This window comes from Pantoea sp. (assembly GCF_039594315.1).
GTDB lineage: Bacteria > Pseudomonadota > Gammaproteobacteria > Enterobacterales > Enterobacteriaceae > Pantoea.
In genome coordinates, this window is record NZ_JBCNNP010000011.1 from 57,672 (window position 1) to 100,967 (window position 43,296).

The 43,296-nt window shown below is 55.9% G+C and carries 39 protein-coding genes (1 of these 39 cut by a window edge); 8 read left to right on the top strand and 31 right to left on the bottom strand.

From position 1 onward, the window contains the following. The 3 genes from phnT to phnR form a co-directional block, all read right to left on the bottom strand. On the bottom strand, positions 1-394 hold the start of the coding sequence (phnT, locus tag ABDW13_RS09905) for a 2-aminoethylphosphonate ABC transport system ATP-binding subunit PhnT (RefSeq protein WP_343552390.1). Its footprint begins 704 nt before the window's first position; only the first 394 of its 1,098 coding nucleotides appear in the window; its start codon is at positions 392-394; the stop codon falls past the left edge of the window. A gap of 6 nt (positions 395-400) precedes the next feature. Further along, on the bottom strand, positions 401-1,414 hold the full coding sequence (locus ABDW13_RS09910) for a 2-aminoethylphosphonate ABC transporter substrate-binding protein (protein ID WP_343552391.1): 1,014 nt from the start codon (positions 1,412-1,414) through the stop codon (positions 401-403). 143 nt (positions 1,415-1,557) lie between these two features. After that, entirely contained in the window at positions 1,558-2,277 is a 720-nt protein-coding gene (gene phnR / locus ABDW13_RS09915) for a phosphonate utilization transcriptional regulator PhnR (protein ID WP_343552392.1), read from the bottom strand. 136 nt (positions 2,278-2,413) lie between these two features. Here phnR and phnW point away from each other — a divergent pair, with 136 nt between their 5' ends. Both phnW and phnX read left to right on the top strand, forming a co-directional pair. Further along, positions 2,414-3,517: a 2-aminoethylphosphonate--pyruvate transaminase gene (gene phnW / locus ABDW13_RS09920; RefSeq protein WP_343552393.1), complete on the top strand. Its 1,104-nt coding sequence runs from the start codon at positions 2,414-2,416 to the stop codon at positions 3,515-3,517. Positions 3,518-3,528: 11 nt separating this feature from the next. After that, positions 3,529-4,338, top strand: a complete 810-nt coding sequence (gene phnX / locus ABDW13_RS09925; protein ID WP_343552394.1) for a phosphonoacetaldehyde hydrolase — start codon at positions 3,529-3,531, stop codon at positions 4,336-4,338. A gap of 41 nt (positions 4,339-4,379) precedes the next feature. On the opposite strand, the gene ABDW13_RS09930 is transcribed toward phnX, so the two are convergent. Together ABDW13_RS09930 and ABDW13_RS09935 are read right to left on the bottom strand one after the other, a co-directional pair. Beyond that, on the bottom strand, positions 4,380-6,116 hold the full coding sequence (locus ABDW13_RS09930) for a penicillin-binding transpeptidase domain-containing protein (protein ID WP_343552395.1): 1,737 nt from the start codon (positions 6,114-6,116) through the stop codon (positions 4,380-4,382). Between the two features lie 268 nt (positions 6,117-6,384). After that, on the bottom strand, positions 6,385-8,646 hold the full coding sequence (locus ABDW13_RS09935) for a molybdopterin-dependent oxidoreductase (protein WP_343552396.1): 2,262 nt from the start codon (positions 8,644-8,646) through the stop codon (positions 6,385-6,387). A gap of 196 nt (positions 8,647-8,842) precedes the next feature. Between ABDW13_RS09935 and galR the strand changes: the two genes are divergently transcribed. After that, the gene (galR, locus tag ABDW13_RS09940; RefSeq protein ID WP_343552397.1) at positions 8,843-9,844 is read left to right on the top strand and encodes an HTH-type transcriptional regulator GalR; all 1,002 of its coding nucleotides are present in this window, start codon (positions 8,843-8,845) and stop codon (positions 9,842-9,844) included. Between the two features lie 151 nt (positions 9,845-9,995). Here galR and ABDW13_RS09945 read toward each other — a convergent pair whose 3' ends face one another. Both ABDW13_RS09945 and lysA read right to left on the bottom strand, forming a co-directional pair. Further along, positions 9,996-10,445: a GNAT family N-acetyltransferase gene (locus ABDW13_RS09945; protein ID WP_343552398.1), complete on the bottom strand. Its 450-nt coding sequence runs from the start codon at positions 10,443-10,445 to the stop codon at positions 9,996-9,998. Continuing rightward, the gene (gene lysA, locus ABDW13_RS09950; RefSeq protein WP_343552399.1) at positions 10,445-11,698 is read right to left on the bottom strand and encodes a diaminopimelate decarboxylase; all 1,254 of its coding nucleotides are present in this window, start codon (positions 11,696-11,698) and stop codon (positions 10,445-10,447) included. Before lysA ends, ABDW13_RS09945 begins: the two co-directional genes overlap by 1 nt. A 111-nt stretch (positions 11,699-11,809) precedes the next feature. Between lysA and ABDW13_RS09955 the strand changes: the two genes are divergently transcribed. After that, entirely contained in the window at positions 11,810-12,730 is a 921-nt protein-coding gene (locus ABDW13_RS09955) for a LysR family transcriptional regulator (RefSeq protein WP_343552400.1), read from the top strand. Here the strand turns inward: ABDW13_RS09955 and ABDW13_RS09960 are convergent. Beyond that, the gene (locus tag ABDW13_RS09960) at positions 12,727-13,890 is read right to left on the bottom strand and encodes an MFS transporter (RefSeq protein WP_343552401.1); all 1,164 of its coding nucleotides are present in this window, start codon (positions 13,888-13,890) and stop codon (positions 12,727-12,729) included. The genes ABDW13_RS09955 and ABDW13_RS09960 overlap by 4 nt on opposite strands. A 363-nt stretch (positions 13,891-14,253) precedes the next feature. Here ABDW13_RS09960 and ABDW13_RS09965 point away from each other — a divergent pair, with 363 nt between their 5' ends. Next, entirely contained in the window at positions 14,254-14,880 is a 627-nt protein-coding gene (locus ABDW13_RS09965) for a serine protease (RefSeq protein WP_343552402.1), read from the top strand. Positions 14,881-15,055: 175 nt separating this feature from the next. On the opposite strand, the gene ABDW13_RS09970 is transcribed toward ABDW13_RS09965, so the two are convergent. From ABDW13_RS09970 to prfB, 9 genes are all read right to left on the bottom strand, one after another. Further along, entirely contained in the window at positions 15,056-15,727 is a 672-nt protein-coding gene (locus ABDW13_RS09970) for an urea carboxylase-associated family protein (protein ID WP_343552403.1), read from the bottom strand. Positions 15,728-15,740: 13 nt separating this feature from the next. After that, a complete protein-coding gene (locus ABDW13_RS09975; protein WP_343552404.1) occupies positions 15,741-16,406 on the bottom strand; it encodes an amino acid ABC transporter permease in 666 nt (221 codons plus the stop codon). After that, positions 16,406-17,056 carry an amino acid ABC transporter permease gene (locus ABDW13_RS09980; protein WP_343552405.1) on the bottom strand — a complete coding sequence of 217 codons (651 nt, stop codon included), beginning with the start codon at positions 17,054-17,056 and terminating at the stop codon, positions 16,406-16,408. Before ABDW13_RS09980 ends, ABDW13_RS09975 begins: the two co-directional genes overlap by 1 nt. Positions 17,057-17,059: 3 nt before the next feature. Next, entirely contained in the window at positions 17,060-17,707 is a 648-nt protein-coding gene (locus tag ABDW13_RS09985) for an urea carboxylase-associated family protein (RefSeq protein ID WP_343552406.1), read from the bottom strand. Continuing rightward, positions 17,691-18,326 (bottom strand): urea carboxylase-associated family protein, encoded by a 636-nt coding sequence (locus ABDW13_RS09990; RefSeq protein WP_343552407.1) that lies wholly within the window; start codon positions 18,324-18,326, stop codon positions 17,691-17,693. The genes ABDW13_RS09985 and ABDW13_RS09990 overlap by 17 nt, the downstream gene beginning before the upstream one ends. 2 nt (positions 18,327-18,328) lie before the next feature. After that, the gene (locus tag ABDW13_RS09995) at positions 18,329-19,165 is read right to left on the bottom strand and encodes a transporter substrate-binding domain-containing protein (RefSeq protein ID WP_343552408.1); all 837 of its coding nucleotides are present in this window, start codon (positions 19,163-19,165) and stop codon (positions 18,329-18,331) included. Positions 19,166-19,427: 262 nt separating this feature from the next. Beyond that, positions 19,428-20,279: a MurR/RpiR family transcriptional regulator gene (locus tag ABDW13_RS10000; protein WP_343552409.1), complete on the bottom strand. Its 852-nt coding sequence runs from the start codon at positions 20,277-20,279 to the stop codon at positions 19,428-19,430. Positions 20,280-20,439: 160 nt separating this feature from the next. Beyond that, on the bottom strand, positions 20,440-21,960 hold the full coding sequence (gene lysS, locus ABDW13_RS10005; RefSeq protein ID WP_343552410.1) for a lysine--tRNA ligase: 1,521 nt from the start codon (positions 21,958-21,960) through the stop codon (positions 20,440-20,442). Positions 21,961-21,969: 9 nt separating this feature from the next. Then, positions 21,970-23,068 (bottom strand): peptide chain release factor 2 gene (gene prfB, locus ABDW13_RS10010; protein WP_343552411.1). Its coding sequence is split into 2 segments (ribosomal slippage): positions 21,970-22,992 and positions 22,994-23,068, totalling 1,098 coding nucleotides; the frame shifts between segments, so codons are not numbered across the junction. Between the two features lie 557 nt (positions 23,069-23,625). Between prfB and ABDW13_RS10015 the strand changes: the two genes are divergently transcribed. Continuing rightward, entirely contained in the window at positions 23,626-26,379 is a 2,754-nt protein-coding gene (locus ABDW13_RS10015) for an autotransporter domain-containing protein (protein WP_343552412.1), read from the top strand. Positions 26,380-26,456: 77 nt separating this feature from the next. Here ABDW13_RS10015 and recJ read toward each other — a convergent pair whose 3' ends face one another. From recJ to xerD, 3 genes are read right to left on the bottom strand one after another with little or no spacing between them, the layout of a single operon-like run. Next, positions 26,457-28,181 carry a single-stranded-DNA-specific exonuclease RecJ gene (recJ, locus tag ABDW13_RS10020; protein WP_343552429.1) on the bottom strand — a complete coding sequence of 575 codons (1,725 nt, stop codon included), beginning with the start codon at positions 28,179-28,181 and terminating at the stop codon, positions 26,457-26,459. Positions 28,182-28,190: 9 nt separating this feature from the next. Further along, a complete protein-coding gene (gene dsbC / locus ABDW13_RS10025) occupies positions 28,191-28,904 on the bottom strand; it encodes a bifunctional protein-disulfide isomerase/oxidoreductase DsbC (RefSeq protein ID WP_343552413.1) in 714 nt (237 codons plus the stop codon). 22 nt (positions 28,905-28,926) lie between these two features. Further along, positions 28,927-29,826 carry a site-specific tyrosine recombinase XerD gene (gene xerD / locus ABDW13_RS10030; protein ID WP_343552414.1) on the bottom strand — a complete coding sequence of 300 codons (900 nt, stop codon included), beginning with the start codon at positions 29,824-29,826 and terminating at the stop codon, positions 28,927-28,929. Between the two features lie 93 nt (positions 29,827-29,919). On the opposite strand from xerD, the gene fldB reads away from it, so the two are divergent. Further along, complete coding sequence (gene fldB, locus ABDW13_RS10035; RefSeq protein WP_343552415.1) at positions 29,920-30,438, top strand: flavodoxin FldB; 519 nt, start codon at positions 29,920-29,922, stop codon at positions 30,436-30,438. On the opposite strand, the gene ABDW13_RS10040 is transcribed toward fldB, so the two are convergent. Further along, positions 30,435-30,854 carry a protein YgfX gene (locus tag ABDW13_RS10040; RefSeq protein WP_343552416.1) on the bottom strand — a complete coding sequence of 140 codons (420 nt, stop codon included), beginning with the start codon at positions 30,852-30,854 and terminating at the stop codon, positions 30,435-30,437. The two genes, fldB and ABDW13_RS10040, sit on opposite strands and share 4 nt — an antisense overlap. After that, entirely contained in the window at positions 30,829-31,095 is a 267-nt protein-coding gene (gene sdhE / locus ABDW13_RS10045) for an FAD assembly factor SdhE (protein WP_343552417.1), read from the bottom strand. The genes ABDW13_RS10040 and sdhE overlap by 26 nt, the downstream gene beginning before the upstream one ends. A 220-nt stretch (positions 31,096-31,315) precedes the next feature. On the opposite strand from sdhE, the gene ygfZ reads away from it, so the two are divergent. Continuing rightward, positions 31,316-32,299, top strand: a complete 984-nt coding sequence (gene ygfZ, locus ABDW13_RS10050; RefSeq protein WP_343552418.1) for a tRNA-modifying protein YgfZ — start codon at positions 31,316-31,318, stop codon at positions 32,297-32,299. 33 nt (positions 32,300-32,332) lie between these two features. On the opposite strand, the gene ABDW13_RS10055 is transcribed toward ygfZ, so the two are convergent. The 9 genes from ABDW13_RS10055 to ABDW13_RS10095 all read right to left on the bottom strand — a co-directional run bounded on the left by ABDW13_RS10055 (position 32,333) and on the right by ABDW13_RS10095 (position 43,219). Beyond that, positions 32,333-32,986, bottom strand: a complete 654-nt coding sequence (locus ABDW13_RS10055; RefSeq protein WP_343552419.1) for a hemolysin III family protein — start codon at positions 32,984-32,986, stop codon at positions 32,333-32,335. Between the two features lie 175 nt (positions 32,987-33,161). Continuing rightward, positions 33,162-33,902: an SDR family oxidoreductase gene (locus tag ABDW13_RS10060; protein ID WP_343552420.1), complete on the bottom strand. Its 741-nt coding sequence runs from the start codon at positions 33,900-33,902 to the stop codon at positions 33,162-33,164. 66 nt (positions 33,903-33,968) lie between these two features. Then, positions 33,969-36,842 (bottom strand): aminomethyl-transferring glycine dehydrogenase, encoded by a 2,874-nt coding sequence (gene gcvP, locus ABDW13_RS10065; protein ID WP_343552421.1) that lies wholly within the window; start codon positions 36,840-36,842, stop codon positions 33,969-33,971. A gap of 97 nt (positions 36,843-36,939) precedes the next feature. Then, a complete protein-coding gene (gene gcvH / locus ABDW13_RS10070; protein ID WP_343552422.1) occupies positions 36,940-37,326 on the bottom strand; it encodes a glycine cleavage system protein GcvH in 387 nt (128 codons plus the stop codon). A 21-nt stretch (positions 37,327-37,347) separates the two neighbouring features. After that, positions 37,348-38,445 carry a glycine cleavage system aminomethyltransferase GcvT gene (gcvT, locus tag ABDW13_RS10075; RefSeq protein WP_343552423.1) on the bottom strand — a complete coding sequence of 366 codons (1,098 nt, stop codon included), beginning with the start codon at positions 38,443-38,445 and terminating at the stop codon, positions 37,348-37,350. A 422-nt stretch (positions 38,446-38,867) separates the two neighbouring features. Then, the gene (ubiI, locus tag ABDW13_RS10080) at positions 38,868-40,070 is read right to left on the bottom strand and encodes an FAD-dependent 2-octaprenylphenol hydroxylase (protein WP_343552424.1); all 1,203 of its coding nucleotides are present in this window, start codon (positions 40,068-40,070) and stop codon (positions 38,868-38,870) included. Positions 40,071-40,090: 20 nt separating this feature from the next. Beyond that, entirely contained in the window at positions 40,091-41,269 is a 1,179-nt protein-coding gene (gene ubiH, locus ABDW13_RS10085; RefSeq protein WP_343552425.1) for a 2-octaprenyl-6-methoxyphenyl hydroxylase, read from the bottom strand. Beyond that, the gene (pepP, locus tag ABDW13_RS10090; RefSeq protein WP_343552426.1) at positions 41,266-42,588 is read right to left on the bottom strand and encodes a Xaa-Pro aminopeptidase; all 1,323 of its coding nucleotides are present in this window, start codon (positions 42,586-42,588) and stop codon (positions 41,266-41,268) included. The genes ubiH and pepP overlap by 4 nt, the downstream gene beginning before the upstream one ends. Before the next feature lie 49 nt (positions 42,589-42,637). Beyond that, the gene (locus tag ABDW13_RS10095; protein WP_343552427.1) at positions 42,638-43,219 is read right to left on the bottom strand and encodes a YecA family protein; all 582 of its coding nucleotides are present in this window, start codon (positions 43,217-43,219) and stop codon (positions 42,638-42,640) included. Positions 43,220-43,296: the final 77 nt, after the last annotated feature.

Sequence of the window (43,296 nt, forward strand, 5' to 3'; positions counted from 1 at the left end):
CGCTTTTCAACGCTTGCTGCACGCGCTCGCCAATCAACGCTTTGGGCTGTTTTTGCGCCCGCAAACCAAACGCCACGTTGTCTTCAACTTTCATGTGCGGAAACAGCGCGTAGTTTTGTACCACCATGCCAAGCCCACGTTGATAAGGCGGCAAGTGGGTGATCTCGCGCCCGCCCATCAAAATGCGTCCAGCGGCTGGCTCAACAAAACCGGCAATGGCGCGCAGCACCGTGGTTTTGCCGGAACCGGATGGCCCAATCAGGGCCAATACTTCACCGGGTTCGATGGTCAACGACAGCGGTTTTAGCACCACGTTGCCATGATAGGAAACGCGCAGATCGTCGAGGACGATGCCGGAGGTGCTAAGCGGGTTGGCTTGAGTTTTCATCAGCATCGCGCGTTACTCGCTGTCGGTGACCTGGTGCCAGCGGGCAATATCCGCTGAAAGCGTTTCTGCTACCTGGTTCCAGTCTGGCTGCCAGATATTTACCCCTTCGAGCGCGCTTTTTGCCTGCTGGTAATTGTCATCAGTTGGCGTGACGTCGTTGCGCACCGGCATGCCCCAGGAAAGCGAACTCACGTTGGTCTGTGCCGCGTTATCCAGCAGGAAATTGATCAGCTTCTTACCGTTTTCACTTTGCGGGCCGTTCTGCACCAAGCCAATCACGTACGGCAACGCCAGCGCACTGCGTTGGCCTTGTGCATCAGCAGGCCAGAAGATTTTGACGTTGGGATTGCGCGCCATCTGTGACAGGTTCATCTGCAAATCGCCGTTTGCCACGTACAGCTCACCTTTGTTGACCAACGCCGTCAGTTTGCCGGTTGAAGCGGATGGGCCAACATTATTGGCTTGCAGCTTGCCGAGATAATCAAAGCCCGCGTCTTTGCTGCCGTGACTTTGAATCGCTTGCAACATCACCGCGGTGCCATCGCCCGCCTGTCCTGGCGTGGAATATTGCAGTTTATTTTTGAAGCGACTATCCAGCAGCTCCTGCCAGCTGGCTGGGGCGCTTTTTAGCAGTTTCGCGTTGTAGATAAAGCTCAGATAGTTGTTCACCAACGGCACATAACGCGCGTTAGTACCGGCAATGTGGGCGGCGGCGTCGGGGGTAAAATCGGCTAACAGGTTCTGCGTGGCGGCGCGTTGGATAAACGGCGGCACGGTAACTAACACGTCAGCCTGCGGGTTGCTGCGCTCTTTCGCCAGACGCTCGACAATCGCGCCGGAACCGCCCTCAACGTACTGCACCTTGATGCCGGTCGCTTGGGTGAAGGCATCAAACTCGGTTTGATACCAGCTTTGCGCGCCGTCATGCAGCCCATCAGCGGAGTAAACCGTTACCACAGAATCAGCCCAAACCGGGGCAGCAACCAGCGCGAGGGCGGAGAACAGAGCGAGTCGGGAAAGTTTCATCAGGTGTTCCTCTTAGGTGGATTTTGCATTCTGGTATGTACCAGATTTTGTTTCACGCTAAGGGGAATTTATGACAAAAGGATGAAAGCGAAAAAAAAACCCGGAAAAATAATTTCCAGGGTTGTTATGAGGAGCGCGAGATTTTAGTGGGTATCGACGTCAATCCGCAGGCTGTCGTGACGCCAATATTCGATATCGAAGTCCAGTACGCGGCCATGTTGATCGTAGTTCAAACGGCTGAGTTGCAGCGCTGGCAAGCCTTCCATGATGCCCAATGCGGCGGCGGCATGCGCCGGAACCGAGGTGGGGAAGAAACTCAAATGCATGCTGGTGTAAATCAAATCGTAGTTGGCCTGATAGACCTCGGTCAGGCTGCCATTGAGATCGTGGCGCAACAGTTCCGGCACGCGCGCCGGTAAACAATGGTTTTCGCAATAGCAAATCGCGCGGCCATCCGCGTAGCGCAAACGGGTTAGCAGGTAGATTTGGTCAAAGGGTTGCAGCTCTAAAGGCAGCCTGACATCCAGCGGTACCGTAGTGAGTTTGCCGCTGATCAACACCGTCTTAGGTTCACGCCCTTGCTCAAGACACAGCTTATGGAAGTTGGTGTTTTGCGTGGGATCGAGTCGCAACCGCGCGGGCGTGACATACCAGCCGCGACGGTCAGAACGGTAAATCACCCCGCTGGCTTCCAGCTGCGCCAGGCTCTCGCGAATGGTGGTTCGCGTGGTGCTGAAGATGGCGCAAAGCTCGCGCTCAGAGGGCAACTTATCGCCGCTTTGTAACGCACCGCTTTGAATGCGCGCCTGAAGTTCTGCCTTGATCAGCAGATATTGCGGGATATCGGCGTTGGTTGTTTTCATGCTGACTCGCTGTTTTTTTATGGCGTCATTATACATGCTCAGATGAATTTTTTGTTGCAGCGGCCTTTTTCCTTTGACCTTCCAATCCGGATGTTTTGATAATAACGCCAATCTGGTACAGACCAATGGTGAGAAAATGCAATCCAAGCCCTATTTGCTGTTAACCCCCGGCCCACTCTCCACCTCGAAAACCGTGAAAGAGGCGATGTTGTTCGACAGTTGCACCTGGGATGATGACTATAACCTCGGCGTGGTACAGACCATCCGACAACAGCTGGTTGCGCTGGCAACGCCGCAAGCCGGGTTCACCAGCGTCTTGCTGCAAGGCAGCGGCAGCTATGCCGTCGAAGCGGTGTTAGGCAGCGTCGTCGCCGATCACGGCAAAGTGTTGATCGTCGATAACGGTGCTTACGGCGCACGCATGATTGAGATGGCCAGCATGATGGGCATTGCACATCATGCATATTCGTGTGGCGAAGTGACCTGCCCGGATGTCGCCGCCATTGAGCAGATTTTGCAGCAGGATCCAGCCATCACCCACATTGCGATGGTGCATTGCGAAACCACCACCGGCATGCTCAACCCGATTGCCGCCGTGGGCGAACTGGCGCATCGCCTGGGCAAACGCTACATCGTCGATGCGATGAGCAGCTTCGGCGGCATTCCGCTGGATATCGCTGAATGGCATATCGATTTCCTGATCAGCTCGGCCAACAAGTGCATTCAGGGCGTGCCGGGTTTTGCCTTTGTGATTGCGCGTCAAACAGAACTTGAAAAGTGCCGTGGGCGCTCGCGCTCGCTGTCGCTGGATCTGTATGCGCAATGGCGCTGCATGGAAGATCATCACGGCAAATGGCGTTTCACCTCGCCGACGCACACCGTGTTGGCGTTTGCTCAGGCGCTGCAAGAGTTGCAGCAAGAAGGCGGCGTGGCGGCACGTTATCAACGTTATCGCAATAATCAACACCAATTGGTGGCGGGCATGCGCGCGTTAGGTTTCGAGGCGCTGCTGGAAGATACGCTGCATTCGCCAATCATCACCGCGTTTTACTCGCCGCAACACGCCACTTATCGCTTCAACGATTTTTACCAACGGCTCAAGCAGCATGGCTTTGTTATCTATCCCGGCAAAGTGTCGCAGAGCGATTGCTTCCGCATCGGCAATATCGGTGAGGTGTATGAACAAGACATCGCGGCGTTGCTGATCGCGGTTGAACAAGCCATGTACTGGAAACAATAAGGAATGTCGTCATGTTAGGTATTAATGCTCTGATTCTGGATTGGGCGGGCACCACCGTCGATTTCGGCTCCTTCGCCCCGACACAGATTTTCGTCGAAGCTTTCCAGCAGGCGTTTGGCGTGGAAATTACCCTGGCGGAAGCGCGCGTGCCAATGGGACTCGGCAAGTGGCAACACATTGAAGCGCTGGGCAAACTGCCGAGCGTCGATGCGCGCTGGCAGCAAAAGTTTGGCCGCGCGATGAATAAGCAGGATATCGACGCCATCTACGCCGCCTTTATGCCGTTACAAATCAAGAAGGTGGTCGACTTCGCCGCCCCGATTGCCGGTGTCACCGAGGTGATTGACCAGCTGCGTGCCGAAGGCATGAAGATTGGCTCTTGCTCTGGTTATCCACGCCCGGTGATGGAGAAGCTGGTTCCGGCTGCGGCGGCTGCGGGCTATGCGCCGGATTACTGGGTGGCGGCAGATGATTTGCCGGTGGGCGCGCGTCCCGGTCCGTGGATGGCGCTGCAAAACGTGATTGCGCTCGGCATTGATGATGTGGCGAACTGCGTCAAAGTCGATGACTCGGCACCGGGCATTGTAGAAGGGATTCGTGCCGGTATGTGGAGCGTTGGGCTGGCGGTGAGCGGCAATGAATTTGGCGCAACGTGGGACGAATATCAGCAGATGTCGGCCAGCGAAATTGATGCACGTCGTCAGATTGCGGCTGAAAAACTCTATTCAGCAGGCGCGCATTACGTGGTGGATACCCTGGCTGACTTGCCTGGCGTGATCGCAAAAATTAACGCCCGCCTGAACAACGGCGAGCGTCCTTAAGCTGCTTTAGTGGTGCATCAAGCCGCGACGGCTTGATGCCACTAGGATTTACCGGCTGGCGGCGGCGGTTTGCTGTAAATCGCATCCGGCGCCACGTTCATGTGCTTCAGCACCGGCCCCATGATGTTGCCGAAAATCGGCGCAGCCACCGAACCACCAAAGTGGTCACCTGCGGTTGGATGGTTGATCATCACCACCAGCGCCACTTCCGGATGGCTGGCGGGCGCGATGCCGGCGGTGTAGTTGACGTAACCGCCATCATACTTGCCGCTGGTGCCCATTTTCTCCGCCGTACCGGTTTTGGTTGCCAGACGATAACCTGGCACCGCTGCTTTCACGCCGGTACCGCCCGGCAATACGTCACTCTCCAGCATGTGCACCACGGTTTGTACCACTTCCGGATTCGCTACTTGCTTACCCAGCACCGGCGGCGTCACTTTGGTGATCGACAACGGACGATAGATGCCATATGAACCAAGCGTGGCGTATTCACGCGCAATTTGCAGCGGCGTAACGCGTAAGCCATAACCAAAGGCAAAGGTGGCGCGTTCGATATCCGCCCAACGTTCGCGGTGCAGCGGGAAGTAACCGACGCTTTCGCCGGTCAAACCCAATCCGGTCGGTTTACCCAAACCAAAGGCTTGATAGGTGTTCACCAACGCTTCAGCGGGCATCGCCAGTGCAATGTGCGATACGCCGATGTCGCTGGATTTCTGCAAGATGCCGGTCATGGTCAAACGCGGCCAGTGGCCCACGTCGCGGATTAAGTGGCCGTTAACGCTGTACGGCGCGGTGTCGATCACCGAATCGGGGCGCACTAAATGGCGCTCCAATCCTTCCATCACCACCAGCGGTTTCACCGTAGAACCCGGCTCGTAGCTGTCGTTGATCGCCACGTTACGCATCTGTGCCGGTGTGGCGTTATCAAAGTTGTTCGGGTTGAACGACGGATACGACGCCATCGCCAGAATTTCGCCGGTATCGATTTTAATCAGCACCGCCGCGCCCGAATCCGCCTTGTTGAGCAGCACACCATCGCGCAGTTTGCTGTAGAGCGTGAACTGGTCGAACTTATCAATACTGAGCTGCACCGTTGGCGGCTGTTGCGGTGGCTGGTAATCGATCATCGCGATGATGTTGCCTTCTTTATCCTGGCGATACACCTCTTTGCCCGGATCGCCCTGCAACACGTGATCGAAGCCTTTCTCGATGCCGTTCAAGCCGTTGCTGTCCGCGCCGACAATGCCGATCAACGGCGCAGCGGCTTCACTCATCGGATAGAAACGGCTGTCGTTATACACCGAGCTGATGCCTTTCAACTTCAGCTCGGCAATATCTTTGGCGATGCCCAATTCGATTTTGCGTCCCAGATAAAGGAAGCGCTTTTTCGGGTTGGCGGTGATTTGCGCACGCAGATCGTCCGGGCGCAGATTGAGTGCCGACGCCAGATACGCCCATTTGGCACTGGTGAAATCGGGATTGGCTTCGAGTACGCGCATCGGATCGGCAATGATGTCACGCGCCGGAACGCTGAGCGCCAGCGCTTGTCCATCGCGATCCAGCAAGGTGCCACGGTTGGTCGGCAAGGTGACGGTGCGCAATGAGCGCTGATCGGCTTCATGCTCCAGCATTGGATGTTTAATCAGTTGCAAGTCACCGACAGCGACGAGCAACAGTACCAGGCAGCAGAGAACACCCAGACAAATCAGGCGAAAACGAAACGGGTTAAATGGCGCTTTGATCTGGTCTTTTCCCAGAAATTTTTTAATTGGGGGCATAGCGATCCACTGCAATAAAAACAAGGCTTAATGGAGACTGTTATAAAGAAAGGCACAACGGGTTGACAGGAAAACTGTGTATCAGTTCGTTAGCAAAAAAAAACCTGCGCATCTGCGCAGGTCGGTGTAATCAAGAAAACTTTTTGATGTTCACCCATCAATACCTCTGGGACCCTGACTGTAGCAAGGGGGCACGATGGGAAACCATCGCCTAAACGCAACAGTTACCGGCAAAATGTAACCAGCGATGAGATTATTCGTTGCCCATTCACATCAGATGTTTTTTGATTTCCACCAGGCAGCTCATGGCGTTTGGTCCCTGAGTTAATGACGAGGTGCCGATATCCAGCGTCAGCACATTCGGGTTGCCTGCGCGATCATACGGTTGCCACGCGCGACCAAAACCAGGATCAAACCACGCGCCGGTCGAGATGATCACCACGCCCGGCGTTAAGCCGTCGGTCAGGCTGACGCCCGCCAGCATGCGGCCACGCGCGTTGCTGACTTCAATCGCATCGCCATCCTGAATATCCCGCGCGGCGGCATCTTGCGGGTGCATGTACAAGGTTTCATGTCCGGCGGTTTTGTTGGCCTGCACCGACGGCGTGGCGTCCATCTGGCTGTGCAGGCGATCTTTCGGTTGGATCGAGATCATATGCAGCGGGAACTGCTCACTGAGCGGCGCGCCAAGCCACTCTTGCGGCTCGCGCCATTCCGGATGTCCGGCGAAATCATCCAGTTGATAATCGGCGATGGTTTGGCAGAACAGCTCAATCTTGCCGCTGGCAGTTTGGATTGGATGGCTGGCCGGATCGGCGCGGAAATCATCCATAAACACGTAAGGTTTGCCGCCTTCAGGGATCTCGACAAATCCGCGTTCCCAGAACTCACCAAACTCCGGGAAATGAATATCTTTGCGCGCGTGGGCCACCGCGCACTGCTGATACAGATGCTCAATCCACTGCATCTCGTTGCGACCTTCGGTGAACACCTCGCGATAGCCAAGGCGGTCGGCGATATCGGCGAAGATATCAAAGTCGTTGCGTGCCTGATGCTGCGGCTTAATCGCCTGATGCATCGCCAGCACAAAACGATCGCGCGAAGAACCGCCGATATCGTTGCGCTCCAGCGTGGTGGTGGCCGGCAACACGATATCCGCCATCTGCGCCGCCGGCGTCCAGACGATGTCCTGCACAATCACCGTATCCGGTCGCTGCCAGCCTTCGACCAGACGATTAAGCTGTTGATGATGATGGAACGGATTGCCGCCCGCCCAATGCACTAAATGGATATCCGGATAGTGCAGCGTTTCGCCCTGAAAACGATACGGCTGGCCGGGATTGAGCAGCATGTCGCTGATGCGCGCCACCGGAATGGAATGATTCCCCGGATTCGGGCCGGTGCTCATCAGCGGCGCAGGGCCATCCTGACGCGGATTGCCGACGCTGTTCATCGAGCCATGACCAAATGAGAAACCGCCGCCCGGCAAGCCAGGCTGACCCAGCATCGACGACAGCGCAATCATCATCCAGTACGGCTGTTCACCACGATGCGCGCGCTGCACCGAATAGGAACAGGTAATAAAGCTGCGTTTGCCGATCAACTGCTGTGCCAGCAAAGCGATGCGCGCCGCCGGAATGCCGGTAATGTGACTGGCCCACTCTGGCGTTTTGGCGATGCCATCGCTTTCGCCCAGCAGATAATCACGCAACTGCGGCCAGCCGGTGCAATGGCTGGCGAGGAAACTTTCATCCACGCCGTTAACACGGGTGATTTCAAAACCCAGCGCCAGCATCAGCGCCACGTCGGTATTCGGGCGAATCGGAAGCCATTCGGCGTTAACGAATTCCGGGCAATCATCGCGCATCGGGCTGATGTTGATGATCGGCGTACCTTTTGCGCTCAACTGCTCAAGCGCCGGTTTCAGGCTGTGCTGCCCGGCTCCGCCCGACGCCACTTGCGCATTTTTCAGCGCCAAACCACCGACAGCGATGAAGATCTCTGCGTGTTCGACCACTTCCGGCCAATCGGTAACGCGCCCGGTGAGCGGCATGTAGGTGCCAATCACGTACGGCAGGAAAAATTGCGCCGCGCCCCAACTGTAATTGCCTTGCTGATCCACGCCGCCGCCGCCCTGAAAATAGAAGCGGCGAATCAGCGTGCGCGCATGGTTGACGCGGCCGGCAGATGACCAGCCATAGGAACCATTAAAGATGCCCGATGCGCCGTAACGATCGCGCACGCGACGATTCTCTTCGGCCACCAAATCCAGCGCGGTATCCCAATCCACCGCCACGAAATCTTCGCGGCCTCGCAAGGTGCGATCGCTGTTCTCGCGCGACTTCAACCATGAACGGCGCACCATCGGCTGGCGGATACGTTTATCCGAATAGACCAACTCAGGAATGGTGTGCAGCATCGGCGACGGATCGGCATCGGCGAAGAACGGTTCGCAGCCAATCAGGCGATCGTTTTCGGTGACAGCGGTAAAAGCGCCCCAGTGCGCCAAATGTGGCACGCGATTTTTCATGGTTTTGGGTCCGGCAGGCAGGTGTGATTATGCATGGCAGCATAACATGAGGCTGATAGAGAGCTAAAGCAGCGCTGTGAGCGCCTGATTTTCCGTGCTTTTGCGACAGCGCTGACATTCTGCCGGGTTGCTACAGGGTGGCTTTTCCGTAACACTGGTGGCATGTGTAAACGTTTTCCCGGATGTCGATAATCGCATGGCTACCATTAAGGATGTTGCCCGTATGGCGGGGGTTTCGGTCGCGACCGTTTCCCGCGTTATCAATAATTCGCCCAAAGCCAGCGAGAGTTCACGCCTCGCCGTTACTCAGGCAATGGAGCAGTTGCAGTATCACCCGAACGCCAACGCACGCGCCCTGGCGCAGCAATCCACCGAAACCCTGGGTTTAGTGGTGGGCGATGTTTCCGACCCGTTTTTTGGCGCCATGGTGAAAGCGGTCGATGAAGTCGCCGGTCAAACCGGCAACTTTTTGCTGATTGGTAACGGTTACCACAATGAGCAAAAAGAGCGTCAGGCGATTGAGCAGTTGATGCGCCACCGTTGCGCGGCATTAGTGGTGCACGCCAAGAAAGTGCCCGACCACGATTTAGAGATGCTGATGAAGCAAGTGCCGGGCATGGTGTTGCTAAATCGGCTGCTGAAAGGCTTTGAATCCCGCTGCATCGCGCTGGACGACCGCTACGGCGCATGGCTGGCGACGCGCCATCTGATTCAGCAAGGCCATACGCAGATCGCCTTTATCTGCTCCACCCACACCATTTCTGATGCTGAAGATCGTTTGCAAGGCTATTACGACGCGCTGAAAGAGCACGGTTTGCCGTGCAATGACCGCTTTGTCGCGTGGGGCGAACCGGATGAAGTCGGCGGCGAGCAGGCGATGACCGAATTGATGGGACGCGGCAAGCAGTTTACCGCTGTGGCTTGTTATAACGATTCAATGGCGGCTGGCGCGCTGGCGGTGCTGAGTGATAACGGCATTCGCGTGCCGGAAGAGATGTCGCTGATTGGTTTTGATGATGTGTTGGTGTCGCGCTATGTGCGCCCGCGTTTGACCACGGTGCGCTATCCGATTGTCACCATGGCGCAACAAGCGGCGCAGTTGGCGCTGGCGTTAGCCAACGGCAGCCCGATGCCGGAAGTGACCAATATGTTTAGCCCAACTTTGGTGAGAAGGCATTCGGTGAGTGGGCCGGGTTGAGGTAGTGCGTGCTGTCCCTCATCCTAACCCTCTCCCACAAGTGGGAGAGGGAATGATTAGGTGGCGCGAATCTCACATTTATCGCTCGGACGGCCCCTTCTCCCACTTGTGGGAGAAGGCTGGGATGAGGGCCAGAGCGCACTAAACTCAATCATAAATCCCGCGCATACACCTTCACGCGCACATCCGGGAATTCCAGCGCCTCGCACTGATATTGCCAACCAAAGCGTTCGTAGTAGCCACCAAACGTTGACCACAACCACAGCTTGTCGTGTCCGCGCTGACGCGCAAAATCAATCACATGCTGCTGCAACGCTTCACTCAAACCTTTGCCGCGCGCGGACTCTTCGACATACAACGCGGCCACCCACGGCGTGAGATCCTGGCGGCTGATTAAATCGCAGCGCCAAAATCCCACGGTGCCCAACGGAATATCATCGTCCAGCGCCACAAAGGTTACCGGAAAATCAGCGCCGTTAAGACTGCTGCGCACGATGCTGTCATAAAACTCGCGCGAGGTGCCTTCGCCAAACGCTTGCCACAGCCAATCGGTGATTTGCGTGGCATGGTGCGGCGCCTCGCTGAGCGCGACGATCTTCATCAGATCAGCTCCAGCGCCAGCAGCTCCTGAATAGTCTGCGCCCGGCGAATTTCGCGCGCTGTACCGTTTTCGAATAGCACTTCTGGAATCAGCGGGCGGCTGTTGTAGTTAGACGACATCGATGCGCCATACGCGCCGGTGTCGTGGAACACCAGATAATCGCCGACCTGCGCCGCAGGCAGCGCGCGGGTTTCCACTTTGCCGCCTTCTAACTGCGTGAACACATCGCCCGATTCGCACAACGGCCCCGCGACCACGCTCTCGACGTTCTCGTCACCCAGCGCGCGACCATCAACCGGCAGCAGTGAAATGTGGTGATAGCTGCCGTACATCGACGGACGCATCAAATCGCTGAAACCGGCATCCACCAGCACAAAGTGACGGCTGCCCATCTCTTTCACCGCGCGCACTTGCGAAACCAGCACGCCCGACTCCGCCACCAGGAAGCGGCCCGGCTCGATTTCCAGTTTCACTGGATGACCGAGATGCGCGGCAATACGCTCACGCGCACCGTTCCACAAACCGTAATAGTGCTGAGTATCAATGGCTTCTTCACCAAAGCGATACGGAATTGATAAACCGCCGCCGGCAGAAATCGCTTCCAGATCCTGGCCCAGCGCGACGACCTGATCGACCATCGCGTCACACACTTGTTGCAGGTGGCCGTAATCGACGCCAGAACCGATGTGCATATGCAAACCGACCAGGCGCAAACCGTGCTGCTGAATGGCGGCCAGCGCTAACGGCAAATCCGCGTGCCAGATGCCGTGTTTGCTGTTCTCGCCGCCGGTGTTGGTTTTCTGGCTGTGGCCGTGACCGAAACCAGGGTTGATGCGCAGCCACACCGCGTGGCCCGGTGATACTTCACCGAGTTGATGCAGCATATCCACCGAACCGGCATTGACCGGCACTTTCAGCTCGGCGATGCGCGCCAAGGTTGGCTGATCAAACACATCGGCGGTGAACACGATGTCTTCGCCACCCGGTTGATAACCGGCCATCAGCGCACGCTCGATTTCACCCAGCGATACCGAATCCACTTTGACGCCCGCCGCACGCATCAGGCGCAGGATGTGAATGTTTGAGCAGGCTTTCTGCGCGAAACGCACCACATCGAAGGCGCTCAGTTGCGCGATGCGCTGCTGAATAATCGCGGCATCATAAGCCCAGAATGGACCGGCATTACGTTGCGCCAGCGGCAGTAAATTTGTGGCGTTGAGCGCCGTTTCGGTGTTGTTCAGTGGACGTGGCATGGCTAATTCTCCTGTGTCATTGCGGTTATTTAGCCACAGCTGAGCAATTCAGAAAAATATCTGTTTTAGCGACAGCTATGCAAATATGATATGGCTTGTGCGGAGGGCGCGATGGCAAAAATTAACTGGCGACATATCGAAATTTTTCACGCGGTGATGACCAGCGGCAATCTGACGCAGGCCGCCACGCTACTGCATACGTCGCAGCCGACGGTGAGCCGCGAACTGGCGCGACTCGAGCAGCAGCTTGGTCTGCAACTGTTTGAACGGGTGCGCGGCCGCTTGCAGCCAACGGTGCAAGGCCTGCGGTTGTATGAAGAGGTGCAGCGTTCGTGGTACGGCCTCGATCGCATCATGGATGCCGCCGAAGGGTTGCGTCAGTTCCGTCAGGGAGAATTGTCGATTGCCTGTTTGCCGGTGTTTTCGCAATCGCTGTTGCCGCCGCTGCTGCAACCGTTTTTGCAACGTTATCCGCAAGTGAGTTTGAACATCATTCCACAGGAATCGCCGCTGCTGGAAGAGTGGCTGTCGGCGCAGCGCTACGATCTCGGTTTGACCGAAACCCAACATGCGCCAGCAGGCACCGAACGCGTGCCGCTGCTAACCTGCGATGAAGTGTGCGTGCTGCCACCGCAGCATCCGCTGTGCCAGCGCGAGGTGCTGACGCCGCAGGATTTCCGCGGCGAAAACTACGTCAGCCTGTCGCGCAGCGACAGTTATCGTCAGCTACTGGATTCGCTGTTTCATGAGCAGGATGTGGAGCGGCGTTTGGTGCTGGAGACGCACAGTGCGGCGTCGGTGTGTGCGATGGTGCGCGCGGGCGTGGGGATTTCGATTGTGAATCCGCTGACGGCGCTGGATTACGCCGACAGCGGTGTGGTGATGCGTCGTTTCAGCATTGCGGTGCCGTTTACCGTTAGCATGGTGCGGCCACAGCATCGGCCGGCTTCAGCGCTGGTCGATCACTTCTGCGACCACCTGCAACAGCAAGTGGCCGCGTTTCCGCAACGCATTGCCGAACGGCTGGCTTAAGCGCGCACGGTTTCGCCCTGCCCGCCGGATTTGCGGAAGGTAATCAGGCAGATCCCCAAGCCCATCGCCGCCAATGCCGCTGCCGCAACCGGCACCGACGTCAAACCGTAACCTTTCTCGATCACCGCGCCACCGACCCACGCGCCGAGCGCATTGCCGACGTTGAAGGCCGAGATATTCAGCGTTGACACCAGATTCGGCGCATCTTTGCCGTGACGCACCACGTTAATCTGCAAGCCCGGCACGGTAGCAAAGGTCGCCATCGCCCACAGGAACAGGGTGATTTCCGCCAGCCACAGCGCATGGCTGGTCCAGCTGAATAGCAACGAGAATACCGCGATCAGCACAAAGCTGAGGATCAGGCTGAACGACACTTTCCAGTCGGCCAGCTTGCCGCCGAGGATGTTGCCTACGGTTAAACCGGCACCGATCAGGAACAGCGTCCAGCTCACGCCACGATCGCTGATGCCGGTGACCTGCAACAGCAACGGCGCGATGTAGCTGAACAGCGCAAACATCGCCGCCGCAAAGAACACCGTCATCAGCAGCGACAGCCACAGCTTGCCATTCGCCAGCGCGCTCACTTCACTCGCCAGATGTACCGGCTTCTCTTCCTTGTTGGTCGGCAAGCTGACGATCAAGGCGATAAAGGCAAAGATGCCGATAATCGCCACGCCCCAGAAGGTGGCGCGCCAGCCAAACATCTGACCAAACCAGGTGCCCAGCGGCACACCGAGCACGTTTGCCAGCGTTAAGCCGGTGAACATCAGCGCGACCGCAGAAGCTTGTTTACTCGGCGCCACCAGACTTGCCGCAACCACCGCGCCAATGCCGAAGAAGGCGCCGTGACACAACGCGGTGACGATGCGCGCCAGCATCAGCAAGTTGTAGGTATACGCCAATGCGCACAGCACGTTACCGATGATGAAGATGATCATCAGCAGAATCAGCGTGCGCTTACGCGGCAGTTTGGCGGTCAACAGCGCCATGATCGGTGCGCCGATAGCCACGCCCAGCGCATAACCGCTGATCAGCCATCCCGCCGAAGGAATCGACACCTGTAAATCGCCCGCCACATCCGGCAGCAATCCCATAATGACAAATTCCGTGGTGCCGATGGCGAACGCACTCAGCGCCAGCGCCAGTAATGCAACAGGCATAACACACTCTCCCAAATAATTTTGCAGGCGGGCCGCACAACGAACGTCGTACGGTTACAGCGGACGCTTATTAAAATTTGAACTGCGTCACATTGTCATTAAAGCATAGCCTTCTGGCAGCAACCACCCTGCCCACCGCAAAGCTATTTTGCTGCACGGGCAATAATCGCTGCGCGGGAAAATGACTCAACCTCACTACTAAGACAAATCGTAGATTCCGCGCTACGCTTGAAGCGGGATGTGATGCACATCACAACGACGTGGCTTTTGGCGAGAAATCAAACAGTAAAGAGTGGACGGGCACTGCCGATACCTCAATGGATTGACCGGTTATGTGATGTCAAAAAATCGAGGGGAGAGCGTATGCGATGGCTCATCGCGCTAGCAGTTGGCTGCCTGAGTGGCTGCTCTGTTGGCCATTACGAGTACAGTAAAGAAGCGGCAAAACGCGTCGATATGACCGTCACCGGCATTCCCACGGTGCTGGGCGTCGGGGCGTTGGGCACCACCATTCCTCTCACGCCCGAATACAGTCTGACCGCCGCGCACGTGGCGAAGTACTCGTTGTATCGGGTAAAGGCCTGGCATCCAGAGTGTGATATCGCCGTGGTGTATCACAAAAATAGTGAAGCCAATTTGCCGCCGCCGTTCCGCAATAGCCATATCGGCGACAACGTGAACTTGTACGGTTACAGCTTTATTTCGGCGATGCCGGTGGCGTCGAGCGGCAAGAATCTAATCAATACCACGCTGGCGAATGACTGGAATAAAGCCAGTTGCGTGGTGGTGGCGGCCAATGCCGGTGTGGTGAAAGGTATGTCCGGCGGCGCGGTGTATAACGCCAGCGACGATACGTTGGCGGGGGTGATTGTCGGATATAGTAGCCAGATCGATGACAATAAGAGCGGCAAGACGCTGTATAAGAATGTGGCGCTGTATGTGCCGTATGCGCGTTTCCAGGCGTGGCTGGATGGGGTGGTGAAGTCTTAGCGTAATGCGGTGTTAAGTGAATGTGCTCGCTGTCCCTCATCCCAGCCTTCTCCCGCAAGCGGGAGAAGGAGCTGTCCGAGAACGCTGAAATATCGAGATTCGCTCCACCAATTCATCCCCTCGCCCGCTTGCGGGAGAGGGTTAGGGGGAGGGACTGCGCGCATAATCTAAAAAATCACGCAGGAACCCAAGCGCCCTGCAACTGCACCTGCGGGAAGCCGCTGGTCAAAATGCGCAGTTCAGCATCGCGCGGGGTGTTGTCGCCCTGCCCCTGAATGCTGACGATATCCTGCGGACACGCAGAGAACGCCACGAAGCAATCCATCTCGGCGCGCAACACAATGTAGTCGCCAGGCTTGGTCACCACCGGCAGCGTCTTCAAGGTAATGCCGTCCGGCTGCACCTGAATGTTCATGAAAATATTAAACGATGCCAGATTGCCGTGCGGCAACGTAACGCCCAGTTCACTCATGCCTTCGAACAAGTTGTCGTGGCAGTTGCGATGCGGCTCGGTGCAGCCCAGCAGCTCATAACGGCGCGCGTCACACGCTGCCATAAAGGTGTCGTGCACACCGGGCGAAGTATCTGCCACCAGGGTTAAAATCGGATGACGCTGGCTGGTGATAAAGCTGTCGCCGACTTTAGGATTGAGGCGCTGATTCCACACCCGCGTCGCTTCCATACACATGTATTCACTGACGTCCTCTGCGTTGTACGCCCAGCAATCCACCACTTGCGTACCGTGGGTGTTAATCACCTGCACCGCTTCACCTTTCTTCAAACGCAGCGCTTTGCCGTAGCGCGCCGGGATGGTGATCGCTTCTCGATGCTGAAATTCAGCCGACATGTTGTTCTCCTGATTAATGCTGCATGGCGCGACGATAGCGCGTCATGCGAGATTCAAGGCCGCGCGCCAACCAATCGATGACGCTATTGAGCAGCCAGTAACAGAGCGCCACCGTGAGATAGATCTCCAGCGGCGCGTAGGTATCCGAGATCGCCTGTTTGGCGGCGTACATAAACTCCTGCACCGAGACAATCGACAGCAGCGCCGAGTCTTTAATCAATCCGATCATCAACCCAACCAGCGGCGACAACATCTGCGGCAAGGTTTGTGGCAGCACCACATCGCGCAACTGTTCGCGGCGACTCAATCCCAGCACGCGACACGCTTCCCACTGCCCTTTCGGCAGCGCATCAATCGCCGAGCGAATCACCTGCGCGATATACGGCGCGTAATAGAGCGTGAGCGCCAGCACGCCCACCACCGGCGACGACAGCGTGATGTCATATTCCGGCAGCACAAAGTAGAGCAGATAGATCACCACCAGCAGCGGCAGTGCCAGCGTTAAGCCGCTGTAAAGATTGAGCAAGCGCAGCCAAAATGGCGACGCACGCATCAGTAACATCGCCAACAGCGCGCCCCACGCCAGCGAACACAGTGCGGCGATAATGCACAGTTGCAACGTGGCGACTAAACCGTCCGCCAGCGACGGCAACGAACTAATGATTGCCTGCCAATCCATTACGCCAACCTCCGTTTTGCTTCGAGACGACGCGCCGCCGCAATCAGTGGCATGGCAATCAGCAGATATCCCGCCGCCACCAGCAGCAGCACCTGCGTGGCTTCATAGGTGCGGGCAATCACGATTTGTCCGGCGTAGGTCAATTCAGTGAGCGCCACCACCGACGCCAGCGGCGTGGTTTTTAGCAAGATAGTGAATTCATTAACCAGCATTGGCAGGCTGGCACGCATCACTTGTGGATTGATCACGTACCACCACGTCAGGAAACGGCTCAATCCCAGCGTGCGTGCGGCTTCCAGTTGCCCGCGCGTCACCAAACTGCGGTTAACGCGCAGGATTTCCGCCACATACGCGCCACTGTTGAGGCCGATGGCGATCACCGCGGCCAACATCGGCTGCCCCCCCACCCCCAAACGCGGCAAGGTAAAGAACACCACAAATAGCTGCACGATGGCGGGCGTTCCGCGCATCACGCTGACGTATGCACGCCCCATGGCTCGCCAGATCCAGGCACGACGCAGTTGCAGGAAGCAGCCAAGCTGCCCCATCACCACGCTGACTAACGATGCCAGCACGGTGAGCGCCAACGTCATCAGCAGGCCGTGTCCGAGTTCCGGCAGCGCGGCCACTACCTGTTGATCCAGCCCCATGCGTTACTCCGCGTTAAAGTCGTACAGGTTTTCCGCCACCGATAACTGCAACGGCGCAGGCTGATCGTTGCCTTCAATGCCGGTGTTGCAGGCGGAGACGATGAACTGCGTATCCATCACCACGCGACAGGTAATGCTGTCACCGGCTTTGGTCAGGTTGGTTTCCGGCAGAATATCGCCTTCGCGCGTCAGTTTGACGTGCATAAACAGATTGATCGGGTCCGGCAACTTCGGCACTACCATGCCGAGGCGCGCCAGCTCGCCGCTTACCGCTTCCAGGCAGCCCTGGCCTTGATAGCCGCGTTCAGCCAGAAACGCGCTGGTCGAAGCGGGCAACAATAAGTCGTGACGCTTTACGCTGTCTTTGCCCAGCACCATCATCGGACGGCGGCGGTTGTTGACCAAACGCATACCGGAACCGAGCAGGTAACTGTTGCTGAATACCCGCGTGTGGTGCACCGACAGCCACACCGCCGGATCGGCGAGGCTAAAGCCAAACAGTGAAGCCACCGCGCCATCGCCTAATGCCGTGATGCGCAGTAACTGGCCGCGCAGCACGCGAATCGATCCCACGCTGCCGGGCGCAACCTCAACCGTATCGGCCTGGGTGCGCAGCGCGGTTTCTTCATAATTTTCACGCATTAACAGCATGATTGATCTCCTGTGCGTGAAAATGGTCGCTGACCACGATATCGATTGGCGTCACTTGCAAACCGTTGCCCGGAATGATGTCCTGCGGGCAGGATGACACCGAGCAAATCAGGTCGCACAGCGCTTCAAAGGTGATGCTGTCGCCGGCTTTGCTGTTGGGATCGGTCACTTCCATGCGGCCATCGGCGGTGACCGGGCCGTTTTGGAACAGGTTGAACGGTTCTGGCAGCGAGAAGTAAGTCACGCCGAATGCCTTCATTCCTTCCAGTAAGTTATCGACGCAGTTGCGATGCCCGTCGACGCCGAAATCGACGCTGAAACGGGTGCGATCGCAGGCCGGTACGTTGGCATCGTGAATGCCAATGCTGTCGGCGAGAATGCGCAGCATCGGGCGATTTTCACTCGACCACAGCGCATCGCCGGGTTTGAAGAACAGCGAACGTAACTGCTGACGCGTGTGGACCGGCGACAGCTTTTCATTCAGGTCGGCGGCATTGACCGCCACGAAATCGGCGGCTTGCTGCCCTTCGCTATCAATGACGGTAATAAACTGGCCTTTGCGCACGCGGAAAGTTTTACCATGGCCCGCAGGCACCGTCAGGTTGGTGGACTGGCACATAATTACTCCTGAGGGATGAAGTCGCTGGCCGGCACGGTAAAGGTGGTACCGAGATACTGCTGTTGCAGCTTGGTCAGCTCGCCATCTTTCTGCATCGCCAGGATATGATCGCTAATGGCTTTGTTCAGGCTGCCATCTTCTTTGCGTGTCGCCCAACCCATCCACTGCGACGGCCCAACTTCACCGACCTGTGCCACTTTTCCGGCGTATTTCTTCGCCACTGGCGCTAACACAGAAATGTCGTCGTAGACGAAATCGGCGCGCTTGGTCATCAAGGTGCTGACGGTTTGATCGAGTGAATCCACGTTGATGATGGTGATCGGTTTCTTGCCCTGTTTCTTCAACTGCTCGTTGAAGCCTTTAAGCAATTGCTCAGGCACGCTGGCGGTTTTCACTGCACCGCGCAGGCCAGATAAACTTTCCGGGCTGAGCGTTTTGCCGCTGAACGTTTTGGCAGCATCTTCACGCACCAGCACGCCGTTGACGGTTTTGCTGTATGGCACGGTGAACAGCACTTTTTTTGCGCGTTCGGCGGTGACGTTAAGGGAAGAACCCTCGGCGTTGAACGAGCCAGAAATCAGGCCCGGCAAGATGCCGCTGAAGGCGGTTTTCTGAAACTCCAGTTTCACGCCGAGATCTTTGGCGAACGATTGCATGATCGCCACGCTGTAGCCGGTGATCTCGCCTTTGTCGTCAGTGAACTCGTATGGAGGAAAAGTTGGATCGATGCCAACGGTGATTTTGCCGCTGCTTTTGATGTCGGCCAGCGTATCAGCTTGCGCCTGCGCCATGGTGCCAACGGAGAGAAGTGCGGCTATCAGCAGTGCTGTTTTTTTCATTATGGTGTTTCCCTGGTGTTGGTGAAATGTCTTTTTCTATAGAGCATATTTTGTGCCAGTTTTTTCACTCCTCACCAGGGAGGAACCACGTAATTACTCACTTAATGAATAGAATCAATGAGAAACATTTGTTTCTTTGTTTTGATATTTTATTTCTAAGGTTTCACTTGGCGTGGAAGCGGGAAGATCATCAGACAGAGAGCGAAAGAGGTTTGCACTGTTTTGGTGAATCTTCTGGCGCGCATTGCGCCAGTACAGAGCATTATTCGAGTTCGTCGAGGGATTGGTGCAGCGCTTCGATTTGCGCCAGATGATCGTTGCTGGCTTTGCCCATTTGTCGGGCCACCAGTGAGCAGAGCAGATTGGACACGCCAGACAACGCGGCGGTGCTATCGAAGATCAAGCTGCTATCGGTGTGGCAGCGAATTACCCATTGCGCATGACGCGCCGGTTTGCCGGACAGCACATCGGCGATATACAGCATCGGCACTTTACGTTCTGATAACGCGTTCATCGCCGCTTCCAGCGCGGGCATACGGCGGCGCAATCCGACGCAAATCACCACATCTTCAGCGGTGAGTGCGGCCATGTGTTCCGCCAGCGAATCACCGGGACGTGGCAGCAAACGAACATCGGAATGGATATGCACCAGATCGCGATAAATCAGTTGTGCGATGGTTTGGCTGTGACGCCAGCCCATCACCACCACGCGACGCGCCTGGCTGATGGCGCTCACCGCTTGCTGCAATTGTTCGCTATCTAGTGTGCGATAGCTGTTAACCAGATTGGCGATCTCTTTTTCCAGATGCTGCTGCATGATGCTGGCGAGCGGCGAGGCGCTGGGCGCGGCTTGCAGATAGAGCGGTGAACCGCTGCTTTGCATCTCGCGTGCCTGACGACGTGCAGCTTCATAGCTTTCGTAGCCCAGATGGCGGAAGAAACGGGTGGTGGTGGCTTTGGAGACGCCCGCGCTGTTGGCCAGTTCGGTAGCGGTGTTCATCGCCAGTTGCCCCGGCGCGGCAAGCAGGACATCAGCCAAACGCTGTTCGTGGCTGGAGAGTTGATCCCAGTGCTGATGTATCCGGCCCTCTAACGTTGCCGCTTTTGCACTCATGGTGATTCCCTGAAAATAAAAAAACTATCCTGCACAGAGCGTGCCGGGTTGTCATCAGGAATTTTGTTGGAGGGGATTTGGGTGGTGCTCGCTGTCCCCCACCTCGGTCCTCCCCCACAAGTGGGAGAGGAAGAAACCCGGATCGGAGACAGCGCGCTGATTACTTAGCGGTTGGACGCAACGCCGGGAACAGAATGACGTCGCGGATGGTGTGGCTGTTGGTGAACAGCATTACCATGCGGTCGATACCAATGCCCAAACCGGCGGTTGGTGGCAAACCGTGTTCCAGCGCGGTGACGTAATCTTCGTCGTAGAACATCGCTTCATCATCGCCAGATTCTTTAGCATTCACCTGTTGCAGGAAACGCTCAGCCTGATCTTCCGCATCGTTCAGCTCCGAGAAGCCGTTACCGATTTCACGGCCGCCGATGAAGAATTCAAAGCGATCGGTGATTTCTGGGTTCTCGTCGTTACGACGCGCCAGCGGTGATACTTCAGCCGGATATTCGGTGATGAAGGTTGGCTGAATCAGATGTGCTTCAGCGGTCTCTTCAAAGATCTCAGTTACCACGCGGCCGAGGCCCCAGCTCTTCTCGACTTTGATGTGCAGTGATTGAGCAATCGCCACCGCTTTATCGAAGTCTTCCAGATCGTTGAGATCGGTTTCCGGACGGTATTTCTTGATCGCTTCACGCATGGTGAGCTTCTCGAAAGGCTTGCCGAAATCGAAGCTGTGATCACCGTAAGGCACTTCAGTGGTGCCCAACACGTCCTGCGCCAAAGTACGGAACAGGCTTTCGGTCAGTTCGATCAGATCTTTGTAATCTGCATATGCCATATAGAGTTCCATCATGGTGAACTCTGGGTTATGACGCGGCGAAATACCTTCGTTACGGAAGTTACGGTTGATCTCGAACACGCGATCAAAGCCGCCAACCACCAAGCGCTTCAGGTACAGCTCTGGCGCGATACGCAGGTACATATCGATGTCGAGCGCATTGTGATGGGTGATAAACGGACGCGCAGATGCGCCGCCTGGAATCACCTGCATCATCGGCGTTTCCACTTCCATAAAGTCACGATTCACCATGAACTGACGGATACCCGCCATGATTTGTGAACGGATTTTGAAAGTTTTACGCGAATCGTCGTTGGAGATCAGATCGAGATAACGCTGACGATAACGAGTTTCCTGATCGGCCAGGCCGTGGAATTTATCCGGCAGCGGACGCAGTGCTTTGGTCAGCAGACGCAGTTCGGTGATGTGGATCGACAGTTCACCGGTTTTGGTCTTGAACAGCTTACCGCGCGCACCGAGGATATCGCCGAGATCCCACTTCTTGAACTGCTCGTTGTAGACGCCTTCTGGCAGATCGTCGCGTGATACGTAGATCTGAATCTGGCCGCCAACATCTTGCAAGGTAGCGAATGACGCTTTACCCATGATGCGGCGCGTCATCATACGACCCGCCACGCTCACTTCCACGCCAAGCGCTTCCAGCTCTTCGTTCTCTTTGGCATCGTAGCTGGCGTGCAGCAGATCGGAGGTGGTGTCACGGCGGAAATCGTTAGGGAACGCCACGCCTTTTTCACGCAGCGCGCTGAGTTTTTCGCGACGCGCTTTCAGTTCGTTGTTTAACTCAAGGGCGTCATCAGCGCTCTGCGGTTGTTGTTCAGACATGTCGGTTCCTTATAGCCCTGCTTTTAAACTTGCTTCGATAAAACGATCGATATCGCCATCCAGCACCGCTTGGGTGTTGCGGGTTTCTACGCTGGTGCGCAGATCCTTGATACGCGAATCGTCGAGAACATAAGAACGGATCTGGCTGCCCCAGCCGATATCAGATTTGTTATCTTCCGCTGCCTGCTTGTCCGCGTTTTTCTTCTGCATCTCATATTCATACAGCTTGGCGCGTAACTGCTTGAAGGCCTGATCTTTGTTCTTGTGCTGAGAACGGTCGTTCTGGCACTGCACCACAATGTTGGTCGGCAAGTGGGTAATACGCACCGCAGACTCGGTTTTGTTGACGTGCTGACCACCCGCACCGGAGGCGCGATAGACGTCGATACGCAGATCGGCCGGATTGATTTCGATATCAATGTTGTCATCCACTTCCGGGTAGATAAACACCGAACTGAATGAAGTATGACGACGACCGCCGGAATCGAACGGGCTCTTACGCACCAGGCGATGTACGCCAGTTTCGGTACGCAACCAGCCAAACGCGTAGTCACCGATGATTTTAATGGTGGCGGATTTAGTACCGGCCACTTCACCGTCTGACTCTTCGATAATTTCGGTTTTATAGCCTTTGGCTTCGGCCCAACGCAGATACATGCGCAGCAGCATGCTGGCCCAGTCCTGCGCTTCGGTGCCGCCGGAACCGGCTTGAATATCCATGTAGCAGTCGGCGCTATCGTATTCGCCAGAGAACATGCGGCGGAATTCCAGTTCGCCCAGTTTCACTTCCAGCGCATCCAACTCAGCAACCGCTTCGTTGAAAGTCTCTTCATCGTCGGCTTCTACCGCCAGATCCAGCAAGCCCTGCACATCTTCCAGGCCTTGACGCATGTGATCCAAGGTGTCCACCACCGCTTCCAATGAGGAGCGTTCTTTGCCCAGCGCCTGCGCGCGTTCTGGCTCGTTCCAGACGTCAGGCTGTTCCAGCTCGGCGTTTACTTCTTCGAGGCGTTCTTTCTTAGCATCGTAGTCAAAGATACCCCCGAAGAACGTCGCTGCGCTCGGTGAGATCCTGAATACGATTTTTGACCGGATTAATTTCAAACATGGCTTTTCAGTCTTTTTTGACGATTCGGTGAAAGGAGATAAAAACTAACGCGCTAGTTTACCCGAAACCAGGCGCAGTTTGTAGCATTGCACGCGGCTGAACGTTGCGCGCGCGAGGGGAAAGAAAAAATATTTTCATGCTTATTGGAAAGTCGCTGAACCAGCGGTTTCCTAAAAGCACTGCCGCCTGCCTGTCGCGACGGAATCATCTTAAGAAATTTCCTACAAATACCAATCAATAAATGTCAGCAAGCGTCATTAAACCTCATGATTTAAAAAGAAATATAACCAATAATCCTGCCAGAGAAATTTCCTGCTTTTAAGCAGACGTGTCTCGATTAACGCCAGCAATCTAGTGATATTCAGGCCATTACTTTGCCCGCTCGCCGCTTATCATTTTCACCTGGTGACTATCTCACTCTGGACAACGTGAACGTCCGCACCGTTTGTCACCACGCCCGCCAGGAACGCATTACCCAAGACAAGGAATGACGCACTACGCAACGCCCGTTAACGTGAGCGGGCTCGACATGTCCTGAGAGACATGAAGGAGCATTGATGGCCATTCCCGGTTTGCGCACTTCCCCGCGCTTGCTTGCTGTGTTAATTCCCTTGTTACTCGCCGCTTGTGGTGGTGGCGGTGGCGGTGGCGGCAGTTCGTCGCCCGCGCCGACCGTCAATGAGCCACAAATCCCTTCACAGCCCAGCGCGGTCAGTAATGCCACTAAAGTCGGCATTATTGATTCTGGCTTGTCGCCCGGTCACAGCGAAATCAATTACGCCAACGTGCAGTTTGCCAGTTATATCGCAGGCGGCAGCAACACGCTGAATGATAATCAGGGTATCAACGGCCACGGTACTGTGGTGGCGCTGACACTGCTCGGTTTGTCCTCCAGCAGCGCGCTGTATATGGCGCAAGGTTCACAGAATAATATCTTCCAATATGATGACACCGAACGTGCGGTGAACGGCTTGCTCGGCCAGGGCGTGCGCATCATCAACATGTCGTTTGCCTCGACCGATCGCCTGACCAGCCAACAAGCGCTGCTCAATGCTCAACCGAGCTATCAAGCCTTGTATCGCAGCTTGCGTAACATTCAGGCGGCGGATGGTTTAGCGGTGGTGATCACCGGCAACGGCGGCACGGCAACACCTTCCCCGAACGCGCAAATCCCGCTGATTTATCAGGATAATGCGCTGAAGAATAATATTTTGGCGGTGACCGGCATTATGCCAAATACCGCCAACGATGCGGCGAATCGCCCGGCGTTGACCGGGCCGTTTGATGCCTGTGGCAACGCCGCCGCATGGTGTTTGAGCGCGCCAGGCTATACCGATTATCTCTATCAAAACTCTGATGGCAGTTGGGTGCGCGCCCGCAGTTACGGCACTTCGTTTGCGGCACCACGCGCCACGGCCGCCGCTTCGCAAGTGTTGCAACGCTTCCCGTGGATGAGCGGCTATAACTTGCAGCAAACGCTGCTCACCACCGCCACCTATCGAAGTGATGCTTATAACAACGTCGCCGACAGCGCCAACGGTCGGCCTTACAACGATACCTTTGGCTGGGGCGATCTCAATCAAGCCAAAGCGCTGAATGGCCCAGCGATGTTCTGGGCCAATGACTTCCACGCCAGCCTCGATGCCGGACGTTATGTGTTTGCCAATGCCATCAGCGGCGATCACGGTTTAGTGCTGGATGGTGCAAACAACGGCGGCGTCCTGCAATTAACCGGCAACAACAGCTACCTCGGCCAAACCAGCGTGTCGGCCAATACCTTGCTGATTGATGGCGCGATTGCCGGTAATGCCAACGTCAGCGGCAGCGGCACCTTGGGCGGTTCAGGGCAAATTGGCGGCAATCTTGTCAACCAAGGTGCGGTCAATGGCGGCTTGCAGGTGCAAGGTGATTATCAGCAGGCGAGCAACGGCGCACTGAATATCGCGCTGAATAGCCCGCTGCGCGTTGCAGGACATTCGACGCTGGATGGCACTCTTAATCTCGCTCCACCCTCTTCAAGTTATGTGGTGAAACAGCAGGAAACCTTGCTCACCAGCAGCAACGGTGTGAGCGGTCAGTTTAGCCAGGTGAATACCGGCGTGTTCCTTGATGGTTCGGTGAGCTACAACGCCAATAGCGTCACCGGCCAACTGACGCGTAAAAATACCGCCGCAGCGGCCTCAGCGATGGGCTTGAGCGGTGCCAGCACCCAGCAAACGGCAGCAAATCTGGAACAGGCATTTAGCGTGGCGGATAACTGGCAGCAACAAAGCTCGCTGAGCAGCACGCAGCAATCTGCCCTCGGTGCGGCGGGCGCATTTCAGACGCTGGCGGATGCCAGCAGCGCGCAGAGCGCCATCAACTCCCTTTCCGGTCAGGCTCATGCATCCAACAATGCCGTGCTGTTTAACGCGCTCGATTATCAATCGCGCCTGTTGAACAACCGCATCGCCGATGCCAGCGCCGACCAGCGTTACGGCTTCTGGCTGGAGAGCGGTCAATTGCGCGGCTCACTGGATCAGGATGGCTACCTCGGCACCGATTATCGCAACACGCTGACTGCGCTGGGCGTGGATAGCGATTTCGGCGTGCAAGGCCTGCGTTTGGGCATCGCGTGGACGCAAAACCAGATCGACTCCACTTACGCCGAAACCGGCGGCAGCAGCCGCGATCGTCTGCAAGGCGCGATGTTGTATGGTCGCTTTGATGTGACGCCTGAATGGTATTTCCAGGGCAACCTCAGCTATCAACATGGCAACAACGAACTCAAGCGTTTGGTGTTGCTGGATGAAGCCACGCCAGTTTCATCGTCCAGTAGCAGCAACAGCTGGCAAGCGGCGCTGCAAAGCGGCTACCGCTGGACGCTGGATGACAACTATCGGCTGGAGCCGTATCTCGGTTGGCGCGAAACGGGCCTGCAAACTGGCGCATTTGCCGATAGCGGAAGTGCGTTCGGCTTAAATGGCGACGGTGACAGCTATCGTCGCAGCGTTGGTTATAGCGGTCTGAGCGTCAGCGCGCGCCAGGATTGGTCGGCCGGTTGGTGGAGCATGTTGAGCTTGTACGGCGAATATCAGTACGCCTTTAACAATCCGTCGATGGATGTTAGCGCGCGCTGGAGCGGTTTCGGTGGCGAGCAGAACAGCTTTACCATTCCGGGCATGCAGCTTGATCGTCGTTCACAGTGGTTAGGCCTACGGTTGGATGTGGCACAGTCGGCTCGCGCGCGGCTGTTCCTGCGTGCCGATCAGCACTTCGCCGAACACGGTGACGAGAAAGTGCTGCGCGGCGGCGTGGATATGAGTTTTTGATTTAGGCCAGAAGAATGCGATAAATCGCGCCGCTACGAATGCATGCATATCTCGTAGCGGCGCGATTTTAGCGAGAATTACAGCGGCCAAACGTGATCGATAATCAGCTGCACCGAGCGATTACCGCGATACTCGTTGATGTCCAATTTGTACGCCAATTGCACCTGACGCACGCTGCTATCCGGCCACAATGTGGTATCGACATTGAACGCAATGCCATCCAACAACGGGCCGCCGCCCAGCGGCTCGACCATCACTTTGAGATGACGCTCGCCTACTAAGCGCTGTTGCAGCAGTTTGAATTTGCCGTCGAATACCGGTTCCGGGAATGCTTGCCCCCACGGCCCGGCTTCGCGCAGCATTTCAGCGGTGTGCAGGGTAAACTCCTGCGCGTGTAGTTCACCGTCCGACCAAATCACGCCCTGCAACGCTTCACCATCCAGCCATTCATCAATCAGATCGGCAAACCGCTGGCGGAATTCGTCGTACTTCTCGGTTTGCAGAGACAAACCCGCCGCCATCGCGTGACCACCAAACTTGATCATCAAGCCGGGATAAAGCGTGTCGAGACGTTCCAGCGCATCGCGCAGATGCAATCCGGCAATCGAACGACCTGAACCTTTCAGCGTGCCGTCACCGGCGGGTGCAAAGGCGATCACCGGTCGATGAAAACGTTCTTTCAAGCGTGATGCCAAAATCCCCACCACGCCCTGATGCCATTCCGGATGGTAAAACGCCAGACCAAGCGGCAGATCGGTGTGTTGGCGCTCCAGCTCATCGCACAGCGCCAGCGCTTCACTTTTCATGCCCTGCTCGATCTCTTTGCGCGTCTGATTCAGCGCATCGAGTTCGTTCGCCAGCATACGCGCTTGCGCGATGTCTTCAGTGAGCAACAGCGCTACGCCAACCGACATGTCATCCAGACGACCGGCGGCATTCAGGCGCGGCCCAACGGCAAAGCCAAGATCGCTGGCGGCAAGCTGGCGCGCATCGCGGTTGGCAATTTCCAGCAGCGCACGAATCCCGGCACGACATTTACCCGCACGAATGCGGCTCAAACCTTGCCACACCAAAATGCGATTGTTGGCATCGAGCGGCACCACATCGGCCACGGTTCCCAGCGCCACCAGATCCAGCAGCTCGGCTAAATTGGGTTCGGCGCGACCATCGTTAAACCAGTTTTGCTGACGCAGATGCGCACGCAGCGCCAGCATTAGGTAGAAAGCCACGCCGACGCCCGCCAACGAACGCGAAGGAAATTCGCTGTCGTTGAGGTTCGGGTTCACAATCGCTTCGGCGGCTGGCAAGGTTTCGCCCGGCAAGTGGTGATCGGTGATGAGTACCGGAATGCAGTGCTGATGCGCAGTATCCACGCCCGCATGGGAGGAAATGCCGTTATCAACGGTGAGAATCATCTCCGCGCCGCGTGCTTTAGCTTGCTCGACCACTTCCGGGCTTAATCCATAGCCATCTTCAAAACGGTTCGGCACCAGGTAATCGACATTGCCACCCAAACTGCGCAGCGCCAGCACGGTTAATGCGGTGCTGGTCGCGCCATCGGCATCGAAATCGCCGACCACCACAATACGCTTGCCCGCTTGCAGCATCTGATGCAGCAGAGTTACTGCGGCTTCAATGCCACCGAGCGTCTGCCACGGCAACAGATGTTTCGCGCCGCGTTCCAGCTCCTGCGCCAGTTTCACGCCGCGTTGCAGATACAAACGGCGCAATAACGGCGCTAGATCGGCGGGCAATTCGGCGTCGGTCTCGGCTTCGCGCCGACGCAATTCAACAGAATGCATCACGGTGCGTTAACCGCCGCGCTTCTGGCCGTCGAGCACCTGCTTCAGCTCTTGCGGTCCCTGATAGCCAGGAATCATCATACCGCTGTCGGTAAGAATCGCTGGCGTGCCCTGAATGCCAAACAGGATGCCGAGTTTGTATTGCTGCTCAAGATTGATTTTGCAGGTTGCTGGCGCTTCCATCTGCGGGGCATCGCCTTTCATCGCCGCATCAAACCCTTTTTTGCGATCGGCGCTGCACCAGATGGCGCGCATGGCTTTTTCCACCTGACCGTTCAGACCTTCACGCGGGAAAGCCAGATAACGCACGGTGATGCCCAGCGCGTTGTAATCCGCCATTTGCTCATGCAGCTTGCGGCAATAGCCGCAGGTGATGTCGGTAAACACGGTGATCACGTGCTGCTCTTTCGGCGCTTTGTAGACAATCATGTCTGGCTCAAGCGCGGTGACTTTTTTGTCCAACAGCTTGTTGGTGACGTTGATTGGCTGCGTACCGCTGACATCGTAAAGCGGGCCTTGAATCATGTGCTTGCCATCTTCAGAGACGTACAGCACGCCGCTGTCGGTTAACACGGTTTTGATGCCCGGCAACGGCGATGGCTGGATTTCTGACTGTTCCAGACCGAGTTTCTTCAGGGTTTGCTGAATGGCGCTGTCATCGGCATGCGCAAATCCAGTAAATGCACTGACCAGCAGAGCCAGCATCGTAAGCTGCTTTTTCATCTTAAATCCTTGTTACCGCATCTCAAGCGCGCGGATGATGCTGTTGATGTAACAGACGCAGGCGCTCGGTGGCGACATGCGTATAAATTTGGGTGGTCGAGAGGTCGCTGTGGCCCAGCAACATCTGTACGACGCGCAAATCCGCGCCGTGGTTCAGTAAATGTGTGGCAAATGCGTGGCGCAGCACATGCGGCGACAACTTTTCGCTATCGATACCGGCAAGGGTCGCATAGTGTTTGATGCGATGCCAGAAGGTCTGCCGCGTCATTTGCTGCGCGCGTTGGCTCGGGAACATCACGTCGAGCGTTTGCCCATTGAGCAGCCACGGACGACCATGTTCCATATAATATTCAATCCAGTAAACCGCTTCTTCACCTAACGGCACAAGGCGCTCTTTATTGCCTTTACCGATCACTCGCACCACGCCCTGACGCAAACTGAGATCGCTGATGGTCAAACTGACCAATTCGGTGACGCGTAAACCGGTGGCGTAGAGCAATTCCAGCATCGCCTTGTCGCGCAGTTCAAGTGGAATATCAATGCTCGGCGCTTGCAGCAAGCGTTCGACTTGGTTTTCGCTGAGATCTTTGGGCAAGCGTTGCGGCAATTTCGGCGCGGAAAGCAGCGCGCTGGGATCGTCACTGCGCACTTTTTCGCGGTATAAATATTGGCATAAACGGCGGATAGCGCTGAGAGTGCGCGCGGAACTGGTGGCTTTATAGCCGCCTTCAACACGTTCGGCGAGAAACTGCTGCAAATCCAATGCTTCAAGCGTCAGCAGCGTGCGATCATGGTGATGCAGCCAGCCGGTCAACGTTTGCAAATCCTGGCGATAGGACGCGAGCGTGTTCTGCGCCAGATTGCGCTCAATCCAAAGCGCATCCAGAAACTGTTCGATCAGATCGCTGTCCTGCACTGTCATCTCCCGCGTGTGAAATCGTGCTCATTATGCCTGAAAGTAGTCTGCTTCTGGTACAATTGCGCCCGAGTGAGTTTAAGTCAGAGCATTAATTGCATGAATATCGGTCTGTTTTACGGTTCAAGTACCTGTTACACCGAGATGACGGCGGAGAAGATTCGCGACTTTATCGGTGAAGAATTAGTCACACTGCACAATCTGAAAGATGACGATCCGTCGCTGATGGAGCAGTACGATTTGCTGATCCTCGGCATTCCAACCTGGGATTTCGGTGAATTGCAGGAAGATTGGGAAGCGATTTGGCCGCAAATTCCTACGCTGAATCTGCGCGGGAAAATTGTCGCGCTGTACGGGATGGGCGACCAGGGCGAATACGCCGAATGGTTCCTCGATGCGCTGGGCATGCTGCATGAGTTGCTGCAGCCGATGGGCGTGCAGTTTGTCGGTTACTGGCCGCTGGACGGTTATGAGTTTACCAGCAAGAAGCCGCTCACCGCCGATGGCTCGCAGTTCGTCGGTTTAGCACTGGATGATGTCAACCAGTTCGAACAGAGCGATGAACGCGTTGAACAGTGGTGCGAACAGATTCTGACGGAAACCGCCGCGCTGCTTTAAGGCAGCGTTTGTTCATCACGTAGAAAACAGCAGGCGCGCAACGTTCGCCATTCAGCAGGCGGCAGATTATCGTGCATCAACCACAGCCGCCAGCGCTGACCTTGTTGATTACGTAGCACCAGCAAAACCCCATACGGCAACCAATCTGGCTTACGCTCGGCTTGCCAGCGCAAGCCGCGCCACAGCCAATCGCCCTGCGCGTCCAATGCCAAACATCCCACGCGCTGTACTAAACGACGTTCATTGCGCCAGCCTTCCGCCCATAACAACAGTAATAGCGGTGCTTCACCCCACGCCCACTCAGCGGGCCAACTAAGGCTCAGCAGCAATACGCTGCACAGCAAAAACAGCGTCACATTCAGCGCGCGCGCACTGCGTGACGCCCGCAAATTACATTGCCACCGGACCGCGTTCACGATTGCGCTGCTGAATCAGTTTCACCATGCGTTTGAACTCGGGGTCAACCGGTTCACCGTGATTCATCAGCCAGTTGAACAAGTCAGGATCGTCACTCTTTAATAGCGCGATAAATACCTGCTTATCCGTGTCATCCAGCGAATCATATTCGTATTTGAAAAACGGCATGATGGCGATGTCCAATTCCAGCATGCCACGACGGCACGCCCATTGAACGCGGGCTTTGTCATTAATTTCCATGTCTCTCATTCCATGGCTAAAAACAGTGGGGCTAAGTGTACCTGCTTTTTTTTCTCGCTGCAGGCGCAGTGCTGATTGCTGTGCAATGTCACGACACTTCTTCCCTGTAATTGCAGAGGTCATCACGCGATTTGTGCGCCAGATTCAGTAAACAGGTTGCAATGCCGAACTGCTCTTTTAACATTGGCAACTGGATAACCTCATCAATCAGGAATGACACATGTCGATTTTTACCCTTCCACCTCGCCAGCCTGCTGCATCGTCACGCCTGCCTTTAACCCTGATTTCGCTCGACGAATGGGCGCTGGTCAAGGTGCAGGGCAATGACAGCACGTCGTATCTGCAAGGCCAGCTCACACTGGACGTTGCCGCAATGGGCGAGACGCAACACCGCCCGGCCGCGCATTGCGATGCCAAGGGGAAAATGTGGAGCAATATCCGTTTATTCCATCGCACTGAAGGCTACGGCTACATTGTGCGTCGCAACCTGCGCGAACAGCAGTTGACCGAGTTGAAGAAGTACGCGGTGTTCGCCAAAGTGACCATCGTGGCGGATGACGATGCCGTTTTACTCGGTGTGGCTGGTTTTCAGGCGCGCGCCGCGCTGGCGAATCTGTTCGATACGTTGCCGGATGCCGAAACGCCAGTGGTGCAGCAAGGTGAAAGCACTCTGCTGTGGTTTGAACAGCCCGCCGAACGTTTCCTGTTAGTCACCACGCTTGAGCAAGCCAATGCGCTGAAAGACAAGCTCGCGGGTGAAGCGCAGTTTAATGACAGCCTGCAATGGCTGGCGCTGGATATCGAAGCCGGTATTCCGGTGATTGAAACCGCCACCAGCGCGCAACTGATCCCACAAGCCACTAACTTGCAGGCGCTGGACGCCATCAGCTTTAAAAAGGGCTGCTACACCGGCCAGGAAATGGTGGCACGCGCTAAATTCCGCGGGGCGAATAAGCGTGCCCTGTATTGGCTGGCTGGCAATGCCAGCAAGGTGCCAGAAGCCGATAGTTCATTGGAATTGCAGATGGGCGACAAATGGCGTCGTACTGGCACGGTGCTAAGCGGCGTGCAGTTGGATGACGGCAGCGTCTGGGTGCAAGTGGTGATGAACAACGATCTGGAACCGGATAGCGTGCTGCGCGTGGAAGGCGACGAGAGTGGCAAATTAACCATTCAACCACTGCCGTATTCACTGGCAGAGTAAAAAAACGGCGGCCATCGAGCCGCCGTTTCTCTGTTACATCACGTAGAAATAGATCGCGCAGAAGTGCAGAACGCTGCCGCCTAGCACAAAACCGTGCCAGATAGCGTGGCTGTAAGGAATACGGCGCGAGACATAAAAAATCACGCCCAGCGAATAGACCACGCCGCCCGCCGCCAGTAACCATATCCCACCCGCCGACAGCTTGATCGCCAACTGGTAGATCACCACCAATGATAACCAACCCATGCTGAGATAGGTCACCAGTGACAGCGCTTCAAAGCGATGAGCAAAGGCCATCTTGAACAGCACCCCCATCAGTGCAAGGCTCCAAATCACTACCATCAAGCCTTGTGCCAGTGGAGAGTTCAGGCCCACCAGCAAAAACGGCGTGTAGGTGCCGGCAATCAACACATAGATGGCGCAATGGTCGAGTTTTTTTAACCAGTATTTGGCTTTCTGATGCGGAATTGCGTGATAAAGCGTTGATGCCAGATAAAGCAAAATAATGCTGCCACCGTACAAACTGTAACTGGTAATCGCGGTAACGTTAGCTTGTGTTTCAATGGCTTGCGTTAGCATTAATACCAAGCCGATGATACCAAATATGCAGCCGATACCGTGGCTAATGCTGTTGGCAATCTCTTCTGCCAATGAATAGCCTTGGGCAATAATTCGGTTCTGTACCATGTAGGTGTGTTCCTGAACATCGGAGGGAGCAATTGTGCTTTTTGTGCGCAACCAGAGTAACCAGGAAAATTTTCAGTGTACACATGTACGCTAAAATAATTATGTGAATGGGTGTGAATGATTAAGAGCGATTTTGACAAGGGTCGCCAAAAATGGCGACCCTACGGTGGGTGGCTTATCTTCCACCGGCAGCATCGATAAAAGTGCCGGTAACATACGATGCGGCATCGCTTGCCAGCCAGACAATGGCTTGGGCTATTTCATCGGCTTGGCCGCCACGTCCCATCGGCAGTGAACTTGCCAAACGATCAACTCTGCCCGGCTCGCCGCCATCGGCATGCATTTCGGTATAAATCAGACCTGGACGCACACTGTTGACGCGAATGCCCTGCGCCGCCACTTCCAGCGATAAGCCCTTGGTTAAGCTATCCATCGCCCCTTTCGATGCGGCGTAATCGACATATTCCCCCGGTGCGCCTAAGCGGGATGCGGCCGAGGATACGTTGACGATCGCGCCACCTTTGCCGCCGTGATGTGTTCCCATACGCTTTACCGCTTCGCGACAGCAGATAAAAGTGCCAGTGACGTTGGTGGCGAACACGCGCTGAATACGCTCAGCGTCGAGATCTTCAACGCGACACTGCGTAGAGAGAATGCCGGCGTTATTGACCAAAACGCGTAATGCACCTTGATTATCGATTTCGGTAAACATGCGCAGCACCTGCGCTTCTTCAGCAATATCCGCCTGCACGGCAAATGCGCTGCCGCCCTGCGCTTCAATCTCTGCTACCACCGCAGCGGCTTCATCCGCGCGTTGGCGATAGTTGATCGCCACGCGATAACCGGCCTGCGCCAGCAATAAAGCGGTGGCGCGTCCAATGCCGCGACTACCGCCAGTAACCAAAGCCAGATCCATTTTTGCCTCCAAAACAAAAGGGCCGCAATCGGCCCTTTAATTAATCAACGTTAACAATAGCCTGATTTACTGATATTCGCTCATTGGTACACAGCTACAGAAAACGTTGCGGTCGCCATACACATCATCCAAACGCTTCACCGTTGGCCAATATTTGTTGGCGCTGCCCGCAGGGAATACCGCCAGTTCGCGGGTGTACGGATGCGTCCAATCGCCAACGATTTCCATCTGCGTGTGCGGCGCGTTCACCAACGGGTTGTCTTCCAGCGGCCATTCGCCATCAGCCACGCGATCGATTTCCATACGGATGGCCAGCATCGCGTCAATAAAGCGATCCAGCTCGATTTTGCTTTCTGATTCCGTTGGCTCAACCATCAAGGTGCCGGCAACTGGGAATGACATGGTTGGGGCGTGGAATCCGTAATCGATCAGTCGTTTCGCAATATCCAACTCGCTGATGCCGGTTTGCTCTTTCAATGGACGAATGTCGAGAATACATTCGTGTGCTACACGACCGTCGCGGCCTGCATACAGAATCGGATAAGCCGATTGCAGGCGGCTAGCAATGTAGTTGGCATTCAGAATCGCGACCGAACTGGCTTGCTTGAGGCCTTCCGCGCCCATCATACGGATGTACATCCAGCTGATTGGCAGAATTGAAGCGCTACCAAACGGTGCCGCTGAAACTGCGCCTTGCTGCGTCAGGACGCCATCGATTTGCACCACGCTGTGGCCCGGCACGAACGGTGCCAAATGCGATTTCACACCGATTGGACCCATACCTGGACCGCCACCGCCGTGCGGGATGCAGAAGGTTTTGTGCAGGTTGAGGTGCGAAACGTCCGCGCCGATGTAACCTGGCGTGGTGATACCGACCTGCGCGTTCATGTTGGCCCCATCGAGATACACCTGACCGCCGTGCTGATGCACGATCTGGCACACTTCACGAATGGTTTCTTCATACACGCCGTGGGTGGATGGATAGGTCACCATGATGCATGACAGTTGTTCGCCAACCTGCGCGGCTTTCTCACGCAGATCGCCGAGATCGATGTTGCCTTGTTTATCACACGCGACCACCACCACCGCCATGCCCGCCATTTGCGCGGACGCTGGGTTGGTGCCATGCGCAGAACTTGGGATCAGGCAGACATTACGGCCGCCTTCATTGCGGCTTTCGTGGTAGCGGCGAATCGCCAGCAGACCGGCATATTCACCTTGTGCGCCGGAGTTCGGCTGCATGCAAAGTGCGTCGTAACCGGTTAATTGCACCAGCCATTGCGACAGCTGACCAATCATCTGCAAGTAGCCCGTCGCCTGCTCTGCCGGGCAGAACGGATGCAGCTCGGCAAATTCAGGCCAGGTGATTGGAATCATTTCCGCCGCAGCGTTGAGTTTCATGGTGCACGAGCCGAGCGGGATCATCGCCTGGTTCAGCGCCAGATCTTTTTTCTCCAGGCTGTGCATGTAACGCATCATCTCAGTTTCGCTGTGATGACGATTGAATACGGGATGCGTCAGGAATTCACTTTCACGCACCTGTCCAGCAGGGATCGCGCTGTTTTCCGCAGCCACTGCCGCATCCAGTGCGTCAATATCCTGGCCGTGCGCATCGCCCAGCAGAATCGCCAGTAGCGCCAGCACATCTTCACGCGTGGTGGTTTCATCCAGCGTGATACCAACGGCGTTAAGCACGTCGCTGCGCAGGTTGACGCCAAAGCTCAGTGCGCGATTCAGCACCGCGGCTTTATCGGCCACTTCCACGGTCAGCGTATCGAACCAGCTGTTGTGACGCAGTTTCAAACCGCCATTTTGCAGGCCAGCCGCCAGAATGCTGGTGAGGCGATGAATGCGTGAAGCAATGCGCTTCAGCCCAACCGGGCCATGATAAACCGCGTACAGACCCGCGATATTGGCCAGCAATACTTGCGAAGTACAGATGTTGGAGTTGGCTTTCTCACGACGGATATGTTGCTCACGGGTTTGCATCGCCATGCGCAGTGCAGTATTACCGGCGGCATCGCGGGAAACGCCGATGATGCGGCCAGGCATCGAGCGTTTGTGCTCGTCGCGGCTGGCGAAGAAGGCGGCGTGCGGACCGCCGTACCCCATCGGTACGCCGAAACGCTGTGCAGAGCCAAACACAATGTCAGCGCCCTGCTTGCCTGGCGCTTCTAACTGCACCAGCGCCATGAAATCAGCCGCCACGCTGACCACCACTTTGCGGTTTTTCAGCTCAGCGATCAGTGAACGGTAATCGTGAACTTCACCGTGCGTACCCACCTGTTGCAGCAGCACGCCAAACAGGTCGTCGTGATCCAGCACTTTGTCGGCGCTGTCGATGATCAGTTCAAAGCCAAAGGTTTCAGCGCGGGTGCGCACCACATCCAGCGTTTGCGGATGGATGTCATCGGCGATGAAGAATTTAGTCGCGTTCTTCAGCTTACTCACGCGCTTCGCCATCGCCATCGCTTCGGCTGCGGCGGTGGCTTCGTCGAGCAGTGACGCGGATGCGATATCCAGTCCGGTCAGATCCAACGTCAGCGTCTGGAAGTTCAGCAACGCCTCAAGACGGCCCTGCGACACTTCCGGCTGATACGGCGTATACGCGGTGTACCAGCCTGGGTTTTCCAGCATGTTGCGCAGGATAACCGGCGGGGTGATCACCGCGCTGTAGCCCATACCAATCCAGGATTTATAGCGTTGGTTCTGACTGGCAATGGCTTTCAACTCGGCCAGCGCTTGTTGTTCGGTCGCGGCATCGCCAACCGCAGGCGGGCCCGGCAGTTGAATGTCAGCAGGAACAATAGATGCGATCAACGATGAGAGCGAACTGGCACCAATCGTTTCCAGCATCAGGGCCTGTTGTTCCGGCGTAGGACCGATGTGGCGCTCAATGAAAGCACCGTTGTGTTCAAGCTGGCTGAGAGTCTGAGTCATGTGCAGTAAATCCTGAGTCGGGCTGGGTGACAAAAAAGGCATTAAATCAGGCAAAAAAAGAAGGTGCCGCCACGCGCCACCTTCTTAAGTTTACCGGTTACTCGTCGATAGATGCTTTGTAGGCATCGGCGTCCAGCATGGCGTCGAGTTCTGACTCGTCGCTGGCTTTGATGCGGAACAACCAACCATCGGCATACGGCGCGCTGTTAACCAGCTCCGGTGAATCACCCAGTTGGTCATTCACCGCCACGATTTCACCGCTCAGCGGTGCGTAAATGTCGGAAGCGGCTTTTACTGATTCGGCAACCGCGCAATCATCGCCCGCAGCAAAGGTCGCGCCCACGTCTGGCAAATCGACAAACACCATATCGCCCAGCAGATCCTGTGCGTGTTCAGTGATGCCCACGGTGAAAGTACCGTCAGCTTCTTTACGGACCCACTCGTGACTATCGCGATATTTCAATTCACTTGGCACATTGCTCATTGGCCATTTCTCCTGAAAAAATTACTGGGCGACCGGTTTACCGGCTCGAACAAAAATAGGTTTAGTCACTTTCACCGGCATTTCCCGGTTACGGATTTCGACAATGGCCTGCTCGCCAATACCTGCCGGCACGCGCGCCAGTGCGATGCTGCAACCCAGCGTTGGTGAGAAGGAACCGCTGGTAATAATACCTTGCTGTGGCTGACCTTGTTCATCGGTGAAACGTACCGGCAAACCGTTACGCAACACACCTTTTTCGGTCATGATCAGCCCAACCAATTTTTCGGTGCCGTGCTCGCGCTGCGATTGCAAAGCATCACGACCAATGAAATCGCGATCGTTCGGTTCCCAGGTGATGGTCCAGCCCATGTTGGCCGCCAGCGGCGAAACGCCTTCATCCATCTCCTGACCGTACAAATTCATGCCCGCTTCGAGACGTAAGGTATCGCGTGCGCCGAGACCAGCGGGTTTGACGCCCGCAGCCAGCAATTGCTGCCAGAAAGCAGCGGCTTCCGTTGCCGGCATGGCAATCTCATAGCCGGCTTCGCCGGTGTAACCGGTGGTGGCGATGAACAGATTTTCTGCCTGCACGCCAAAGAACGGTTTCATGCCGGCAACAGCCGCACGTTGAGCATCGCTGAACAACGTCTGGGCTTTTTGCTGCGCATTCGGACCTTGCACCGCGATCAATGCCAGATCGTCACGTTCGGTCAATTCCACGCCGAACGGCTGAGCATGCTGTTTAATCCACGCCAAATCCTTCTCACGCGTGGCGGAGTTCACCACCAGACGGAAGAAGTCTTCGCTCATAAAGTAAACAATTAAATCATCAATGACGCCAGCAGAAGCATTCAGCATGCCGGTGTACAGCGCTTTGCCTGGCTGGGTTAATTTGGCGACATCGTTCGCCAACAGATAACGCAGGAATTCGCGGGTGCGTGCGCCGCGCAGATCGACAATGGTCATATGGGAAACATCAAACATGCCGGTATCGTTACGCACCGCGTGATGCTCATCCATTTGCGAGCCGTAATGCAGCGGCATCATCCAACCATGGAAGTCCACCATGCGCGCACCGCAGGCTTGATGCTGTTCGAATAGAGGCGTTTGCTGAGTCATAACCATCCTGTGAAAACAAGTGAGTGTGACGCGCCTGCGCCGCCTTTTCAGGCCGACGCAAACGTTCTCTTTATGCTGAAGTTATCACCTAACGCGGCAATTAACCATGAGGAAAACGAGGGCGAAACACTACCACCTTTCAAGGTGCCATCGAACACCAACCAGCATAATTCACTACGTTATTGTGATTAACCTCGCACAAAATACGACTAAATTACTTTGATACAGCAAATTGAGGGAATCCACGCCACAACTTTATGAAATGGTTCGGTCTGGGTGGAGCATTAACATGAGATTAACTAATGCGAATTGATGGGTAAAATTAGAATAAATCAAATGAGGCGCGATTTGGGTGCATCGTTGCATCACAACGGTGCACTAAACAAAAACGGCGCCTGATTAGGCGCCGTTGGTAGAAGAGATTAACGTATCCAACTGGGGAGATCGTTGAGTCCCATCGCTTGTTTCAGCATCAGAGGTTTAACGCCTGGCAAGGTATCTGCCAGCTTTAAGCCCACATCACGCAACAGTTTTTTCGCCGGATGCGTCCCGGCAAACAATTCGCGGAAACCCTGCATGCCTGCCAGCATCATCGCTGCGCTGTGTTTGCGGCTGCGCTCATAACGACGCAAATAGAGGTGCTGACCAATGTCTTTGCCTTCCAGATGCAGACGACGGATTTCACCAATCAATTCGGCCGCATCCATAAAGCCCAAATTTACGCCCTGCCCGGCCAGCGGATGAATGGTATGCGCAGCATCGCCGACCAACGCTAAGCGATGCGCGGCAAAGTTACGGGCATAGCGCGCCATCAGCGGGAAGGTTTTGCGCTCGCTTTCTACCTGACACAAGCCAAGTCGCATATCAAACGCCACCGATAATTGCTGGTTAAACAACGCTTCCGGCATGGATTGCATGCGCGTTGCTTCCTGCGGTGACAGTGACCAGACAATCGAACAAAGATGCGGATCCTGCATTGGCAGGAACGCCAGAATACCATCGCCGTGGAACACCTGACGCGCGATGGCATCGTGCGGCATATCGGTGCGAATGTTGGCAACCAAAGCGTGATGTTCATAATCCCAGAAGGTCAGCGGGATATCGGCTTTGTCGCGCAGCCACGAATTGGCACCGTCTGCGGCAATCAGCAAACGTGCGCTCATCATGCTGCCATCTTGCAGCGTGACAAAGGCTTCGTTATCGCCAAACGCCACTTGCTGCAACTGCGCAGGCGCAAACAAGGTGATATCGCTGCATTGACTGGCGCGCTGCCACAATGCGCTGTGAATCACTTCATTTTCAATGATATGGCCGAGGTGCGATAAGCCTTGTTGCTCGTCATCAAAACTGATCGAGCCGAAGCTGTCCTGATCCCACACTTCCATGCCGTGATAGGCGCTGGCGCGCAGTGCCAGAATGCTCGACCACACATCGAGCTTTTGCAGCAGACGTTCGCTGGCAGCGTTGATGGCGGAGACGCGAATCGAAGCGCTCGCCGCCAGATCAAATTGTGGCTCAGGTGCTTTTTCCAGCACGGCAACGCGCAAGCCGCTGCCTTGTAATCCGCATGCGACGGCCAAACCCACCATGCCGCCACCGGCGATTGCCACATCAAAAGTTTGCATTGCTGCCCCTTAATTCATGCTTAACGCTTGACCCAGCCGAGCGTGCGCGCGGCAAGTGGGTTTCGCAGCCATGGCAGATGGTCCATTGCCACCAGCCCAAGATTTCGTCCTGCTACTAACGGCACATAACGATTGGCAAACATCCGCACTAAGCCGTCGGTGACGCCAATTGTCGCGGCACGATCGGGCTGACGCCGCGCGGCAAAATGCTGCAATACCGCATAACTGCCGGGATCCTGCTGCTGACGATGCGCGCTTGCCAGCGTTTCCGCCAGCGACATCACATCACGCAGGCCAAGATTGAAGCCTTGCCCGGCAATCGGATGCAGCGTTTGCGCCGCATTGCCGACCAACGCCAGACGATGCGTCACCTGACGTTCGGCGGTTTGCAGCGCCAGCGGATAGAGTTCGCGTTGACCGGTATGCGCGAATCGCCCCAAGCGCCAGCCAAAAGCGCGCTGAAGGTGTTGCAGGAAGATCGCATCATCCCACTGTTGAATCGCGGATTGCGCGTCAATCGGATGGCACCACACCAACGACATCCGATTGCCCGACATCGGCAACAACGCCAGCGGGCCGTGTTCCGTGAAGCGTTCAAACGCACGGCCTTGATGCGGCAGTTGCGTAGTGACATTGGCAATCACCGCCAACTGCTGATAATCGTCACGCTGCCAGGTGATGCCGCAAGAGGCAGCGAGCGGCGAACGTGAACCATCAGCAGCCACCAGCAATGCGCCATCGAGTTGCTCGCCGCTGTTCAGCGTGATTTGCACATTGTCTGCGCTTCGCGTCACGTTGGTTACGTGATCCGGACAGCGCAGCGTGACGCCAGGCGCCGTTTTCAGGCGCTGGAACAGGCGTTGGCCGACATCGAAAAGCTCGACAACCTGGCCCAACGCAGGCAATTGGTGATCTTCGGCCTTAAGTGAGACAAAACCAGTATGCCCGCGATCGGAAACGTGAATATCGGTGATCGGCGTGCCGCAATCCGCCAGCGAGCGCCACAGATCGATATCCGCCAACTGCTGGCAAGTACCCGCAGCCAACGCAATCGCGCGTCCGTCATAACCCGGATGCGCGCGGCTGTCGGGTTGGCTGCGTTCGATTAGCGTGACCGGCAATTGGCCTTGCGTCAGGTGCGAAATCGCCAGTGCTAATGTCGCTCCGGTCATGCCGCCGCCAGCAATCAAAATGCTCATGCGTGACGTGCCGCCGCCATCAAGGCTTCGATTGCATCAGCATCTTTTACCACGCTGTCAGTGAGGTTTTCGTTGCCCTCTTCGGTGATAACGATGTCATCTTCGATGCGGATGCCAATGCCGCGATATTGCGCCGGCACTTTGGCGTCTGGCGCGATATACAAGCCCGGTTCGATGGTTAACACCATGCCCGGTTCGAGAATGCGATCGCGGCTTGGCGTGCCGTAATGGCCGACATCGTGCACATCCAGTCCCAGCCAGTGGCTCAATCCGTGCATGAAGAACGGGCGATGCGCCTGCTCTTCAAATAATGTGTCGATATTGCCATCAAGGATGCCGAGATCGACCAAGCCAGTAATCATAATCCGCACCACTTCGTCGTTGACGTCATGGATGCTGATGCCCGGGCGGAACATCGACAACGCTTTGTACAGCGACGCCAGCACGATGTCGTAAATCTCACGTTGCGGTTTACTGAACTTACCGTTCACCGGGAAGGTTCGAGTGATATCGCCGGCGTAACCGTGGAATTCACAGCCTGCGTCGATTAACACCAGATCGCCGTCGCGCATTTCACTTTCGTTTTCGGTGTAATGCAGGATGCAGCCGTTTTCGCCAGAACCGACGATGGTGTTATACGACGGAAAACGCGCGCCGTGGCGATTGAATTCGTGGTGAATCTCACCTTCCAGCTGATATTCAAACATGCCTGGACGACAAGCTTGCATCGCGCGCGTATGTGCCAGCGCGCTGATTTTTCCGGCCCGACGCAGAATCTCAATCTCTTCGGCGCTTTTGAACAGGCGCATATCGTGCACCCATGGACGCCAATCGGTGACAGTGTTCGGCGCGCTGAGATTTTGACGGAAGCCGCGACGCAGTTTTTCCAGCGCGCTGAAAACTAATTGATCCGCCTCGGCGTATTCGCCCTGCGCGTGGTAAACCACATCCAGACCATTCAGCAATTGGTGCAATTGCTCGCCAATGTCATCCCACGGCAACGCGCGATCAACGCCCAGTTTTGCCGGTGCCGCATCTTGTCCCAGACGGCGGCCAAACCAGATTTCAGCGGTGAGATCGCGTACGCGGTTGAACAGCACGCTGTGATTATGTTTGTCATCACTTTTGATCAGCACCAGCAGCGCTTGCGGTTCATTGAAACCGGTGAAGTACCAGAAATCGCTGTTTTGACGGAAGTTATATTCGGTGTCGTTGCTACGCGTCACTTCAGGTGCCGCAAAAATCAACGCCGCACTGCCCGGCTTCATGCGAGCAATCAACGCCTGACGACGCTGCTGGAAGGTATCCAAAGTAATCATGTTTGCACTCCCTGTTGAAGACGGGCGACAACGTCCCGCATTAACGCGCTTAGTGTAACGTGGGTTTTTGCACTTCAGGTGCTGTTGGCTGATGCTGACGCGTGAAGGTATCGTGGCAAAGCAAAGCCGCGACGCGCACGTACTCAATCACCTCTTCCAGCGATTGCTCTAGCTCTTCCTGATCTTCATCTTCGTCATAACCGAGTTGGGCGATAGTGCGCAAATCGTCAATCGCTTCACCGGTTTCGCCGGTGACCTTTTCCAGTTTCGGTTGCGTAACGCCCAAACCCAGTAGGAAATGATTGACCCAACCGGCCAGTGCATCAGCGCGGTCGAATACCGTGATGTCATCATCTTCCGGCAGCATCAGCTGGAACATAAAGCCTTCGTCTTCCAGGGTGTTGGCCAGGCTTTCGTGCAGCGCTTGCAACGGTTGCGACAGACTTTGCGAAAACGCCATGCCTTCGTTGGTGAGGTCGTGCACCATGGTTTTCCAGCTGGTGTCCTGATTGCCGCCACAGAGAATTCCGGAAAGAAGTCCGTGCATTTCGGCTGGCGTCATGCCCACGCCCTGCTGTGAAAGGGCCGCGGCTAGCGCGTTGTAACTCGGCGTTGCGTTCTGTAAAGACATAAGCTTTGGTCGTCGTTGGCAGAATAAGTTCGTGTTATGCTACCACCAGGTGCCTCTGGGTTTCCAGAAAAGGGGTT

What these genes read in the sequence shown, in the direction of transcription:
- ABDW13_RS09910 (WP_343552391.1), bottom strand. Translation starts at nt 1,414, where the DNA reads ATGAAACTTTCCCGACTCGCTCTGTTCTCCGCCCTCGCGCTGGTTGCT.
- phnR (WP_343552392.1), bottom strand. Translation starts at nt 2,277, where the DNA reads ATGAAAACAACCAACGCCGATATCCCGCAATATCTGCTGATCAAGGCA.
- phnW (WP_343552393.1), top strand. Translation starts at nt 2,414, where the DNA reads ATGCAATCCAAGCCCTATTTGCTGTTAACCCCCGGCCCACTCTCCACC.
- phnX (WP_343552394.1), top strand. Translation starts at nt 3,529, where the DNA reads ATGTTAGGTATTAATGCTCTGATTCTGGATTGGGCGGGCACCACCGTC.
- ABDW13_RS09930 (WP_343552395.1), bottom strand. Translation starts at nt 6,116, where the DNA reads ATGCCCCCAATTAAAAAATTTCTGGGAAAAGACCAGATCAAAGCGCCA.
- ABDW13_RS09935 (WP_343552396.1), bottom strand. Translation starts at nt 8,646, where the DNA reads ATGAAAAATCGCGTGCCACATTTGGCGCACTGGGGCGCTTTTACCGCT.
- galR (WP_343552397.1), top strand. Translation starts at nt 8,843, where the DNA reads ATGGCTACCATTAAGGATGTTGCCCGTATGGCGGGGGTTTCGGTCGCG.
- ABDW13_RS09945 (WP_343552398.1), bottom strand. Translation starts at nt 10,445, where the DNA reads ATGAAGATCGTCGCGCTCAGCGAGGCGCCGCACCATGCCACGCAAATC.
- lysA (WP_343552399.1), bottom strand. Translation starts at nt 11,698, where the DNA reads ATGCCACGTCCACTGAACAACACCGAAACGGCGCTCAACGCCACAAAT.
- ABDW13_RS09955 (WP_343552400.1), top strand. Translation starts at nt 11,810, where the DNA reads ATGGCAAAAATTAACTGGCGACATATCGAAATTTTTCACGCGGTGATG.
- ABDW13_RS09960 (WP_343552401.1), bottom strand. Translation starts at nt 13,890, where the DNA reads ATGCCTGTTGCATTACTGGCGCTGGCGCTGAGTGCGTTCGCCATCGGC.
- ABDW13_RS09965 (WP_343552402.1), top strand. Translation starts at nt 14,254, where the DNA reads ATGCGATGGCTCATCGCGCTAGCAGTTGGCTGCCTGAGTGGCTGCTCT.
- ABDW13_RS09970 (WP_343552403.1), bottom strand. Translation starts at nt 15,727, where the DNA reads ATGTCGGCTGAATTTCAGCATCGAGAAGCGATCACCATCCCGGCGCGC.
- ABDW13_RS09975 (WP_343552404.1), bottom strand. Translation starts at nt 16,406, where the DNA reads ATGGATTGGCAGGCAATCATTAGTTCGTTGCCGTCGCTGGCGGACGGT.
- ABDW13_RS09980 (WP_343552405.1), bottom strand. Translation starts at nt 17,056, where the DNA reads ATGGGGCTGGATCAACAGGTAGTGGCCGCGCTGCCGGAACTCGGACAC.
- ABDW13_RS09985 (WP_343552406.1), bottom strand. Translation starts at nt 17,707, where the DNA reads ATGCTGTTAATGCGTGAAAATTATGAAGAAACCGCGCTGCGCACCCAG.
- ABDW13_RS09990 (WP_343552407.1), bottom strand. Translation starts at nt 18,326, where the DNA reads ATGTGCCAGTCCACCAACCTGACGGTGCCTGCGGGCCATGGTAAAACT.
- ABDW13_RS09995 (WP_343552408.1), bottom strand. Translation starts at nt 19,165, where the DNA reads ATGAAAAAAACAGCACTGCTGATAGCCGCACTTCTCTCCGTTGGCACC.
- ABDW13_RS10000 (WP_343552409.1), bottom strand. Translation starts at nt 20,279, where the DNA reads ATGAGTGCAAAAGCGGCAACGTTAGAGGGCCGGATACATCAGCACTGG.
- lysS (WP_343552410.1), bottom strand. Translation starts at nt 21,960, where the DNA reads ATGTCTGAACAACAACCGCAGAGCGCTGATGACGCCCTTGAGTTAAAC.
- ABDW13_RS10015 (WP_343552412.1), top strand. Translation starts at nt 23,626, where the DNA reads ATGGCCATTCCCGGTTTGCGCACTTCCCCGCGCTTGCTTGCTGTGTTA.
- recJ (WP_343552429.1), bottom strand. Translation starts at nt 28,181, where the DNA reads ATGCATTCTGTTGAATTGCGTCGGCGCGAAGCCGAGACCGACGCCGAA.
- dsbC (WP_343552413.1), bottom strand. Translation starts at nt 28,904, where the DNA reads ATGAAAAAGCAGCTTACGATGCTGGCTCTGCTGGTCAGTGCATTTACT.
- xerD (WP_343552414.1), bottom strand. Translation starts at nt 29,826, where the DNA reads ATGACAGTGCAGGACAGCGATCTGATCGAACAGTTTCTGGATGCGCTT.
- fldB (WP_343552415.1), top strand. Translation starts at nt 29,920, where the DNA reads ATGAATATCGGTCTGTTTTACGGTTCAAGTACCTGTTACACCGAGATG.
- sdhE (WP_343552417.1), bottom strand. Translation starts at nt 31,095, where the DNA reads ATGGAAATTAATGACAAAGCCCGCGTTCAATGGGCGTGCCGTCGTGGC.
- ygfZ (WP_343552418.1), top strand. Translation starts at nt 31,316, where the DNA reads ATGTCGATTTTTACCCTTCCACCTCGCCAGCCTGCTGCATCGTCACGC.
- ABDW13_RS10055 (WP_343552419.1), bottom strand. Translation starts at nt 32,986, where the DNA reads ATGGTACAGAACCGAATTATTGCCCAAGGCTATTCATTGGCAGAAGAG.
- ABDW13_RS10060 (WP_343552420.1), bottom strand. Translation starts at nt 33,902, where the DNA reads ATGGATCTGGCTTTGGTTACTGGCGGTAGTCGCGGCATTGGACGCGCC.
- gcvP (WP_343552421.1), bottom strand. Translation starts at nt 36,842, where the DNA reads ATGACTCAGACTCTCAGCCAGCTTGAACACAACGGTGCTTTCATTGAG.
- gcvH (WP_343552422.1), bottom strand. Translation starts at nt 37,326, where the DNA reads ATGAGCAATGTGCCAAGTGAATTGAAATATCGCGATAGTCACGAGTGG.
- gcvT (WP_343552423.1), bottom strand. Translation starts at nt 38,445, where the DNA reads ATGACTCAGCAAACGCCTCTATTCGAACAGCATCAAGCCTGCGGTGCG.
- ubiI (WP_343552424.1), bottom strand. Translation starts at nt 40,070, where the DNA reads ATGCAAACTTTTGATGTGGCAATCGCCGGTGGCGGCATGGTGGGTTTG.
- ubiH (WP_343552425.1), bottom strand. Translation starts at nt 41,269, where the DNA reads ATGAGCATTTTGATTGCTGGCGGCGGCATGACCGGAGCGACATTAGCA.
- pepP (WP_343552426.1), bottom strand. Translation starts at nt 42,588, where the DNA reads ATGATTACTTTGGATACCTTCCAGCAGCGTCGTCAGGCGTTGATTGCT.
- ABDW13_RS10095 (WP_343552427.1), bottom strand. Translation starts at nt 43,219, where the DNA reads ATGTCTTTACAGAACGCAACGCCGAGTTACAACGCGCTAGCCGCGGCC.